The organism is Epilithonimonas tenax DSM 16811 (genome assembly GCF_000428485.1).
Classification (GTDB): Bacteria; Bacteroidota; Bacteroidia; order Flavobacteriales; family Weeksellaceae; genus Epilithonimonas; species Epilithonimonas tenax.
The window spans coordinates 1-45,962 of the sequence record NZ_AUAA01000028.1 but is presented as its reverse complement, the minus strand read 5'-3'; the positions used below and the strand labels follow the sequence as shown (position 1 = coordinate 45,962).

The window sequence follows — 45,962 nt, the reverse complement described above, 5'->3', positions numbered from 1 at the left end:
CCACGCAGAGGAAAATCATCAACGGTTATTTCCGGAACAAAACCTTTTGACTGTAATAGCAGAGAAGAAAACTCTTTCGGAGCAGTATTTTTCTCTTCAAAATAGATGTGCAGGATTTGGTTTTCTTCTTCAAATTTTACAATCTCAAAATACTCAATGAGAAGTTCCGGTAAAAATAATTTAAGGAGTTCGACATCATTTAACATCCTTCAAAATTATTAATTTTTATCTTTCTCCCCAAGTTTTGGAATTGATCCCCTATTTTTCACTACTCCCCTATTTTGATTTTTTTTGACTCTAGCGTAAAACAAAAAAAAACCTATAAACATAATGTTTATAGGGATTTTTGCGGAGAGAGAGGGATTCGAACCCCCGGACCTGTTACAGTCAATAGTTTTCAAGACTATCGCAATCGACCACTCTGCCATCTCTCCTTACTTCCTAACGATCTCTCGTTTTCAGTGGTGCAAATATAAAACGCTTTTGGCTTATGACCAAATTATTTTTGAGAAAAAGTTTTAATTCTTTCGTTATCAAAGGGAAAAATTAATTTTTCACGATTTGAAATCCTAAAAAAACCATTAATAAACCTACAATTAGACTTAGAATACTGTATAAAAGTAAAACATTGTAGTTCCCATTTTGCCAAAGTGAAAAGTTCTCCACCGAAAATGTAGAGAAAGTGGTATAGCCACCACAAACGCCCGTAATCAAAAAATATTTGAGCGAATTATCAATCTTCAAAAAATAAGCCGACAAAATGCCAATTAAAAAGCAACCGGTGATATTGACCGCAAAAGTCCCCACCGGGAAGGCATTGACCTTCCATAACTTGTTGGTGTAACCAGAAATCATAAATCGCATTACGCTTCCAATACCGCCACCTACGAAAATGTAAATTAAGTTTCTCATCCTGCAAAATTATAAAAATTAGACATTAGTTTTTGGATGCTGACCATTAGACTTCAATTTTAAATTGTTATTTTTGAACATCAACTACCCAATTGATTTCTATATCTATGAAAAAAATTATTCTGATCGAAGATGAATCCAGCGTTGTTTCTTTTATTAAGAAAGGACTCCAGGAACTGGATTATGAAATTTCAGTAGCGCCAGACGGAAATACAGGGATCAAAATGGTTGATAATAATGATTTCGACATGATTATTCTGGACATTATGTTGCCTGATATCAACGGCTTGGAGGTCTGTAAAGAAATTCGAAAGAAAAACAAGACTGTTCCTATCTTGTTCTTAACAGCTCTGGATTCTTCAGAGAATATCGTGATGGGATTGGAAAGCGGCGGTGACGATTATCTTGTAAAACCCTTTAAATTTATTGAGCTGGTGGCGCGGATCAAATCTTTACTCAGAAGAAGCGCGCACATCAGTGAATCTGACAATGAAATCGAAACCGACGAAAACCTGTACCAATTTGAAGACCTAATACTCAACGACTACACCAAAAAAGTTAGCAGAAATGGTGCAGAAATCTCGCTTACATCTACAGAATACAAACTTCTACTCTATTTTTTGAACAATCCTGAAAAAGTGATTTCGAGACCAGAAATACTGGAAGCTGTTTGGGGCGTGAATTATGAACTAGGAACCAACGTGGTAGATGTTTACGTGAATTATCTCAGAAAAAAACTGGATCATCATGATGACCAGAAGATCATCCATACAGTCATCGGCATGGGTTATGTTTTGAAAAAAAATTAATCTATGCTGAAAAGAATCTCTACCAATCAAACCAAAACAATGCTTCTATTGATGCTTGTTTTCACTGTTGTTATCATGCTTTTCAGTGGGTTGGTTTATTTCTCTATCGTTAATTTTTCGCATCAGAGGTTTTACGAATTACTGAAAATACGGGCTACAACGATTGTTCAGATTGAGAAAAGCAGACCACATATCGATACAGGTACGAATACCATTATCACAGACCTCACCCGCCAAGAAGAATTGCCCATGGAGCAAGATTATGTTTTTGAAATCCCGAAAGATTCCAATTACAGCAAGATCTCTCATAAAATTCATATTCCGGATACTTTTTTTAAAAATATTGTGAAAAAAGGTGAAGCCAATTACAACGACAAGGAACTCTACTATATAGGACAGAGTTTCCGATCTCACAATAGAAGTTACATCGCCATTGCATCTGCAAAAAACCATTACGTGGTCTATTATCTGGGTTATCTGAAAAGAACCCTTATCACCTGTATGATCCTGGCACTTTTCTTCTCTATGATCTTTTCTTTTTATCTTTCCAAGACTTTATTCAAACCCATTTTAAAAATCACGAATAAAGTAAAGGAAATCAGTTCCGAAAATCTGCATCTCCGCCTAGAACCTCAGCATGGAAATACAGAATTAAACGAACTGATAGACACCTTTAACGGAATGCTGAACAGGATTGAAACCTCATTTGAAACGCAAAACCACCTGATTGGAAATGTATCACACGAACTGCGAACACCGCTGACCTCGATTATGGGCGAAGCTGACGTGGCACTTTCTATGAAAAGAACAGAGGAACATTATCAGGAAACTCTTCAGATTATTCTGGATGAAGCCGAAAAGCTGGATAAAAAAATCAAAGCCTTATTGATGATTGCACAAACCGGTTTCGATGGTAAAATCCAGAAAATGAACAAAGTACGGATAGATCAGCTGCTTTGGGATGTCATAGAAACGGCAACCAAGATCAATGCAAACAATAATATCTTTATGGACATCAGTATGTTGCCGGACAACCCGAAAAAACTGAAAGTCCAAGGAAACGAACAGCTACTCCATCTGGCAATGGCGAACCTCATCAATAATGCCTGCAAATATTCTAATTTTCAGCAAGTAAAAGTATCTCTTGGCGCAACAGACACGCACGTTTACATTATTGTAAAAGACAACGGCATTGGAATTCCTGATTCTGAATTTGATAAAATTTACGATCCGTTTTTCCGTGCCTCCAACACCAAGAAGTACGAAGGCTACGGCATCGGATTACCGCTTGCCAGAAATATCATCAGAATTCATCAGGGAGAATTGCTCATCAATTCTAAAGAAAATATCGGGACAACGGTACAAATCAGTTTCCCCAGCTTTGTTCCCTCAAAAACCATTTAGTGCATATTCTCCAATTTCTTCATTTGCAAGGTGAATCATTTTTACAAACGATGCTGACAAAGTACTTTTTAAGTATTATATTCGTACAAAATATGATGCTATGAAAAAAATAATACTACCCATCTTCACCTTAATAATTATGCAATCCTGCATCGTTTCTACGGCTGCAAAAGCGGTAAAAGGTGTGGCGAAAATTGGATACAAAGCCGTGAAAGGAACGGTGAAAGGCGTGAGCTGGGCGGTGAGCAAAGCCAACGGAAAAATTGATAAGGACAGAATAGATGGCACATGGAAAGTGGTCGGGATCTACCACGGTTCTTTTGCAGACTTTAGCGTGGATCCAAATCCTGAAAGCTCTTTCAACAGTGAATGTGTAGAAGGTTTTGACCAGATTATCTTCAATTCCAGAAAGTCCAAATTCAAACCCGTGCACTGCAGCACAGAGAAGGAAAGCTGGCAAAAATACGACTTCGAGTTTGGTAAAAATCCTTTGACCAAAGAGAAGGAAAACTACATCGAATTCAATTCCAGCAATTATATAACGGTGATCGATATCAATAGCAAAACGATGATCCTGGAAGGTAGCCTCATGCCAAAGCAAGCGTTTTCCGGTGGAAAGCTGTATCTTTTGGAACAGGTAAAATAACAAAAAAGCAATCTGAAAAGCTTGCTTTTTTTTTGATCCGCTGAGCATCGTTTTCTTCGTTTACTGAGATCAATTCTACACTTTGCCAAGTTTCGTTTCACGCTGATACTGCAGCCCGACCTGAGTGGAGCTCATTTTTTGCGAACTGACTCATTTCTATTGGACTGGGAATTTCTGGCAAAAAATAGCGGGAACGGAGGGCGGAAAAGCTGCCCAAATTCTAAAAATCATTCGAGAACGTGAGGATGACATCATTGTTATTATGTTCTCTAAAATGAAATTCTAATCTCATTTTAATCCCTCTCATTACATTTTAATTTGGTTCCAAAGTCTTTCTAATTTGGTGGGTCTACTTTTGTCATATCAAAAAATGACACCCACAAAAAAAAGATAAAGTTATGACCAAAACCATTTTAATAGCCACAGACTTTTCACTGGAATCTTTGGACATCCTGAAGAAAGTATTGAAAAAGAAATACGAGCAAAAGGATGAGAACCAATACAATATTCTTTTCGTTGCAGGTTATGATACCGGCGATTCTATCAGAGATCTGCTCTTCACCACCAAAGGTGCTGTCCTGAATAAGATAAGACCTCAGGAATTTTGTGATGCGTACAGCATTATCCATAACAAGTACCCGAAGCTGATCAACAAAATCACTTGCGACCTCTTCACGGGAAGCTTCCAAAGAGCGTTCAACCATTACATAGAAGTTGCGCAGGCAGATGAAGCCTACTACGCTTCTTCGAAAAGTAGAAATCTGAGCAAAAGCCAGTTCGATGTCAAGAATTACCTCAAGAAAAACAGGCACGTGGAGGCACAGGAAGTGGTGACCAAAACGACAGAGCTGATGCCTGAAAAAGGAAGACTGGCAGAAGTTTTCTTGTAGAAAACCACTGGTGAACAAGCTAAAGTTGAATGATTAAAAGTAGAGTAAATGTTAAGAAATTATAGTAACAGCAGGACATTGGGAGACAACATCAGACTGGGGACGCTGACTGCTTTTACGGCAGGCACTATTAATATTGCATCCCTGTTGATATTCCTCTCCTTCACGTCCAACGTCACAGGCCACTACGCGATCCTGGCGGCGGAAATCAGCCAGGGCAACTGGACTCAGGTGTCGGTAGTCGGAGGCTGGATCTTCCTGTTTTTCTTCGGCGGATTTGTAGCCAATATGAGCGTCATTAATCTAGACAAGGAAAGCAAATATTTTGCCCACTCATTACCAATTTTCCTAGAGATCCTTTGTCTTTTGGCAGTAGGCATCTACGGGCAGTTCTTTTATGAGAAAACCTTGCAGGAAACGGAAGCCTTGGTAGCACTGATGCTGTTTGCGACAGGTCTTCAAAATGGATTGACGGCAAGTATCTCGAACTTCTCGGTAAAGACCACGCACCTTACAGGAACGACTACAGACTTGGGAATATTGGCCTCTATGTTGACGCATAAAAAATTCCGGAAGAATCCTGAATTGATCTCCAGAGCTAAGTTGCTGCTGAGTATTATGGCAGCTTATGTGTTGGGGGCAATCTTCTCTGGATTGACGTATTACAGCTTGGAATTCCGTGTGTTTTATTTGATCAGCATCTGTCTGGTTGTGGTGATTGGCTATGATTTTTACAAGATTAATCTGCGTCATTTCCACACAGAGTACAGGTATTACAAGATCTTTCACAAGCCAACGCTTATCGCATACCTGTATTATAAAATCCATCATAAGGATGAGAACAGAACCACGAGTCCATCCATTAGACAAAATACCCAACTTGCTTTCAGCGAGGATCAAAAATTTAAAAAACACACTTCATATATTTAGTTTTTTATGAGTTCTTTTTTACAGAAATACCCCGAAAATTTTTCGGGGTATTTTGATTTTATGGTATTTGAAAGCTTATTGCTCTACCCAAGTGTGGTTTTCTCCGGCTAATTCGCCCAGATATTTTTCAGCATCCATTGCCGCCATACAACCGCTTCCTGCAGCCGTAATAGCCTGTCTGTAATGGTGATCCTGAACATCGCCTGCTGCAAAAACACCAGGAAGATTGGTTCTTGCGGATTTGCCTTCTGTGATGATGTATTCGTTTTCATCAAGGTCTATTTGACCTTTGAAGATGCCGGTGTTTGGTTTGTGACCAATGGCGATGAAGATCCCGTGAACGTCTATTGTAGAAACTTCGTCAGTCAGATTGTTTACGACTTTCGCTCTCTCTACCAAGGCGTTTTCACCTTCGATGCCGATGAGTTCGTGGTTATATTTCACCTCAATATTTGGTGCATTCAAAACCCTGTCTACCATGACTTTGGAAGCACGGAAGTGGTCTTTCCTTACCAATAACGTCACTTTGTTACAGATGTTTGCAAGATAAGTTGCTTCTTCTGCCGCTGTATCACCAGCGCCAACGACGATCACATCTTTACCTCTGTAGAAGAATCCGTCGCAGGTGGCACAGGCAGAAACGCCACCACCAGAATATTTTTTCTCATCTGCCAATCCAAGATATTTTGCAGCTGCACCAGTAGAGATGATCACACTTTTTGCAAAGATATCACGAGAACCCGTACTTAGTTTGTGAATGCCGCCACGTACTTTGGAAAACTCCACTTTTGAGATCATTTCGTAATGCACTTTGGTTTCGAAACGTTCGGCTTGTTTTTGTAACTGCAACATCATTTCTGGGCCAGTGATCCCGTCTGGGTAACCTGGGAAATTCTCTACTTCCGTCGTGGTGGTTAACTGTCCACCGGGCTCCAGTCCTGTAAATAATTCTGGTTTCAGACTTGCTCTGGCAGCGTAGATCGCCGCTGTAAAACCAGCTGGGCCAGAACCTACGATGACACAATCTAAAATATTGTTTTCCATTTTTGTAATTAAATTATTTTATTCTTTAAGGCTAATTGATAATCGATTTACGTTCCAATTTATAAGTTTCCAAATATAAATCTTTATGTGAAAATGCGGGTACAAATTTCGGGAATTAATTATTGAAAACCTATCTAAACTATCAATGGGAATGATGGGACTGGCAAATAATCATCTTAAACCTTCACTTTCAGTTCGTCCACTTTTATGATTTTGTAAACCAGCTCTTTGTAGATCTCTTCATCTTCCATTTGTCTTACGCCAACGCCTTTGGATTTCAGATCCATTTCGCGAAGAATGGAAATGACACGAGTCGCATGTTTCAAAGGATAAAACCTTGCGGCTTCTGTATAATCTTTGATTGCATAAGGATTGACACCCATCGTGGAAGCCATAGTTTGCGGTGATTGACCGGATAATGTATGGTATATGATGATGTTCGAAAAAAAATTGTACAACGCTCCGAAAGCCATCTGTACGGGATTCGATTTTTTGTTCTTTCCCATGTAATAAGCAATGCTGAAAGCCTTTGCCTGATCTTTGGTCGCTAATGCTTTTTGAAGTTCGAAGATGTTGAAATCTTTACTGATCCCGATATGCTCTTCGATGATTTTCCCGTCCAGAAGGGCGCCGTCCTTCAAGATAATCTTCAGCTTGTTGAGCTCATTGGCGATTCTGGAAAGGTCATTTCCGAGATATTCTGCCAACAGGTGGCTGATATTGGGTGCAGATTTGATTCCCATCACAGTCATTTCGCCTTGGATCCAAGCGGGAAGTTGATAATCTTTCATCTTTTCGCTGGAGAAAAGCATTCCGGATTTGGAAAGTGTTTTGGTGATTTTCTTTCTGGCGTCGAGTTTATTTTTATGTGCGATGACCAGAATCGTAGAAGGTATCGGATTCTGAAGATAGGCGTCCAGTGCTTTGGACTCGTCATCGTTCAGTTTCATATCCTGCGCTTCTTTTACGATGATGAGCTGCTTGTCGCCCATCATTGGGTATTGCCTTGCTAATGAGAGAATTTCCAGATAATTGGTGTCTCGTCCGTAAGCAACAGTTTGGTTGAAAGCCTTTTCATCCTCTTCCAAGACGTCCTGCTCAAAATGCTTGACCGCCAGATCAATATAAAAAGACTCGTCGCCCTGAAAAAAATAAACCGGTAAGAGTTCTTTATTTTTAATATTTTTGAGGATAATATCTATTTCTTTCATCTTATCGTATGCAGGTTCCGAAACTTAATTTTAAAAATGACTTTGATCTACAAATCAAACAAGACAAAGATACATTTTTTATCTATGATCTGGTAAGGAAAATCTGGCTTGTGCTGACGCCAGAAGAGTGGGTACGACAGCATTGGCTGCACTATTACAGGTTTGTAAAGAAGAAAAATCTGTCATCACTGATCCTTGAACAAAAACTGGAACTGAATGGCACGACCAAGCGAATAGATCTACTGGTGACCGAAAAAACGAAAGCAAAAATCCTGATCGAATGCAAAGCGCCTGGTATCGCTTTGAAGGAAATCCATTTTGAGCAGATCGCCAGATACAACAGCCTGATTGGTGCAGAGCAGATCATCATCAGCAATGGCCTGCATCATATTTTCGCTGATTATAAAGATGGGAAATACCACTTTTTGGACGGTAAAGTTTGAATTTTATGTCGCGCTGATTTGGCAAATTTTGCAGCTGTTTTTAATTATTGATTCATAGGAATGAATTCCTATGCTTGGTATAAATCGTCCTCTTGGGACTTTGGTTGACATAAAATACCAAACGTCTGCTTGGCGAAGCTGCAGCCCGACCTGAGTGGACTCTTCGAGAGCCTCAGAGTAACAAATTGTGAACGGAGGCCGGAAAAGCTGCCATAATGGTTCTATAAATTAAAATCCTTCTTTGGGTTGAAAAGATAGATCAGGAAAAATAAAAGTACAGACACCGCCAGAAAGTACTGATAGTAATGGATGGAAGATTGCGAGCTAATCGTCGTAGAACTAGAAGCGGTGGATTTTTCAAGGTTTGCTATCAGCTGATTAATAGCTTCTTCCAGATTGTTGCCACTGAAATAATTTCCGCCGGTAGATGAGGCAATGTTGGTGAGTGCTTTGGTCTGCAATTTGGAAACAACTGTTTCACCGTACATATCAGACTTGTAACCCATCAACTGTCCGTAGTAATACTCGGGAATTGGTGCGCCTTCTTCTGTTCCTACACCTATTGTTGTGACTTTGATGCCTTGTTGTTTTGCCAGATCTATGGCTTCTTCCTCGTGGCCTTCATTGTCTTCGCCATCGCTGATCAGTACCACATTCTTAGCACCTTTATTGATATTTTTGAATTTCTGAGAGGCTACTTCTATGGCTTTCAGAAAATCTGTTCCCTGGTTTTGGATGACACTGGTTTCTATTCCGGAAAGATAGGTTTCTGCGGCAGAATAATCAGTGGACAAGGGCATTACGGAATAAGCATCGCCTGCAAAAACAACGATCCCTACTCTATCATTGGTCATTTTCTGAAGCGAGTTGATGATGATATTCTTGGCTTCATCTAATCGGCTTGGCTGGATATCCTGGGCATTCATAGAGTTGGAAACATCCAGAACGAAAATCGTATTGCTCACATTCTGTGTCACGCTGATCTCCTCTTTTCCGCCCAAAAGGTCAATAATAGCAAAGATTAAAAACAGAAATCCAAAAAGGTAAAGAATGGGAAAAATCTTGGCAAACCAGGAGGTTTTTTCAAACAAAACGTCCTGAAATCTGTCTTCTGCAAAAATATTCCTTCTCTTGCTTTTCCACCGGACATAGTGAATAATGAAGTAACCGATGACAGGCAGCAACAAGAGTAATAACAGATACCAGTAATTTCCTAAAGACCAATTCATCAGCATATTAATCTACTTAATTCAAAATTTTAAAAAATACCCAACGCAATAATGCATCCAATACCAACAATCCCAGAGCGACCCAAAGAAAAATACGGAAATATTCTTCATAATTATAAAGTTTTGAAGTTTTCACATCTGATCTTTCCAACTGGTTGATCTCTTCATATACGGTTTGAAGGCTGCTGTTGTCTGTTGCCCGGAAATATTTCCCGCCTGTGAGTTGTGAAATGTCCGTCAATGTATTTTCATCAATCTCCGTTTTTTGTTCTGTGAAAACAATATCTCCGAAGATATTGGTTCCTGTTGGGAAAGCTGCAAATCCATTGCTTCCAATGCCGACTGTATAAACTTTGATGCCGTTATTTTTCGCCAACTCTGCGGCAATCTGTGGCGGCATTGCGTTGATAATCGTATTCACACCATCTGTCATCAGAATGATAATTTTGCTTTTCGCTTTGCTGTTTTTGAGGTGATTGACTGCAACAGACAATCCTTCTCCAATGGCAGTTCCGGGTTGCAGTTCCAAAGGGTTTAACTGGTTCAGCTCATCCACAACCACCTGATGATCCGTCGTCAAAGGTACTTTTGTGTATGCTTCTCCGGAATAGGCCACCAATCCAATTCTGTCATTTGCCCTTTTATTAACGAAATCGACAGCGATTTTTTTCAAAGCCTCCAGCCTGTCCGGATCCAGATCTTTTGCCAACATACTGAGCGACACATCTACGGACAGCATAATATCTATGCCTTTGGATTCATCCCGATCCTGAGAAACAGTGTAAGTTCTTGGTCTTGCCAGAGCGATAATTAATGCTGTGAGGATCAAATATTTCGACAGTTTCAGAAAAGTCATCACCATGGAAATGTTCCCACTTGGCCTCATATTTTTTACGGAAGGCACAGCAATTCCCCTGCTCTTTTTTTTGCCGCCATCCAATATGAATAATGGAATGAACAAAATAAAAAGCAATAAAAACCAGGGACTGTAAAATTCGAAACTCACGTGTTAATGATAAATGATGATTGATAAATAATTTCTATTGCACTGTTCTCACATTCTCAGCTTCTATATCTTTTGTAGAACGCTTTACAAAATCCCGTATTGCCGCAAAATCTTTTGACATCAATTCCTGATTTGGGATCGTCTTGGCAAACTTCACAAGATCGCCACGCAGGAAAATATCTTCCACAATTTTTTCATTTTCCTGAGAAATAGCGTTGGTCGTTTTCATGTACGTGATGAGATCGTCCGTCAGCAAAACATCTGCTGGAATCTGATATTGTTTGGTAATAAAAGCCCGGGAAATCTCTATTAACTCTACATAGAACGCTCGGAAATCCTTATTTTCTATGTAATTTTTCTTTTTCAGTTTCTCAAGATCTTTCAGAGTCTGATTGGTCGTCGCCACCGGACTGCTTTTGCGCTTTCTGCCGTACTTCACAATTCCGATGATCAATAGGATGATTGCCATAATTAGTAAGGCAAGCAGAACGTAGAATTTATACATTTCCCAATAGTCCTTGACATCCAGCTTCACTTCCTTGTTCTTCATAATGTCATTGATCTGGTCGCCCTTTTGCGCGGTATTAATGACTTCTATCTCGTAGGGGATGGTTTTCAGTATCTTGTCACCGACTTTGATTTCGATTTCTGGGATCGTAAATTTACCTTCCTGAAAAATAGCAAATTTCACTGATCTCAGATAAATATCTTTTTGGATCGCAATACTGTCATTCACCATTTCGAAATGAAAAGGCAGCAGTTCATTTCTTGCAGCCGCCTGAACATTCTTCGCTTGGAGATCCAGAATCTGAATTTTAAAAACCGCCACTTCGCCCAATGCCAAAGTGGTCTTATCAAGACTGGATGATAAGGTTTGTGTAAATCCTAAAGATGAAATGAGGATAAAAAAGAAAAAATATAATTGATATAATCTGAATCTTTGCATTTGCAATGTCTAACTTCTAATAACTAACTTGTAAAATCTATTTTTTAAAGTGTTGATACAGTAACTTGCTGTAATCATCTGATGTTTTGATATCCAGAAAATGGGCAGAAGAATTTTCAAATTCCTCTTTTGTCTGTCGCATTTTCTGCTTCTGCTGTTCTGCGTAATCATAACGCCATCTGGCACTGGAAGTATTGGCCCAGATTTGCTGTCCTGTTTCTGCATCCCGAAAAAGCGCATATCCGATATCCGGTATTTCCATATCTTTTTCATCAAAAATACGAAGTCCCAGCAATTGATGTTTTCTAGCTGTCACATTCAGTATTTTGTGGTCAAATTCATCTTCGAAATCGGAAAACAAAAACACCAGAGATTTCCTTTTGAAAACGCTCATCATATAATTGAAAGCCGCATCCAGATTAGACTTTGCAGGCACATAATCTGCTGACAAAATATGGCTAATGATAGACAAAACGTGTTTTCTGCCTTTCTGAGGTGGCACTACTTTGAGAACCTTGTCAGCATAAAGAATCAATCCTATTTTGTCATTATTGCCGGCAGCGGAAAATCCCAGAGATGCACAGACCTCGGCCACGTATTCACGTTTCAGCTGTGTTTTTGTGCCATAATCCATTGATGCTGATATGTCCACAACGAGCATCATCGTGAGTTCCCGTTCCTCTTCCATGACTTTAACGAATGGCTCGCGGAAACGGGCAGTTTTGTTCCAATCCATTCTTCGGGTATCATCGCCGAACTGGTATTGGCGAACCTCAGAAAACGCCATTCCCTGACCTTTAAATGCACTGTGGTATTGCCCCATAAGCGATGCTTCTGTCTTCTTACGAGTTCGGATTTCTATCTGCTTTACTTTTTTGACAATGTCCTGTATTTTCAAAGGTTTAAAGTTTTCAATTCAACTCTAATATCATTTATATTTTGAACCTTTCGGTTCACTATTTTTTAAATAATTGATGAATGCACCAATTCTTTTACTTAATGTTTCAGTTTGTTCAACTAATATTTCAAATTTATCTTCTGATAAAAAAGTTTTATCAAAAACACGATAAAGCTGTGACCTTGTTTCTCCACAAGATGCTTTGGCAATCGAAAGAAATTGAATAAATTCTTTGTTACCATTTCTCTCAAAACCCTCAGCAATACTGTCCGTTATTGATCCGGATGAACCATCAATTTGATTATAAAGTCGATCATTATTTTTAAGGTTTGATTGTTCTATGACTTGATCAATTTCTCTGCAGAGTTCTCTTGACATTTTTCAAACTTCTAAATCCTCAAATTTTTTAACCGTTGCCATAACCTTGAATTATGAACTTCAAACCTTGAACAATATTTTTTTTGACGGTCATCGGTTGATAGTTTTCAGGCATCTCATTATGAAAAATGATTCGACAACTGACCACTATCAACAGATTAACCAATTTTGAGGCACTTTAAAAACCTCTTTGATATATTTTACTAATTCAACTCGATGGAAACATTGATCCACTCGTCGTCAAACTTCGTCTCGTATTTTTTATAAAAATTAATAGCCGGCTCATTCCAGTTCAAAACCTGGAAAACCATTCCTTTATAATTTCTGGATTTTGCATAATCTAAGGTTTTATCGAACAGCAATTTCCCTATATTTTTCCCTCTCATTTTTTCCGTAACGATAAGGTCTTCGAGGTACAACCGTTGTCCTTTCCAGGTGGAATATCTTACATAATATAGAGAAATACCTACTATAGTCTCATCCACCTCGGCTACAAACGCACCCCAGACAGGATGCTTTCCAAAACCAGCGTCTGCGAATTCTTCTAGTGTAACGGTGACTTCATCCGGCGCATTTTCATACGTTGCCAATTCTTTTATGAGATCCAGCATTACAGGGCAATCTCCAAGAATCGCTTCTCTAATCACTACATTGTTCATACTTAATAATTAAGGCGCCTGTATTTTTGCCAGAATTTTGTTCACGATATCGTCCTGAGTCACTTCCTCAGCCTCCGCTTCGAAACTCAATCCAATTCTGTGTCTCAAAACATCTTTCGCAATTTCTTTCACATCTTCTGGGATGACGAATGCTCTTCCTTTGATGAAAGCATAAGCTCTGGAAGCGATGGCCAAGTTGATACTGGCCCTTGGAGACGCACCAAAACTGATGTAATTTTTGATCTCGGACAAGCCGTATTTTTCCGGATAACGGGTCGCAAAAACCATATCCAGAATGTATTTTTCTATCTTTTCGTCCAGATAAATCTGATTGATGAGTTTCTTGGCTTCAACAATCTGATTGAGGTCCACGACTTTTCTGATCTGCGGAATATCCTGCGTCGAGATCATTTTCATAATTTTTCTCTCATCCTCGAATTTCGGATAATCGATCTTGCACTTCAGCATAAAACGGTCCGTCTGTGCTTCTGGCAAGAGATACGTTCCTTCCTGATCAATTGGATTTTGAGTCGCCAAAACAAGGAAAGGTTTGGGTAAGGCCATAGTGTCGTCACCAATGGTCACTTGCTTTTCCTGCATCACTTCCAAAAGAGCAGATTGCACTTTTGCGGGCGCACGGTTGATCTCATCTGCCAAAACAAAATTCGCAAAAACAGGACCTCTTTTGATCGTAAAATCATTCTCCTTCACATTGTATATCATTGTCCCAACAACGTCTGCCGGCAACAGATCCGGTGTAAACTGTATTCTGGAAAATTGTCCGTCAACAGCTTCTGCTAAAGTCTTGATCGCTAAAGTTTTTGCTAATCCCGGAACACCTTCCAGAAGGACGTGACCATTGCCAAGAAGCCCGATGAGCAATCGGTCTATCATATATTCCTGACCGATGATGGCGCGGTTGATCTCTTGTTTGAGGATGGAAAAAAAGTAATTCTGTTCTTTTACTTTTTCGGTAAGTTGTCTGATATCTTCTGCTTGATTCAATTCTGACATATCAATTAATAAAAATAATTGGTAAATTTCATATAAAAACCCGCAACAGCAAACATAATAATTGCTAATCTTGCGTTAAATATTTGTTAAAACAACCAACAGAATAAAAAATGGATAAAAACAAGTTAATCCGATCGTGTTATTGACATTTTTCTTACATTTATCACTTAAAATCAAAAAACAAAAATGAATTATCATTTTGCCAACCATAGACAGGTGCGGAAAAACCTGTTAAACCTATTACAAACGACTTCTGAAAAAGACCTTTTGACCATTCCGGATGGCTTTAACAATAACATCTATTGGAATATTGCCCATTGCGTTGCACAACAACAGTTGCTTTGCTATTATTTGAGTGGAAACCAGTTCCGGATCGATAAATATTGGGTAGAAACCTACAAAAAAGGCACATTCGCCAATGTGGATGTGAAGCAATCAGAAATGGAAGATCTGGCTTATCTCCTCATAGAAACATCTAAGATTCTGATGAAGGATTTTGACGATGATTTTTTCTCAGATTACACGCCTTATTCTACCAGTTTTGGGATTGATCTGAAAAACATTCAGGATGCGATCATCTTCAACAATATGCACGAAAGCATTCATTATGGCTACGTTCTTGCGCAGAAGAGAGCGTTGATTGCTGAAAGTTTGAGTTTATAGATCATGAATCTCAAATTCCTGTTCCCTGTTTTTCTATTAGGAATTTTATCATTTTCAAAATCTGAGAATGAAAGATTTCAGTATTATAAATCTGTCAGCAAAACTCAGGAAATAGAGGTTCTCTATCTGACTTGGGATGATACGAATCTGCCCAATTTTGTTAAAACGTCGGATTATAAAAAATATGTGGACAAAGCAGAATTGTTTGAACATTGCTTCTACGTAGATTCCAAAGATCCTGAAAAAAGGAAATTCAAAATCCCAGTGACGACGGATAAACTGATCAAAAAGATCCCTTTAAAGATCAAAGGAAAATTCTTCAAGACCAAACAATTCGATGACACGTTTCCAACCGCACTTTTCGAAGATTACAGAAAAACAGGCGATTTGAAATTCAAAACAGAGAATGGTGAGTTCTTGGTTTTTGTATTGGATTAAACATAAATTTCATTTTTTTAACCTCATCGTCAACATAGTCATATAGATTTTTGAAATTTTATTTAAAAAATAGACCAATAATCCCTTTAAGCTTTTAATAGAAATTTTCAATTCCTTTATTTGACTGTGGTTTTAGCAGTATTCTTAGTAGAATCTTTTATTTTTTGATCAAAAACTTTACAATTTTGTTAAGATAAAATAATGTAAAAGACTACTTTTGCAAAACAAAATCTCATTCATGAATCCAGAGAAAAAAGACGACTTCATATTCGGTTTAAGACCAGTGATGGAAGCCCTAGAAGCCGGAAAAACCGTAGATAAAATATTTTTACAAAACGCATTGACAGGCGAGATCTACTTCGAGCTGAAACAACTTTTGGCAAAACATAACATCCGTCCAAACTACGTTCCTGTAGAAAAACTCAACCGTTTTACCAGAAAAAACCACCAAGGTGTGGTGGCCTTTATTTCTGATGTTCCTTTCCATAAAATCGAAGACGTTTTGCCTCAGCTTTTTGAAGAGGGGAAAACACCATTTATATTGATTCTTGATAGATTAACGGATGTCAGGAACTTCGGCGCTATCTGCAGAACGGCAGAATGTGTGGGCGTGGACGCAATTCTAATTCCGGAAAAAGGTGGTGCACCGATTAATTCTGACGCGATCAAAACTTCGGCCGGAGCGATTTATAATATTAAAATTTGTAAAGAAAAGAACTTGGCTCATTCTGTAGATTTTCTACAGCAAAGCGGTATAAAAGTCTTCTCAGCTACAGAAAAGGCGCAGAAATTGATATACGACGTGGACTTCACAGAACCGTGCGCTATCGTGATGGGAAATGAGGAAACAGGAATCTCGAAAGAAGTGCTTCACCACTCGGACGAAAAAATAAAACTGCCGATAGAAGGTAAAACCCAATCCCTAAACGTCTCTGTTGCATGTGGCGCGATTCTTTACGAAGCCGTGAGACAGAAGATAGTTGTTGGTTCATAGTTTTTGGCTGCAAACATCAGTTCATTGATTATGATTAATCCAATATCATTTATTACTAAACATCAATTATGAAAAAAATAACAGCGCTTGCGCTTATTGCCATAACATTGGTCGCTTGTCAAAAGGAAACTAAGACCGTGACAAGAGTCAATCCTCAAACCGGAAAAACAGAAACAGTCACCGTAGAAGTGTCTGCTGAAGAAGCTTCAAAACCAAAAGCGGTTGCGGACAGCAGCGGCGTTTACAAGCAGAAATTTATTCTCGAAAAAGGCGTGACTTATCCGTTGGTTTCTTACCAGAGAGAAATTCAATCTTTGAATACGCCAGACGGAAAAACAATGTCCGGAACAACTGAGACCACAGACGAGATGTCCGTCACTGTCAACGATTTCAAAAACAACATCTATGATCTGACCTTGAATATGACAGGAAAAAGAATGTCGAATTCAGCAAATGGTAAAACATTGGTGATAGATACCAAACAAGCGGCTCCGAAAGAAGAAGCCCTTAGAATGGATTATCTTGTAAGCAAAGGCTTGGCAGGCAACAAACTGAATGTCAAAATGGATTCTTACGGGACTATCAAATCGGTAACTGGATTTGATGCGGTTTACAACAATCTGAAAAAAGCCATCGCAGGAACTGTGAAAGATCCAAAACAGCAAACAGCTTTTATAGAAAGCTTCAAAGCTGGCTTCAATGAAGCCATGATGAAAGAGCAATTGGGTAAAAACCTGAAAATTATTCCTGCGAAAGGCGCAAAAATAGGCGACAAATGGACAGATTCTGAAGACATCATCCCAGGCAAAGTAAAACAGACTTTGACTTTCACATTGACCAAAGTTGAGGATGGAAAAGCGGAAATCAGCGTAACAGGTGTGATTCCTTCCAAAAATGACAAGCAGTCTCAAAATGGTATGACGCACACCATGAGCGTTAACGGGACCGAAAGCGGAAAAATCATCATTGATGAAAACACAGGCTGGCTTCTAAACCAGAATCTAAGCATCAAAACAACACAGAAGGAAAGCGTGACAGATGGCAAGCAGACGCAAAGTATGAGCAAAAACTCGACGACGTCTATCATCATCAATCCTTCTTATAAATAAAAACTTACCATAAAACTCAAAAAAAAACTATGAAACCAATTTTAAGCTTTTCACTACTGTTATTCAGTATATTATCATTTTCACAAATTAAATTTCACGAAGGATACTTAGTCATGAATGATAAAGTGAAAAAAAGTGTCTTTATCAAAAATATGGACTGGAAAGAATATCCAGAAGTTATTCATTACAAAGAAACGGCTGACGGCGATACAAAACAAGCAACGATTTCTGCCGTTAAAGAATTTTATGTAGATGATATAACATATGTGCGTTACGATGTAAAAGTAGACAATTCTGCAATAACTTTGAACAGTATGGACGCTAACAAAGATCCAATCTGGATAAAGAAAACAGTTTTTCTAAAACTTTTGGTAGATGGCAAAACGAAGCTTTACAAATATTCTCAAAACGGAAATGTAAAGTATTTTATAAAAAAAGAAGGTCGGGATAATGTGGAGCAGCTCATTTTTAAACAATATCTGAGTGAGCAACAAAGTCAAAGTATTGTAAAAAGTAACAACAACTATAAGAAGCAGTTGGATAGCATCAACTCAGCAATCCCGGCGGAGAATTTGAAATATGAGGAAAAATCGCTGGCGCAGTGGTTTAATCAAAATTCAGGAATTGTTGATATCGCAAAGTCATCGAATGGAGGAAAGTTCAATATGCGTGCAAAAGTAGGATTTCTATCGTCACAATTTAGTTTTGAAAGTTCATCGTCGATGTTCCAAGACGTGAATCTTGATTCCAAAATAACCGTAAGTCCCTCACTGGAAATGGAATATGTCTTGGCTTTCAACAAGGGTAAATGGAGCATTTTTGCTGAGCCTACGTACTCTAATTATTCCAGTGAGCTCTTGACAGAATCTACCGTTTTTTTAACATTTATTAACAGGAGGTCTTACAAAGTCGATTATCAATCCATAATAATACCGATGGGCGTCAAACATTATATGTTCGTAAACGACAGGAGTAAGTTTTTTATAAGTGGCGCATTTGTTGTTAGCATTCCGATGCAGTATAGAATTGAAGTCTCATCAACGGACACTGGAATCCCTTCCTATGAAGATAATCCAAACTCTACAGCTGCAGGTTTTCAATTGGGAGTAGGATATATTTACAATAACAAATGGTCTGTTGAAGGCAGACTGATCAATCAAAAATCCGGTATCAGCAATGAGACGACAGCAATTACAAAATCTGTTGGACTTTCAATCGGATACAATATTTTTTAAAATCAATATTTAATGTTCAAGCACATTTTCGAATTTATACTAACAGTGATCATCATATTCTTTGTCTGGAATATTTTGAAAAGGTTGTTTTTCAACGCGTTTTATAAAAACTTCCCTACCTTTAACCCCAAGAATCAACAGAATGAGCAGCAGACGGAGAAAAAATCGCCTGCCCAGAAAGTAAAATGGGATGCGGAAACTGTAGATTACGAGGAAATAAAAGAAGAGAAAAAACAATAGTCAATTTCTGACTTAAAATAAACATAAAACCTTTCAGATTATTAAGTCTGAAAGGTTTTTTAATATTAAATTTGGAATTTAAAATTTTAAAGCCATTTTGTAATTGATATTAATTTAAAGCATTGATTTTAAATCTAATATCTAAAGTCTAATATCTAACATCTATGTTCAAAAATAAGAAGAATCTCATATTCATCCTTGCAAGCTTCGTCATTTTCATTCTCCTGGCGGTGGTTTACGCCAATCCTGTCATCTCGGGAAAACGCCTGATGCAGCACGACATTGTTTTCTATAAAGGCGGCGCAGAAGAACTGCTGCAATACCGGGCAAACAATGAAAATGAAACGTATTGGAGCGACGCTATGTTTGGCGGAATGCCAACGTACCAGACTGGAGCGCAGTTCCGGGGCGATATCATCAAGAAAATAGATGATTTGTTTTTGTTTCTTCCCAAACCTGCAAACTATCTTTTCTTACTCTTTGCCGGATTTTTCTTTCTGGGAATGGTGGCGGTTAGAAACTGGAAATATGCACTTTTAGGTGCAACATTCTTCGGATTGTCCACTTATTTTTACATTATTATTGCCGCCGGACACAACGGAAAAGTTCATACCATTGCTTATTTTGCACCGCTCGTAGCCGGGATTCTATTGGTTTATTTCCGTAAAAAATATATTCTCGGATTCATCACCACTACCCTATTTATGGGACTTCAGATCTGTGCGAACCATCCGCAGATGACCTATTATCTTTTCATTGGATTGGGATTTTTATTGTTGTCTGAATTGATCAGAGCCATCAAAGGCAAAATCGAATGGAAACATTTCCTCATTTCGACAGGAATCGTTGCCGTTGCAGGAATCATCGGTGTTGGGATGAATTCACAAAGAATTATGGCAAACGCCGAATATGTGAAAGAAACAGTGCGTGGAAAACAGATACTTAACACAAGTTCTCACACCGCCGGAAAATCCGGAATGGACAAAGAAAGCATCACAATGTGGAGCTACGGAAAACTGGAAACCCTTAACCTGTTCATCCCCAGATTAATGGGAGGCGCAAGTCAGGAAGAAGGTTCTGACAAAATCATGATACACATCCAAGAACTGGCTCAGGAGAATATCAAATCCCAACAGGAATACGAAATGATGACAAGAGGTTTTGGAAGTCCGACGTATTGGGGCGATCAGCCGAGTACTTCTGGACCGGCTTATCAAGGTGCAGTGGTTTGTTTCTTAGCCGTTTTAGGATTTTTCTTTGCCGGAAAAAGATACAGATATTGGGTTTTGGGCGCATCCGTTTTGACGATTTTCTTAGCTTGGGGAAGCAATTTCTCGGCGCTAACCGATTTCTTTATTGATTATGTTCCGATGTACAACAAGTTCCGTGCGCCGTCTTCTATTTTGGTTGTTGTGGAATTTTTGTTTCCTCTAATTGCAATTCTTGGTCTATATAAATTCTTTACGGATGAAAATCTGACCGAAGAATACAAAAAGAAAATATTGCTTTACGTTTCAGGAACTGTTCTCGGAATCACAGTGATTTTAATGGTTTTCGGGAAAGGAATTTTAGGTTTTTACACTGCCAATGAGAAAACCTACCTTCCGCCCTATTTACTGGATTATTTGATTGATGAAAGAGCATCGATGTTCCAGATTGATGCCTTCAAAGCGATCATTTATGTTTCGGTTACCGCTGGCGTTTTATTTTTAGGATTAAAGAAAAAACTGAATATCAATATTGTTTTACTAATTATCGGATTCGTGAGTTTATTTGATCTTTGGACCGTGAACAGACGTTATCTGAACGATGATAATTATGTTGATAAAACCTTCGCCGACTATCCTTTCCAAACAGAAAATTCGGAATACCTGATGAGTAAAGCGGGCGACAATTCTTTTGTTCAAAGCCTTCTTCAGCAGACCGAAGTGAATAAAGCGCTTCAAACCATTGCTGAAAAAGACAAAGACCATTACAGGATTTTCAATAATGTTTTGGGAACTTTCAGCGAGACCAATACTTCTTATTTCAAATCGTCAATTGGCGGTTATCACGCAGTTAAATTGAGACGTTATGATGACTTGATCAACCAATATTTCTCGACGACAGACCAAATAAAAACCGTCCGAATCCTGAATATGCTGAACACCAAATATTTCTTAGTTGGCGACCAGCAAAAACCGGAAATCACACCAAACCCTGAAGCCAACGGCAATGCGTGGTTTGTGTCTGACATCAAATTCGTCAACAATCCAAACGAAGAACTCAACGAAACAGGAAATATAGACACCAAGAAAATCGCTGTGATTTCTAAAGATGACAAAGCTTATTTCAACGGAAAAAATCTGGTAAAAGACTCAACGGCGTTTTTGGCTTTGAAATCTTATCAGCCAAACGAATTGTCATTTGATTCATCTTCTAAAACGCCTCAATTGGCGGTCTTTTCAGAGATTTATTACCCTCACGGCTGGAATGTTTATCTGGACGGAAACAAGGTGGATTACATCAAAGCAAATTACCTTTTGAGAGCGCTTTACGTTCCAGCAGGGAAACATAAAATTGAAATGAAATTTGAACCAGCCGTTATCGAAAAAGGAAAATTATTTTCTTTGATAAGTTTTGGCTTGTTTGTTATGTTGAGTTTGATTGGGGTTTATTTTTTGGTCAAGGATTCTCGGAAATCTGAGGTTGTTAAGGCTTAATTTAAACTTTAAACATACGAAGTATGGATTATAATAGGCAACGACATAAGGTTCTTAAGTTACTTTCAGTAAGCAAAATCCAATTTAATAATGGAAACAGAAACTCAGATTTTAAATTTGGTGTTAGCTATGATAATTTACAAAAAGAATTAAAATATGATGCAGATACTTGCGAATTAGTTTACGCTAAACTTTACCAAGAAGGAGAAGTTGAACATACAAACACTGCTGTTTTTGGTTTACAAGCAACTCAAAAAGGTTTGTCATCATATTCGGAAAAAAAATATCTAAAGGAAAATGAAAAGTTAATCTTTGATTATTTAAGAAATTTTGTTCAAATAGCTATACCAATTTTTTCTCTAATTGTCGCTATTCTAGCAATCCAATTGAAAATTGAAACTACTAATGATAAGACAAATAAAAAGATTGATAATTTACAGAAGCAATTAGACAAACAGAATAAGATAATTTATGAAATAAATAAAAAATAATTATTAAAATGTTTTTGTGTAACAAAAAAGCAACCCAAATTGAGTTGCTTTTCTTTTTTGCTTGAAAGCGGAAATTATTTTCTGATTCCCAATTCAGCGATGATAGCTCTGTATCTAGAGATTTCTTTCTTCTTCAAGTAATCAAGAAGAGATTTTCTCTTACCTACCAACATTACTAGAGATCTCTCTGTAGCAAAATCGTGACGGTTAGCTTTCAAATGCTGAGAAAGGTGGTTGATTCTAAAAGTGAATAGAGCAATCTGTCCTTCAGCGCTTCCTGTGTCATTTGCAGATTTTCCGTGCTTTGCGAAAATTTCTGACTTTTTTTCTGGTGTTAAATACATTCCAATATTATTTAATGATTATTATGTAATTCGGGTGCAAAGATAGGATTTTATTTGGGATTAGAAACCTATAACTCAAAAAATTATCGCAAAGACGCAAGATATTTATTTTAATTATGCCATAACTCGCAAAGAAATACGCCATTCAACTTTGCGACTTTAAACAGTCCTTCTATGAAAAATTTTGTGCCTGTGCGATAAAAGCCCTTAGTTCTCATCCATCAAATAATTTTTTACCAATTCAAAATCCGCTGGGAATTCCACAGATTGTTTTTCCTTTTTGTTGAATGCTTCGAGTTTTTCAGGGATTTCGATTTTCACTTTTAATACCTCTTCTACAACTTCTACAAACTTCGCCGGATGCGCCGTTTCCAATAAAACACCAACAAAATCTTCATTGTCTTTGTCATCCTGAGCGGAGTCGAAGGATTTCTTGAAGGTTTCTAATCCTAAATAAGCAACTGCTCCGTGAGGGTCCAAAATGTAATCAAAATCATTCTTCACCTTTATCATCGTCTCTTTTGTGTCTTCATCCGAAAAAGAATACGACGCAATCTCTTTTTTGAATTCCGAAACATCATCATTGAATAGACTTTTCATTCTTTCAAAATTACTTGGATTACCAACATCCATTGCGTTGCTGATGGTTTGTTTCGAAGGTTTTGCTTCGTAATTTCCGGTGTCAAGATAATTTGGAACCACATCATTCGCATTAGTCGAAGCGATGAATCGATGAATTGGCAATCCCATTTTTTTAGCAAAAAGTCCAGCCGTCAGATTCCCGAAATTGCCACTCGGAACGGAAAATACGATTTGTTTTCCTAATTTTTGCAATTGAGCAAATGCCCCAAAATAATAGAACGACTGCGGAATCAATCTGGCAATATTAATACTGTTGGCCGATGTCAAAGTAAATTTCTGATTCAGTTCTTCGTCTGACAAAATTTGTTTTGCCAAGGCCTGACAATCATCAAAAGTCCCATCGATTTCCAAAGCCTTGATATTTCCGCCCCAAGTCGTGAGCTGTTTTTCTTGCAACGGACTTACTTTTCCTTTTGGATAAAGAATATAAACCTCAATCCCCTGAACATTGAAAAACCCTGACGCCACAGCACTTCCCGTATCGCCGGAAGTGGCAGCAATCACTTTCATCGGTTTTCCATCCGAAAAATAAGCCATCATTCTCGCCATAAATCGCGCGCCAACATCTTTGAAAGCCATCGTTGGACCGTGGAATAATTCGAGCGAATAAGTATGATCTGAAATTTTAACCGCCGGAATTTCGAAGTTCAAAACTTCATCGATGATTTCTTTTAAGTTTTCATCGGAAATGGATTCTCCGAGAAATTCTTTTGCTACTTTGAAACCAATTTCTTGAAGACTAAGATTTGGTAGATTTTCAAAAAATTCAGCGTCCAATTGCGGGATATATTCGGGCATAAATAGTCCGCCGTCATCTGCCAAACCTTTTAAGATGGCTGTTTTGATGTTGGTTTCTTCTTGTTTTCTTGTTGATATGTATTTCATTTTATTGATAGTTGTTGGTTGATAGATTTTAACGCAAAGTCCGCAAAGATTTTTTTAATCTTATTGAAAATATTTTAAGGCTCGCAAAAACGTAAAACTCATCAAAGAATAAAACGTTAAAGCTCTTTTGTCATTCCGTAGGAAACCTAACGAAGTGGTTCGACGGAGTCAATCTCGACAGTTTAGATTCCTATGGAATGACAATATTGGATTTGTAGGACAAATCTTGATTTAACGACGAATCTGCAGCCCGACTTGAGTGGAAATCCTTTTTTGCTTTGACTTAATTTCTTATTAAACTGAAATCGTCGAGCAAAAAAGATTGGGAACGGAAGGCGGATTAAGCTGCCCAAATTTTAATTAATGACTCTCGCTCCTTCGTCGTTGATTTTTGTGACGAATGATTCGCTTTCTATATTTTTTTGGTTGAGTAATTCCTTGATTTTTTGTGAAATAACTTCTGCAATTTCTTTCTTTTCGCACAAGGCAAAAACCGACGGACCGGAACCGGAAATCCCGAAACCAATCGCGCCGTTGTCCAGAGCCAGCTGTTTCATCTCATAAAAATAGGGAATCAACATCGCGCGAACCGGCTCTATGATGACATCTTCCAGACTTCGGCTGACCAAAGCAAGGTCATTGGTACAAAATCCCGCTACCAAACCAGCGATATTTCCCCATTGCTGAACGGCAGATTTCAGGCTGATTCTTTCCTTGATGATTTTTCTCGCTTCGCCTGTGGGAACATCCACGTGCGGATGAACAGAAACGACCGACAAATCCTTTGGATAAGGCAATCTTAGCGCATCTAACGGCTCGTAACTTCGCACCAAGACTAGTCCGCCCAAAAGTGCCGGCGCTACATTGTCTGCGTGTGCATTGCCGCAGGCGATTCGTTCACCTTCCATCGCGAGAGGCAATAATTCCTGTCTTGAAAATGGTTTTCCCATCAGCTCATTGATGGCAACCAAAGCCGCAACACTGCTTGCTGCGCTGGAACCCATTCCGCTGTTGAGCGGCATTTTTTTATAAAGCTCGATATCAATTCCTTGCGTTGAATTTATCTTTTCGAGAAACAGTCGGATGACGTGGGAAACGACATTTTTCTCTGGGTCTTTGGGGAGTTTTCCACCGTCGCCTTCTATTTTTGTGATGGCGATTTTATTTGAATTATTTTTTGTCAGGATGATTTCGTCACCTGGTTCGTCGATGGCAAAACCGAGAATATCGTAGCCACAAACGACGTTGGCAACAGTTGCCGGAGCAAAAACTTTGATAGAATCCATTTTTATAATTGATAAATGATGAGTAATCAATGATATTTATTAAAACGATGAATTGAAATCAACTATCGTTTATCTTTTATTTTTATTGAGCCGTCACTCGGACTAAATCTGCGAAAACACCAGCTGCGGTTACTTCTGCGCCGGCGCCTGGACCTTTCACAACCAAAGGCGTGTTTCTGTATCTTGAAGTTGTGAAGGAAATGATGTTGTCGCTACCTGATAATCCATAAAAAGCGTGGTTGGCATCTACCATTTTTACTTCGATGTTGATTTTCCCGTCTTCTAGAATCCCAATTAATCTGAGTTTTTGACCAGAACTTTCCGCTTCATTTTTGAAGGATGAAAAGTAAGGCTCGTTCTTCTCCAGTTCTTCATAAAAACCCAGAATCGACTCTGCTTTGAGACAAGCTTCTGGCAGAAAATCTTTGATGTTGACATTGGACATTTCCAAAGGCAGACCAATCTCTCTTCCCAGAATCAGCATCTTTCTGGAGAAATCCATACCGTTAAGATCATCTCTCGGATCGGGTTCTGTGTAACCTAATTGCTGAGCAGTTCTCACGACTTCTGCAAAAGTTTTGTCGCCAACGTAATTATTGAAAATATAAGAAATTGTCCCTGATAAAATGGCTTCGATTTTCAGAATCTCGTCTCCGGAAATCCAAAGGTCATTGAGTGTTTTGATGATCGGAAGTCCAGCACCAACATTGGTTTCATAAAGAAAGCTCACATTGTTCTTTTTTGCCTGTCTTTTGAATTTGCTGTATTGCTCGTAAGCGGAAGAATTCCCTTTTTTATTACAGGTGACAATCGAAATATTTTGCTCAAAAAATTGCGGATAATAGCTTACGACATCTTCGCTTGACGAGTTATCAATGAAAACCAAATTAGGTAAATTTTTACTTGAAACAGACTTTATAAAATATTCTAAATTAGACTTTTCCAAATTTTTATCTAAAATTTCATCCAAGTCAAAACCTAAACTTTCATCGTCTGCAATTACCATCTTTCGGCTGTTGGCAACGCCTACCACATTGATCTTGATCTGGTGGTTTCTCTTCAGATTTTCTTGTTCTCTTTTTAATTGTTTGAAGAGTTCCTTCCCGATATTTCCTGTTCCAGCAAACATCACATTGAAGGTTTTAACGGGCGAAAGAAGGAGTGAATCGTGGACTACATTTAGCGCTTTTGAGAGTTCATTTCTTTCGATGACAGCAGAAATATTAAGCTCGGATGAGCCTTGTGCAATGGCAATGATATTGATTCCATTTTTACCCAAAGCGCTGAAAAATTTCCCGCTGATTCCTCTCGTTTTTTTCATATTCTCACCAACAACCGAAAGAATGCTGAGCTCATTATCGAACTGTGGTTCATCAATTTTGTTGGCATTAATTTCAAATTCAAATTCTTCCCGGATTGCTTTTTCGGCTTTTTTCTCATCACTAAAATTGACCACAAAAGAAATACTGTGTTCCGAACTCGCCTGCGTAATGAGGACGACATTGACATCATACTTTGCCAATGCATTGAACAATCTGCCGCTGAACCCCTTCATCCCGATCATTCCGTTTCCGGTGATATTCACGAGGCAAGTTTTCTCGATAGAGACAATTCCTTTGATCAAACCTTTCGAAATTTCGGATCTTTGATGAATCAAAGTTCCTGGATTTTCCGGATTAAAAGTGTTTTTAATATAAATCGGAATTTGGCTTTCGATGGCCGGAATCATTGTTGGCGGATAGATCACTTTTGCGCCAAAGTAGGACATTTCCATCGCTTCCTGATAACTGAGTTCTGGTTGTGAAAAAGCATTTTTCACCAATCGTGGATCAGCCGTCATAAAACCGTCTACATCTGTCCAGATTTGGATTTCACTAGCCTTTAATCCAGAGCCCAAAATCGCGGCGGTATAATCTGAACCACCTCTGCCAAGTGTGGTTGTATCATGATTTTCATCTTTTGAAATAAAACCTGTGATCACATAAATCTGATTCTCGAGATTCCAATTCTTAAGATTTTCATTGGTTTTAAGGAAATTGACTGATGCATTTCCGAAGTTGGAATCGGTGACAATCAATTCTCTGGCGTCTTTGTAATTGGCGGTAAGATTCTCTGATTGAAGATAAGTCGCAATGATTTTGCTCGACATTTGTTCGCCATAAGCAAGCAAACGATCTTTGATCCTTCCTGATAACTCCCCAAGATTTTTGACGCTGAAAAGAACATCTTCGATCTCGTTGAAACTTACTTTTACGAGCATCAACAGAGGATTCTGCATCGTTCGTGGTAGCAATCCGGAAATGATCTGATAATGTTTGTCTTCTGCAAGCTTCAGCATTTCTGAAAAATCATTTTGAATCAATGCTTCTTCTGCAGCCAGCAAAAGTGAATTTGTAATTCCGGAAAAGGCGGAACAAACGACAACTAGCGGTTCATTTTGATTGAATTCTTTTTCAACGATTAATTTTACATTTTTCAATGCATCCAAACTTCCGACTGAAGTTCCTCCAAATTTTAATACTTTCATTAATGGTGGTCTTTAAACAAAAAAGCCTTTCTGGAAAATCAGAAAGGCTTTTTGTATTGTTATTATTTTTCAATTTCACATACACACCTTCCCGCAACTATTAATTGTAGTTGTTGTAGAAATGGTTGTTGTGGTTGTAAAACGCATTATTATTGTTAATTATAACACGAAAGTATGAAAACATTTTTCATTTGCAAATTATTTTAACTAAAATTCTATTTAAATTTTAAAAATCCGTCTAATATTTGAAGTTTTATGAATCAAATTTTAATTAAAAAAAACATAATCTCTGTCTTTAAAAAGTTGAAAATTGAGTGATCGAACACTCCAAAAGTCATCACTAAAGCGAAAATAAACTTGATTTTAAAATTGTTAAAAATTATTTTTGAAGTTTTATTGCTGACAATCAATTACTTAATTATTTAATTTTAAAATATTTACTACTTTGTATTGCACAATACCTTTTAGTTTACATATCTTTGCAATGTAAAGTTAAAGAAAGATGTTTTGAAGTCGCAAAACGAAAGCTGGAAATCGGAAGATTCAACGGTGAAAACAAACATCATACTTTAAATTTTGACTTTTAAAACCAAACAATTAATATGAATACCGAGAACACAAAGGCGCAAATGCGCAAAGGAATTCTGGAATTCTGTATTTTGAGTCTGATCCAACAACGCGAAATGTATGTTTCCGATCTGATAGAATCTCTCAAAAAAGGAAGACTGGATGTAGTGGAAGGAACCCTTTATCCCCTTCTAACAAGACTGAAAAATGGCGAATTCCTCGCTTACAGATGGGAAGAATCCACGAGCGGGCCGCCAAGAAAGTACTACCAGATCACAGAAAAAGGCAGTCTTTTTCTCACAGAACTGCAAACGACGTGGCAAGAACTGACAGATTCTGTCAATCAAATTATCTCAAACTCTCAAAACTAATATTATGAACAAGACATTATCTATAGCACTCGCTGGTTTTTCCTTTACGATAGACGAGCTGGCTTATATAAAATTAAGCGATTATCTGAATGCTCTTAGAAACTCTCTGGATGCAGATGAAGCAGATGAAGTGATGAACGACATCGAGATCAGAATGGTAGAGATCTTCAAAGAAGCACTTGGAAAACGAGAAGTGATCAATGATTCTGACGTTGAAAAAGTAATTGCTCAAATCGGAACACCAGAACAGATTGACGAACAGGAAGAAGCTTATTTTTCTGAAGGAAAACAAAAGCAATCCAAAACGTCTGGTCCTTTTTCTTACAGTAGCAATTCTCAGAAACAATTGTTCCGTGATCCGGAAAAGCAAAAAATCGCAGGCGTTTGTGCAGGTTTGGCAGCTTACTTTGGAATGGAAATCAGCTGGATGAGATTGATATGGGTTGGAGCATTTCTTTTCCTTTGGGTAGCTCCAGGATCTTCTTTCTTAGTTGTAATCCTCTATTTTATCCTTTGGGCTGTTTTACCAAAAGCAGAATCAGCTTCGGATTTTTTGAAAATGAAAGGAAAACCTTTAAACTTCGATAATTTAAAGGAAGAATCCGGAAAGATCGTTCAGTTTGCTAATGAGACAACAACCAGAGCTGGCGAAATCTACACAGAGAACAAACCAAAAATTGGATCCGCTGGAGACACCATCTTGAAAATCCTTAAATATTGCTTGGCAATCTGGTTAGCTTTGATGGCTGCAGGCTGTTTCATCGGACTTTTTGCAATGACATTTGCTTATGGATCCGGGAAATTTGGAATCGACAACAACCTTGGATTCTATCTTGAAGAAAATAATATGGGTTATCTGATCTTAGCGATTGCGGCTTTGCCTACCATTATCTTCGGCGTTGCATTTTTATTATTATCAATCAAATTGTTCTCTCCGAAAACCAAATTCAATTATGTAGGTCCTGTTTTGGGAACTTTGGGAATCATTTGGATTATATTAATAGGTGTGTTGGCAGCGAATGCTTCAAAATTCAACTTCACTTACAGCGGAGAAAATGAAGATTATGAAAACATCTCAATCACCGCACCGAATGCATCAGACACGATCTACATCGACAGCAAAAAAGTGGAAATTCCTGAGAACTTTAAAACTTATTTCAATAACATCTATTCTGATAAGTCTAAGATTTTCAAAAAAGATTATCCACACGTAGAAATCACGAGAAGAGATGATATCAAAACGCCTTATCTGATTGTAAAAAGAGAAGCAGACGGTTACAACCAGCCTCTAAAAATGAAAGTACCGGTGGAAATCGTTGGAAATAAAATCATCCTGCCAAACTACTTCGAGTATCCTTACGAATACCGTTTCAGAAACTACAGATTGGATTATGAACTTGTAGTTCCTAGGAATACGAAAGTCATTAATGAAAAAGATTACGAAGTGAATGTAAGTGATGATAATGATGATGATGATAACAATTCTGACAACGATAACAACAGCGGAATCACGGTTGAGAAAAACAAAATCAATATCAACGGAACAACCATCGAGTACAATTCTGAAGACAACGACAGCGTAAAAATCAATGGAAAATACTATTCTAAAGATTCTGCAGACGTGGTTTTGGAAAGACTGAAAATTGATGAAAAAGTTAAGAAAAGCATTGAAGATCTTAACATCAACATCAAAGACGGTAAGAAAGAGATCAACATCAAAACTAAATAATAATTTGAGAGTGGATTAGTCGAAAAGCGGGTCAAAAACTGTAAAGAGTTTCCGCTTTTCTTCAAATTCTCACAAAAAACTAAAAACTATGTACTCGAAACTGAGACAAAACAGAACGCTTACTCTAGTGATTATTGGTATTCGGTTTTTAGTTGGATTTGCATTTATTCCTTCGGGGCTTAAAAAAGTGCTTGGACAGAGATTTACAAACATTGGAACAGATCATCCAATCGGCTATTTTTTCGAAGCGATGTACAGGACAGGATTTTACTATGAGTTTTTAGGATTTTGTCAAATAGTAGCAGCGTTTCTTTTATTCACTCAGAAGTTTGCAACATTAGGCGCTTTGATATTTTTTGGAATTATTCTTAACATTTGCGTTCTTACGATCAGTATGCATTTTACGGGAACCTGGATCATCACTTCATTGATGCTTTTCGCGGCGGGTGTTTTATTAGCTTGGGACTGGAACAAACTGAAACCAATTCTAGGACTCAAAATCTCAGAAACATACGACTACAAGGAGCCAAATTACCAGTGGCAAATTGCAGGATTTATTTTATTTACTATTTTAATTTCAGGTTCAATATTATTAAAATCAAATTAATATAAAATGCACATCCATTCACCTTAAGTACCCTTAAAAACTAAAGCCTTTTGGACCTTACAAATGCTGTAATCTATCCAGCAGTCAATTAAAAAATTAATAATAAATTAACCAAATTATTATTAATAACACCATTTAATTGATTAAATTTGTTTCAGAAAACCAATTCATAAACAAAAAACTACAACATAATGATACAATTAGTCATTGCCATCGCCATCAAGTTGGTCGATTTCATCGCCAGCCTTTTTTGAAACGTAAAGAATATCGAGATATTTCTTAGAAAATAAACATATTTTGTAAATTTGTAAAGTATAGCTTTGTCGTTGTACTTTATTTTTTTGGCTATGAAGAAATTTTTAGGAAAAGCAATTCTGAAACTGATCGGGTGGAGAGTCGTTCTGCAAGGTGATGTCAACAATCTCAACAGATGCATTCTTGTTGTTGCACCACACACCCATAATACCGAATACCTATTAGGCAATCTTGCCTATTGGGCACTGGGTAAAAAACTGAAAGTAATCATCAAAGATGCACATACAAAAGCCTTTTATGGTGGTATCGTGAAAAGTCTTGGCGGAATCGGAATCGACCGATCTCAGAAAAATGATCTTATTAGTTTTGTAGCCAACGAATTCAAAAAGGATGATTTCAGCCTTGTCATTACGCCGGAAGGCACCAGAAGTTGGGTTCCGAAATGGCGAAAAGGTTTTTACAATATGGCGATGGCTGCAAAAGTGCCCATCGTTCTGGCAGGCGGCGATTACAAAAGAAAAACAATCAATCTGGGTTACGCAATTCCTTACGAGAAGTTGGAAACACATACTTTTGAAGAAATCATGCAGGAAATTCAGGATTTCTACATCAAATATGATATCACACCAAAGATTCCTGAAAACTGGAACCCACAAATCTATTAAGCATGCAAGAAGCTAGAAAAACAGAAATACTTGACCGCTTGAACAAAGCCAGTCAAAATACCTTAGGCGAGACGCTTGACATTGTTTACACCGATGTTTCCGATGATCATCTCACAGCAACAATGCCTGTAACACCAAAAGTACATCAGCCTTACGGAATCATGCACGGCGGCGCAAGCTGCGTTCTGGCAGAAACTTTGGGTTCTTGTCTTTCATTGATTAACCTTGATATTTCCAAATCTGTTCCCGTTGGTACGAATATCAACAGCAATCATTTGCGGGCGATAAGAGAAGGAGTTGTAACAGGAACTGCCACTTTCATCCGAAAAGGCAATACAATGCACGTGTCACAAATCGAGATCCGTGACGAGAAAGGACACCTGATCAACCACACGACCATGACGAACAACATCGTCCCCGTCGGGAAAGTTTAAACTGCTTCACTTATTATGCTCATTTTCAGATTGCCAGATTCTGATGTTTTTCACACGTTGGAAAACTCTCAGGAAAAACATGTATCATTTATCAGTTTTGACTCTAAGACTATTTTAGATTTCAAAGGTTCCATCACAGAAGTTTTGCGGGAAGACATTGAAAATCAAATTGTTTCGCCCAAAAACAAAAGTTCATTAATTGAAATCGGGAAAGAAAACCAGGATTCCTATGCGCTGAAAATATCTCAAGCCAAGGACTTTATCGAGAAGAATGAGCTGAAAAAACTGGTGCTTTCCCGAAGAAAATTATTAATGTATCTGGATATAGATGCGCAAAAAAAATTATCACTTACCAAAAGTTTCCTGAAATTATGCGACGGCTACCCTTCCGCGTTCTGTTACCTCTTTGAAAAAAACAACGAAATCTGGATGGGCGGATTTTCCGAAATTTTAGGAAAATTCGATAAGAAAAATAACTCATTTGAAACGATGAGTCTCGCAGGCACACTTCCTTTGGATGAAAACTGGACAGATAAAGAAATCGAGGAACAAAAAGCAGTGACAGATTACATCCAATCTATCCTCAGAAAATTCTCCTCCACCTTAAAAATCTCACCTACCAAAGATTTGATCTCAGGCAATATCAAACATCTGCAAACCAATTTCTCGGCCGAGATAAGCCCAGAAAGCCTGGACAAGATCATCTCAGAATTGCATCCAACGCCGGCTGTTTGTGGCTTCCCAAAAGAACTCTGCGCACAAGGCATCAAAAGTATAGAACATTTTAACCGCGAGCTCTACGCAGGTTACATCAAAGTTGACACAGAGGAATATGTTTATTATTTCGTGAATCTAAGATGCGCGAGTTTCTTCAAAAACTACGCATTTCTCTTTGTTGGTGGCGGAATCACCCTGAAGAGTGATCCAACAAAAGAATGGGAAGAGACAGAACTTAAATCTCTAGCCATTCAAAATCATTTGGTTTTCGAATAAAATTACATCAGCTTTTTCAGAAAAGACATTTTTTTCTCGCCATATGGTGGGTACACAGAGCCAAATATTCAAAATTTTACAAGATTTACGAAAAGCTATTTTGATTTTGAAATATTTCGTTAATTGTCTTGATATTAGTTATTTTTACATTAAAATAGTAAATATCAGAATATAAAATTAATCTTAAACAGGAATTCTGATCTTATGTTTTTTTTAAAATGCCTTTTGTATTTTACAGATTTTCAGGCTATGGCTTATTTGTTGGCTTTTGCTGGCTGGCTTATGATGCTTTCCAAAGAAGAGACCCCACTGGATGTGAAAGTTTTTGTTTCGATTTCCATTTTGTACAATCCTTTTTTCCAATTCCGTTTCCCCATTTTTTATGGTTGATTGTGAATATGGTGATCATCATAGGTATGATCCTGAATATTCTTTTTGCAGAAGACAATCCTTACGAAGACGATAAAAAAAAGATGACCGCTAAGTCATCTTTGTATTTTTTAAAAACCGACTTCTATTTTGAAGCCCGAATTTACTCTAATTTTCATCACATCTACCGCGACCTTTGATCCTCTTATTTTCAATATAAAAGAGTTCTGCTTCGATTTCAGATCAGCTATCAGATCGAGGTTAGCTACTGGTGTAAAACTTAAAGTCGTTGGATTAACATTGCCAGAGGTAGTCGCAATCAGTTTTGCAGCAGTATCTGGCGTTTTTAGATAAAGTTCCGCATCTTTTATAGCATCCAATTTTGTTCCACCTGTGGAAGAGACATAGATGATGCTAAAGTTATCAAGCTTTACCGACTTTAGATTATTAATCGAGAAAGATGGATATTCTTCCTTGATTTTCGCATCAAGATCAAGATTGACAGGAATTTCCGGATAGGTTACAAAATCTGTGGTATTGACTGTTGCAAAGGGGATTTGCGCATCAAGATTTACCGGAATGGTAAAAGGAATAGGAACCGAAATATCATCTATCAGATCTTCAACTTTACCACAGCTTGTGGCCACATTCCCAACCATCAGGAATCCCGAAATCAACATTATATTTGTGATTATTTTTTTCATAAAACTATTTTCTTTATAAACATACAAAAATATGCCAAGATAATTATCAATCTTTTAATGATTAATTGCTTCCACGTCAGCAACCGAATGTTTGTGTCTGAAAAACAATCCAAAAAGAATTGCTATCACTAGAGAATACGCTGCGAAGTACAACCATATATGATTCCAGTCCTTTACGAATACTGTGTTTGAAAGCGTTCCATCTGGATTGACAGCAGAGTTAAAAGAATTTTTCAAAATTCCTAAAAATGTCGAGTTGTCCGGTGTTGTCTCAAGATAAGTTGATAATTCTGTAACCGTTGTAAATTTGATTGTAAAGAATTTATCAATAGCCCAACCCGCGATGTAACTACCTAGAACAGCTCCAAAACCATTGGTCATCATCATAAACAAGCCCTGAGCAGACGATCTTATTTTTTTATCCGTTGTGGTTTCCACAAAAAGTGAACCCGAGATATTGAAGAAATCGAAAGCCATTCCATAGACAACGCAAGACATAATAATCATCCATAGCCCATTGACAGGATCTCCGAATGCAAAGAGTCCGAAACGTAAAACCCACGCAAACATACTGATGAGCATTACTTTTTTGATTCCAAATTTTCTCAGAAAAAATGGGATCGCCAAGATAAAAAGCGTCTCGGATATCTGCGAAATGGACATTATAATTGTGGACTTCTCTACTACGATTGAGTTGGCGTATTTAGGAAAATTAGCAAACTCGCTCAAGAAAACGTCTCCGTAAGCATTGGTCAACTGCAGCGCAGCGCCCAACAACATCGAAAATAAAAAGAACAAAGCCATTTTAAAATTCCCAAATAATTTGAAGGCGTTAAGTCCCAACTGTTCAGAAACAGGTGCACTTTTGTCTATCAATTTCTGCGGCGGACATTTGGGTAAGGTAAGCGCATACAAACCCAAAAAAATAGCAGCAGCACCACCGATATAAAATTGTCCTTCTGTGGCTTTATTCCCTGTCAGATTTGTGATCCACATTGCTACGATGAAACCAACTGTTCCCCAAACCCTGATTGGCGGAAAATCTTTCACGACATCCAAATGACTGTTTTTCAGAATTGTATAGGAGATCGAATTGGTTAAAGCAATGGTTGGCATATAGAAACACATGGCCAATAACATGATGTAAAAGAATGAATCCGGCGTTTCTGAATGGGGCAAAATAAACAGGACAACACCGTACAAAATTTGCAAAACAGAATAGATCCTTTCAGCATTCACCCAACGGTCTGCGATGATTCCTGTGATGGTTGGCATAAAGATAGACGCGATTCCCATTGTTCCGAAAACAGCTCCGAACTGTGCACCGTCCCAGTGCTTGGTTCCAAACCAGAAGTTGGCCATCGTTATCAGCCAAGCTCCCCAGACAAAGAATTGCAGAAAGCTAAGTATAGTCAATCGTAATTTAAGACTCATTATATAAAATGATATTAGTAGTGGTTAATCGATTTTTTTGTTTCTTCTTTTGATCTCCTCCTGTAATCTCAGCGCGGTGTCGTAATCTTCTTCTTTTACCGCATCCGCTAGTAACTGATCCAATTCTTCAGAAGAGAGACCAGAAAGATCATTGAAATTTGAGTTTGTTTCCAAATAGCTTTCTTCGTCGTCTACTTTAGGTGCTTCATCAAGTTCTAAAAGAATTCCCGCTTCATTCAGGACATCTGAAGTGGTGAAAATGGGCGCATCAAAACGGACTGCCATTGCAACGGCGTCGGAAGTTCTGGCGTCCAAAATCAGTTCTTCGTCTGATAGTGGATTCTTAAAATTGATATTTGAGAAGAAAACGCCGTCTTTTATCTGATAGATGATGACAGACTCTATCTTAAAGTTGGTGTTTTTCACAAACTGAGTGAACAGATCGTGCGTGAGAGGACGAGGTGGATTGATGTCTTTTTCTAAACCTAAAGAAATAGATTGTGCTTCAAAATTTCCAATAACAACAGGCAGTTTGACTGATGTTTCTTCATGTTCCAACAACAGTGCGTAAGCTCCCGACTGGGTCTGGCTGTAGGATATTCCCCGTATGATTAATTTTTTATAATCCATTTAGCAAATATAAAATTTTTTGTTAATTTTTGTTGAGAAATTGTTGATTTTTACGTGGTTTCGATTGTATTGCTGCAGAAAGTAAGATGTAAAAATTAATAAGTGCAAAATGCTCAACTATAATTAAATATAATACAGTGTTTTAGAAAGCAGAATCTTTGCAGCCCGGCCTGAGTGGAGCTCATTTTCTTTTTCGTTGTCTGAGCGTAGCCGAAGGCAACGAAAAAGAAAATAGCGGGAACGGAGGACGGATTAAGCTGCCCAAATCATTATCATATGGATTTTGTAAAAAATTAAAATGCCTAAAAAAAACCTGAGCCAATGACTCAGGTTTTTGATTGTATTGTGAGGATTGTTAAGCGCCTTTCAAAGCTTTGATCTTCTCTGTCAGTGCAGGAATAATCTGGAAAGCGTCGCCCACAACGCCATAATCTGCAGATTTGAAGAATGGTGCCTCCGGATCGTTATTGATCACCACAATCGTTTTGGAACTGTTGACACCTGCCAGATGCTGGATGGCGCCGGAAATACCAACTGCGATGTAAAGATTCGGAGATATAGCTTTCCCAGTCTGCCCTACATGCTCATTGTGGCCTCTCCATCCGATATCGGAAACTGGTTTGGAACAAGCTGTTGCTGCGCCTAGAACGTTGGCTAACTCTTCGATCATTCCCCAGTTTTCCGGACCTTTCAGACCTCTACCAGCGGATACGACCACTTCTGCTTCCTTAAGATCCAATTTCCCGGAAGACTGCTCGTGGTTGATCACCTTTGTATCTTCGTTGGCAATGCTCAATTCCTTCACTTCTTCTGAACCAGAAGCTGGATTTTCTTTCACACCATAAGCATTCTGAGAAACGGTGACAATCACACCTGCTGCATCAGCTTTGGCGTGCATAAAGCCTTTTCCAGAGAAAGCTCTTCTTTTCACCTGAAAAGGGGAAGTGCTTTCCGGAGCTTCTATCACGTTGGTAATCAAAGAATAATTCTTTTGAATTGCCAACATTGGCGCCACAGAAGAAGCATCTGTTGTGTGCGGAAAAACGATCACGTTACCGTCGAAAACCTCGTTCACCGCTTGTGCGTAAGCTTTTGAACTGAAGTTTTTAAGACCTGCATCTTTTACATTGATGACCTTATCTGCGCCATATTTGTAAAGTAGATCGGATGAGTCTGAAGGATTGATGGAAACTGCAGTCACTGAATCGCCTGTTTTTGCTGCGATAGCTTTTGCATAAGAAACGGCTTCAAATGCTGCTTTTTTATAAATTCCGTTTATATTTTCTGCGTATACGAATACTGCCATTTTGTTTGTTTTTTTTAGATTAAAGATTATAGACGGATAGATGATAGACGCTGATAAACCTATGATCTATTCGTCTATTATCTCAATGTCTTTATTTTATATCACTTTTGCTTCCTCGTGAAGTAATCTTACCAACTCGTCCAGATTATCTGCAGAAACCAATTTTACAGCGGCTCTAGCAGAGACACTGTCAAAAGAAACAGCTTCTACTTTCACTTCAGCATTAGAAGGTTCTACAACCACTAATGCTTTTGTTCTTGCAGACATAATACCTCTCATATTCGGGATGATGAGATCTTTCTCATCTACCAGACCTTTTTGTCCTGCAACAACAGCCGGTAATTTCACAGAAATGGTTTCTTTACCACCTTCGATCTCTCTTACAGCAGTGGCTTCTGAACCATTAATTTCAAGACCAACACTTGCATTCACAAAAGGGAAGTTAAGCAATTGCGCCACCATTCCAGGAACTGCGCCACCATTATAATCGATGGATTCTTTTCCCATCAGGATCAATTCGTAACCGCCGTCCTGCGCTACTTTCGCAATTTCTTTTGCTACAGAAAAGCTGTCTTTCGCGTCTGTATTGACTCTGATTGCATCATTGGCGCCGATGGCTAAAGCTTTTCTGATCACGGCTTCCGTCCCTGCATCGCCCACATTCACAACAGTAACAGTTGCGCCTTGGGATTCTTGTAATTTTATAGCTTTGGTCAAAGCAAATTCGTCCAAAGGATTGATCACCCATTGGATTCCGTTTTTGTCGAATGCAGACTTGTCTGCGGTAAAGTTAATCTTACTTGTGGTGTCTGGTACACTACTGATACAAACTAATATTTTCATATGTAATTTTTATTGTTTTTTATTTGCCAAATGTTATCGCTCAATTATAAACAAATATTCGTTTTTGAATTGCGGCGATTTCATTTTGTTGTGATATATTTTATTATATGAACTTCGCTAATTTATATAAAAAATGCTATGCATGCATAATTTATTGTTATTTATTAAATAGGATTCGCTAAGTCTTTACCAATCGGGTATTTAGAATATGTACAAATAACAAAGTCGATGAACATTGACTATTTTGCTCAAAAACGATCTGCATTTTTGATAACTCAAACGAGACAAATTTCCATTCCTTACGAATTATTTCTTAACCTGACTTGGTCTTACCTCTATTTTACTTGGCAACATCCGCGGATTCATTTTCAAAAGATCGAGAATCAGATTTCCCAAATCTTCCGGCTGGATTTTCCATTCATCTTTTTCTGAAGGGATATTTCCATTGAAATGCGTGGCCACAGAACCTGGCATAATCGTAGAAACCTTGATGTTAAATTTCCTCAGGTCGATCATTGCCGCTTGAGTGAAGCCGACTACGCCAAACTTGGAAGCGTTGTATCCCGCGCCATGTTCAAAGAAGTTGGTGCCGGCAAGACTGGCGATGGTGATGTAATAACCTTCGGATTTTTTCAGTTCTTCAACCGAGGCTTTCAGTGAGTAGAAGCAACCTGTCAGATTGGTTTCCTGCATGGCGTTCCAATCTTCGATACTCAATTCATCAACCGGTTTGAAAATACCTAAACCTGCATTAGCGATTACCACATCCAAACCTCCGAATCTTTCGACAATTTTTGACACCGCATTTTCTTCATCTTCAAAATTTCTGACATCTGAACTGACTCCGAAAATACTTTCGGAAATGATTTTAAGATCAGAAACAGCTTTGTCCACATCTTCCTGTTTTCTGCCGCTGATGGCCACTTTATGACCATTTTTCAATAACACTTCTGCGATTCCGAAACCGATCCCTTTGGTTCCGCCTGTGATGTATATTACTTTTGACATTTTTTATTTTTAATATTAAACAAAAAAGACAGCACAAACTGTCTTTAATTTTTTATCCTTTTGCATAAAATTCGAAGAAATAAGGAATACTTTCTATTCCTTTATAATAGTTGTAAAGTCCGTAATGCTCGTTTGGTGAATGGATCGCGTCTGAATCCAAACCAAATCCCATCAAGACAGATTTTGCGCCCAACACTTTCTCGAATAAAGAAGTGATCGGAATACTTCCGCCACTTCTGTAAGGCAACACCTCTTTCCCGAAAGCTTTTTCCATCGCTTTTTTGGCTGCCTGGAACTCTTTGGTATTGCTTTCCAAGACGTAAGGCATTCCGCCGTGGTGCGGCGTCACTTTTACTTTCACACTTTTTGGTGCGATCTTTTCGAAGTATTTTGTGAATTTTTCTGTGATCTCTTCCGGTGTTTGATTTGGAACCAGCCTCATGGATATTTTAGCAAAAGCTTTGGAAGCGATCACTGTTTTTGCACCTTCGCCAGTGTAACCACCCCAGATTCCGTTGACGTCCAAAGTAGGTCTTATGGAAGCTCTTTCCAGAGTTGTATAAGCTTCTTCTCCCTGGATATCATTAAGTCCGATTGATTTTTTGTAAGCTTGCTGGTCGTCTTTCAGTTTGTTCATTTCCGCTCTGTCTTCCTCGGAAACGATCAACACATTGTCATAAAAACCATCAATGGTGATGTGTCCTTTTTCATCAATCAAATCGCCGATTAATTTTGACAAGACATTGATAGGATTTGGAACAGCGCCTCCATATAGTCCGGAATGTAGATCACGGTTTGGACCTTCTACTTCCACTTCCACATAACTTAAGCCTCGCAAACCTGTGGTCACCGTTGGCTGTTCGTTTGAATAAATATGCGTGTCGGAAATTAAAATGACATCGCAGCTCAATTTTTCTTTGTTATCTGCCAGGAAATCTGCCAGACTTGCAGAACCGACCTCTTCCTCACCTTCTATCAGAAACTTGACATTACAAGGCAAAGAATCTGTTTTCATCATCGCTTCAAAGGCTTTCACGTGCATAAAGAATTGCCCTTTGTCATCTGCGGAACCTCTTGCGAAGATCGCGCCTTCCGGATGAAGCTCAGTGGTTTTGACCACCGGCTCGAATGGATCACTTGTCCAAAGTTCCAAAGGATCAGCCGGCTGAACATCATAATGCCCATAAACCAAAACGGTTGGCAAATTGGCATCAATGATTTTCTCTCCAAAAACGATTGGATAGCCTTTGGTTTCAAGGGTTTCTACGTTGTCTGCTCCGGCAACGGTCAGATGTCTTGCCACTTCGTCTGCACATTTCAGCACTTCTGATTTATAGGCTGGATCTGCGCTGATGGAAGCGATTCTAAGGATGTCGAAAAGTTCGTCTAGGAAACGTTGTTTGTTTTCGTTGATGTATGTTTGTGTTGTGCTCATTATTGATGATAAATGATGGTTGGTAAATGATTATAATCCATGATCCAAGATTTTGAAACTTTGATCCTGTAGGTTTGTAAAAATAAAAAATGTCTTGCAAACGCAAGACATTTTTTATGATAATATTTTTATAAAATCTGATTAGTGCTCAGCTTTTGGTGCTACTGCAGTTGCTGGTTTAGCTTCTGGAGCAACAACAGCTTTTGCGGTATCAGCTGCTACTGTACGGATTGCAACAGTTGTGTCAGCTGTAGGTTTGTACGTTCCGTGTGGTGCATTGGGGTCATCGTATCTTACGACCTCATCTGTTTTTACAAGACGGCCTTTATTCCCTCCGGCAGGAATGTCACAAGAAACAACTAAAATAGCGGAAGCCAACAATATCACTGATTTTTTCATGTCATTAAATTTAATGGGTCAAAAGTAGTGAAAAAGGAATTTTCGGCAAAATTATTTTTTGTAAAATGTACAATGTACTAAGTACAAGGTAAAAAGTTTTGTGTATATAGCTGCATCTATGATGTAGAAAGGTCTTTAGCAATGACAAATCTTCAACTTTGCGCAGCGCGCCCCGACCTGAGTGGAGCTCATTTTCTTTTTCGTTGTCTGAGCGTAGCCGAAGGCAACGAAAAAGAAAATAGCGGGAACGGAGGGCGGAAAAAGGCGCCCAAATAATATGTATAAAAAAACCTGACTCGTATGAATCAGGTTTTGTTGTATTAAATTATTGCTCATTAGGCTTTTCTTTCCAAAACTTCGTCTACCATTCCGTATTCTTTGGCTTCGGTAGAGGTCATCCAGTAATCTCTGTCAGAGGCTTTTTCTACCCATTCGTAAGTCTGTCCGGAATGGTCGGAAATGATGTCATAAAGTTCTTTTTTCAACTTCAACATCTCTCTCAAGTTGATCTCCATATCGGAAGCTACACCTTGTGCGCCGCCGCTTGGCTGGTGGATCATTACTCTTGAGTGCTTCAATGCGGAACGTTTTCCTTTTTCACCCGCTACCAAGAGAACTGCGCCCATTGATGCTGCGATTCCCGTACAGATTGTCGCTACGTTTGGCTTGATGATCTGCATCGTGTCGTAGATTCCCAATCCTGCGTAAACGCTTCCACCAGGGGAATTGATGTAGATCTGAATATCTTTTGCGGAGTCTGAACTTTCCAAGAAAAGTAACTGAGCTGTCACAATATTCGCCACTTGGTCGTCGATGCCTGTTCCTAGGAAAATGATCCTGTCCATCATCAATCGGGAGAAAACGTCCATCTGTGCAACGTTCATTCTGCGCTCCTCCATAATATAAGGCGTCAGGTTGGTCGGGTTAAACATGCCCATATATTGATCTGTAACCAGACCGTTGTTTCCCAAATGTTTTACTGAGAAATCTCTGAATTCTTTTTTAATGTCCATATTGTATGTGGTTGTTTTTATAAATCTATATTGCGTTTGCAATTTCTATTCCTTTGCTAAGGTAGGACTTTCTGTCACAAAATACGAAATAACTCGCTGTCTAATTTGTTTTTTAATTGGGACAGAATAATAATTTGTTGGTAGATAGGTGTTCCGTCTTCTTCGCCGGTAAGAGAATTTTTGAGGTCATTTATGAGTTTTACAACATATTCTCTTTTGTGGCGCAGAACGACATCGGAGACCATTTTCGGGATGACTTCCTCTTCTGAACTGAAATAGATATTATACTGATTCCAATTGCTGGTCTGGTAATTATCGATAAGCGCATTGGCCAGTTTACCGGAAACTTCCTCATCCATAAAATTGAAGAAAAACTTACCCGAGCGTAGTTCCTTCTGCTCAATCCCTTGTTTGATCTCAGAAATTATTTTTTGATTGATATGGAGCTGGATTTCATAATCATCCTCGTTGAGATGGTTGATGATTTCTTCTATCACTGTGATCTGATAGTCATTTCCCTCGTGGTCTTTCCTGTTGATAATCAAGTCACCAAATTTGAGCATCAAGTCGACCAGTTTTTCCTCCAGCATCAAAAGTGGATTGATTGAAACAAGCGCTTCCTGAACAACTTCTAATTTCTGTGGCACCTGCTTCTCGGGAAACGATGAAGACCTCCTCTCTTGTTCTGCAGAGCTTTTGTGGATCTGAAGTTCATTGAACAAACTCTGTTCGCTGAGACCAAATTTATTTGAAACTTCTTTCAGGTAAACCTCCCGTTTTAGTCCATTTTGAACAAATGCTACGGATTTTACGATATCACGGATGGCTTCCGCTTTTTTAATAGGATCGGTTCCTGCGTCTCGCAGAAGAATCTCCGCTTTGAAATCTATAAAATCTTTGGCTTCTTTATCAATGAAATTCTCCACATACTCCTGCGGATGTTTTCTGGCAAAAGAATCCGGATCATCGCCGTCGGGGAAAAGCAGAACACGGATATTCATCCCTTCAGAGAGCAACATATCAATACTTCGGAAACTGGCTTTGATTCCGGCATTGTCACCATCAAAGAGAATGGTTACATTTTCCGTCAGTCTCTTGATGAGTTTAATTTGTTCAGTTGTAAGCGAGGTTCCGGAACTGGCCACGACGTTTTCGATACCTGACTGATGGAGGGACACCACATCCATATAACCTTCTACCAATAGGCAGAGGTTCTTTCTTGAGATGGCTTGCTTGCCTTGATTTAAGCCATAAAGAACATTAGATTTATGATAAATTTCGGTTTCCGGAGAGTTGAGATATTTCGCAGTTTTGACATTACTTTTCAGAATCCTGGCGCCAAAACCCAGAACGCGACCAGAAAAACTATGAATCGGGAAAACCACACGATCACGGAATCTATCGATCCCGGAAGGTGAATTTTCTGGAAATATGGAAAGTCCCGATTTTTCCAATATCTCTTTGGAATAGGCTTTATCAAGGGCAAATTCTGTGAAGGCGTTTTTCTTTTCAGGAGAATATCCCAGTTGGAATTTTTTGATGATATCATCCCGCAATTCTCTTTCTTTGAAGTAAGAATAGGCGATCATTCTGCCTTCTTCCGACTCCCAAAGCTGTTCCTGAAAAAATCCGTTGGCAATCTCGTGGATCTTATACAGGATATCCCGCTCTGTTTGTGCCTGTTTCTGCTCTTCGGAATATTCCTTGATATCCTCCTGAATTTCGATGCCGTATTTTTTTGCGGCGTGGCGAAGGGCTTCTGGATAGGTAAAATTCTCGATTTCCATCAGGAAAGAAATGGCTGTACCTCCTTTTCCGGTGGAGAAATCTTTCCAAATCTGCTTGCTTGGTGACACCACAAAACTGGGTGATTTTTCTTCGTGAAAAGGACTCAAACCCTTGAAGTTGGAGCCTGCTCTTTTCAGCTGTACATATTCTCCGATGATCTCTTCCACTCTGATAGTTGAAAAAATCTGATCTATGGTCTCTTTTGTAATCACGGTGTAAATTTAGAATTTTAAATTAAAATGAGGGGAAGCACTACTCTAAAAAACATTATTTTGGATTGCGAAACAAAGTCATCAATATGTAAGGAAATATGAACCAAATATCAACTAAAAGTAACACATTGATAAATTCTATAACAGCCATATATTAATATTATCTATTATCGTAAAATAAACAATTATTTGTATTATTTTTGCAAAATGATAGAAGACACATGGTCTTTCAGTATACAAATGAGAATGGGAAATGTTTTACGATATAAAGTGAGGCTTGTTTTCGCGATTGTGCTGTTTTTAAATACCATTCTACTTAGCGCTCAACAGTCTTATCCGCAACAAAAAACGGACTCGGAACCTGTTATAACTGTTTTGGGCGAAGCAGTGATCTATTCAAAAGATGAGGCTTTTAATAAGCAAATCCGCAATAATAAAAATCTACAATCACACTCAAACATAGAGATTTCTGCAAACAGCAGTTTAAAAATAAGTGCAAAAAAAGTAGAAAAAAAAACCAAAACACCAGCTTCTTACCAGAAGAAAAAAAGAAACAAAAGCTTATCTACAAGGGAAGACATCGAAAAAAAACACCAATCTAGCCTTCCTAAGAAAGAGATTGAGATAAGAATCAACAGCAAAGATGGGACAACGGCCTTCTTTTCTGATTCTTCTAACCAACACATTTCTTTTATACCGCCCAACAACGATTATTCACCATCCAGATTTTTGACTGAATCCTGTTTTTATCAGAAAAGAACATCTGTCAAATTCTGGAATCATATTGATTATTTTTATAAAAACATCAATTTCAAACAGCAAACAACGCTTAGCAAATTCTCTGTTAGGCCTCCTCCTGCCTTGCTTTCATAATTCATTTTCATCCATCGTCTGTATGGTTTTCACAACCCTCTACAGTACCAATTATCAACATTTACAATTTCATGAAAAAATTAAATCTATTTTAGAGCCTGTTTAAAAATTAAATTAGAAAAATTTGTAAGGAGTGGATCTGTAAAAAAATAATTTAAAAAATTGATTGTCAGTTGTTTATGTAGATTATTTTTCGTAACTTGTTGGTAACTAATCAATTAAGCTACGGTGAAAAATTACTCTACAAACATTTCTGACAATCAATGGCAATTTATAAAAAAGACTTTAAACTTCAATAACAGAAAACGAAAATATGATTTAAGAACCATTTGGGATGCCATTATGTATTTAG

47 protein-coding genes and 1 tRNA gene are annotated in these 45,962 nt (G+C 38.2%); 22 read left to right on the top strand and 26 right to left on the bottom strand.

Annotation, left to right across the window (positions count from 1 at the left end):
- From F564_RS0112980 to crcB, 3 genes are all read right to left on the bottom strand, one after another.
- Nucleotides 1–206 (bottom strand): ISAon1 family transposase N-terminal region protein (locus F564_RS0112980; RefSeq protein WP_028122023.1); only part of this gene is annotated, 206 nt, incomplete at its 3' end.
- 143 nt (nt 207–349) lie between these two features.
- Nucleotides 350–434, bottom strand: a tRNA-Ser gene (locus F564_RS0112975).
- A gap of 112 nt (nt 435–546) precedes the next feature.
- Nucleotides 547–912 carry a fluoride efflux transporter CrcB gene (gene crcB / locus F564_RS0112970; RefSeq protein ID WP_028123030.1) on the bottom strand — a complete coding sequence of 122 codons (366 nt, stop codon included), beginning with the start codon at nt 910–912 and terminating at the stop codon, nt 547–549.
- Between the two features lie 107 nt (nt 913–1,019).
- Here crcB and F564_RS0112965 point away from each other — a divergent pair, with 107 nt between their 5' ends.
- The 5 genes from F564_RS0112965 (at nt 1,020) to F564_RS19245 (ending at nt 5,591) form a co-directional block, all read left to right on the top strand.
- Complete coding sequence (locus F564_RS0112965) at nt 1,020–1,721, top strand: response regulator transcription factor (RefSeq protein WP_028123029.1); 702 nt, start codon at nt 1,020–1,022, stop codon at nt 1,719–1,721.
- Nucleotides 1,722–1,724: 3 nt separating this feature from the next.
- Nucleotides 1,725–3,125 (top strand): HAMP domain-containing sensor histidine kinase, encoded by a 1,401-nt coding sequence (locus F564_RS0112960; RefSeq protein ID WP_028123028.1) that lies wholly within the window; start codon nt 1,725–1,727, stop codon nt 3,123–3,125.
- Nucleotides 3,126–3,225: 100 nt separating this feature from the next.
- Nucleotides 3,226–3,771 carry a hypothetical protein gene (locus F564_RS0112955; RefSeq protein ID WP_028123027.1) on the top strand — a complete coding sequence of 182 codons (546 nt, stop codon included), beginning with the start codon at nt 3,226–3,228 and terminating at the stop codon, nt 3,769–3,771.
- 398 nt (nt 3,772–4,169) lie between these two features.
- A complete protein-coding gene (locus F564_RS0112950; RefSeq protein ID WP_028123026.1) occupies nt 4,170–4,661 on the top strand; it encodes a hypothetical protein in 492 nt (163 codons plus the stop codon).
- 48 nt (nt 4,662–4,709) lie between these two features.
- Complete coding sequence (locus F564_RS19245) at nt 4,710–5,591, top strand: YoaK family protein (protein WP_084406817.1); 882 nt, start codon at nt 4,710–4,712, stop codon at nt 5,589–5,591.
- Between the two features lie 75 nt (nt 5,592–5,666).
- On the opposite strand, the gene trxB is transcribed toward F564_RS19245, so the two are convergent.
- Together trxB and holA are read right to left on the bottom strand one after the other, a co-directional pair.
- Entirely contained in the window at nt 5,667–6,635 is a 969-nt protein-coding gene (gene trxB, locus F564_RS0112940; protein WP_028123025.1) for a thioredoxin-disulfide reductase, read from the bottom strand.
- Nucleotides 6,636–6,811: 176 nt separating this feature from the next.
- Entirely contained in the window at nt 6,812–7,846 is a 1,035-nt protein-coding gene (holA, locus tag F564_RS0112935; RefSeq protein WP_028123024.1) for a DNA polymerase III subunit delta, read from the bottom strand.
- Nucleotides 7,847–7,854: 8 nt separating this feature from the next.
- On the opposite strand from holA, the gene F564_RS0112930 reads away from it, so the two are divergent.
- A complete protein-coding gene (locus F564_RS0112930) occupies nt 7,855–8,289 on the top strand; it encodes a type I restriction enzyme HsdR N-terminal domain-containing protein (protein ID WP_028123023.1) in 435 nt (144 codons plus the stop codon).
- Nucleotides 8,290–8,510: 221 nt separating this feature from the next.
- On the opposite strand, the gene F564_RS0112925 is transcribed toward F564_RS0112930, so the two are convergent.
- The 7 genes from F564_RS0112925 to F564_RS0112890 form a co-directional block, all read right to left on the bottom strand.
- Nucleotides 8,511–9,518, bottom strand: coding sequence for a VWA domain-containing protein (locus F564_RS0112925; protein ID WP_028123022.1), 1,008 nt, complete (start codon nt 9,516–9,518; stop codon nt 8,511–8,513).
- Nucleotides 9,519–9,534: 16 nt separating this feature from the next.
- Nucleotides 9,535–10,524, bottom strand: coding sequence for a vWA domain-containing protein (locus tag F564_RS0112920; protein ID WP_028123021.1), 990 nt, complete (start codon nt 10,522–10,524; stop codon nt 9,535–9,537).
- A 34-nt stretch (nt 10,525–10,558) separates the two neighbouring features.
- A complete protein-coding gene (locus F564_RS0112915; protein ID WP_034981557.1) occupies nt 10,559–11,470 on the bottom strand; it encodes a BatD family protein in 912 nt (303 codons plus the stop codon).
- A 37-nt stretch (nt 11,471–11,507) separates the two neighbouring features.
- Complete coding sequence (locus tag F564_RS0112910; RefSeq protein WP_028123019.1) at nt 11,508–12,368, bottom strand: DUF58 domain-containing protein; 861 nt, start codon at nt 12,366–12,368, stop codon at nt 11,508–11,510.
- Between the two features lie 30 nt (nt 12,369–12,398).
- Entirely contained in the window at nt 12,399–12,746 is a 348-nt protein-coding gene (locus tag F564_RS19240; protein WP_228373904.1) for a four helix bundle protein, read from the bottom strand.
- Between the two features lie 203 nt (nt 12,747–12,949).
- Nucleotides 12,950–13,405 (bottom strand): GNAT family N-acetyltransferase, encoded by a 456-nt coding sequence (locus tag F564_RS0112895; protein WP_028123018.1) that lies wholly within the window; start codon nt 13,403–13,405, stop codon nt 12,950–12,952.
- 9 nt (nt 13,406–13,414) lie between these two features.
- The gene (locus F564_RS0112890) at nt 13,415–14,419 is read right to left on the bottom strand and encodes an AAA family ATPase (protein ID WP_028123017.1); all 1,005 of its coding nucleotides are present in this window, start codon (nt 14,417–14,419) and stop codon (nt 13,415–13,417) included.
- Nucleotides 14,420–14,605: 186 nt separating this feature from the next.
- On the opposite strand from F564_RS0112890, the gene F564_RS0112885 reads away from it, so the two are divergent.
- From F564_RS0112885 to F564_RS0112850, 8 genes are all read left to right on the top strand, one after another.
- Nucleotides 14,606–15,082 (top strand): DinB family protein, encoded by a 477-nt coding sequence (locus tag F564_RS0112885; protein ID WP_028123016.1) that lies wholly within the window; start codon nt 14,606–14,608, stop codon nt 15,080–15,082.
- A gap of 3 nt (nt 15,083–15,085) precedes the next feature.
- Entirely contained in the window at nt 15,086–15,520 is a 435-nt protein-coding gene (locus tag F564_RS0112880) for a hypothetical protein (protein WP_028123015.1), read from the top strand.
- A gap of 238 nt (nt 15,521–15,758) precedes the next feature.
- Entirely contained in the window at nt 15,759–16,514 is a 756-nt protein-coding gene (gene rlmB / locus F564_RS0112875; RefSeq protein WP_034981554.1) for a 23S rRNA (guanosine(2251)-2'-O)-methyltransferase RlmB, read from the top strand.
- 68 nt (nt 16,515–16,582) lie between these two features.
- Complete coding sequence (locus F564_RS0112870; protein WP_051259669.1) at nt 16,583–17,623, top strand: DUF6263 family protein; 1,041 nt, start codon at nt 16,583–16,585, stop codon at nt 17,621–17,623.
- 29 nt (nt 17,624–17,652) lie between these two features.
- Complete coding sequence (locus tag F564_RS0112865) at nt 17,653–18,858, top strand: outer membrane beta-barrel protein (protein ID WP_084406816.1); 1,206 nt, start codon at nt 17,653–17,655, stop codon at nt 18,856–18,858.
- 12 nt (nt 18,859–18,870) lie between these two features.
- On the top strand, nt 18,871–19,098 hold the full coding sequence (locus F564_RS0112860) for a hypothetical protein (RefSeq protein WP_028123011.1): 228 nt from the start codon (nt 18,871–18,873) through the stop codon (nt 19,096–19,098).
- A gap of 164 nt (nt 19,099–19,262) precedes the next feature.
- On the top strand, nt 19,263–21,800 hold the full coding sequence (locus F564_RS0112855; RefSeq protein ID WP_028123010.1) for a YfhO family protein: 2,538 nt from the start codon (nt 19,263–19,265) through the stop codon (nt 21,798–21,800).
- A gap of 23 nt (nt 21,801–21,823) precedes the next feature.
- Nucleotides 21,824–22,291 carry a hypothetical protein gene (locus F564_RS0112850; RefSeq protein ID WP_028123009.1) on the top strand — a complete coding sequence of 156 codons (468 nt, stop codon included), beginning with the start codon at nt 21,824–21,826 and terminating at the stop codon, nt 22,289–22,291.
- Between the two features lie 74 nt (nt 22,292–22,365).
- Here the strand turns inward: F564_RS0112850 and rpsO are convergent, their stop codons facing one another.
- The 4 genes from rpsO to thrA form a co-directional block, all read right to left on the bottom strand.
- Nucleotides 22,366–22,635, bottom strand: coding sequence for a 30S ribosomal protein S15 (gene rpsO, locus F564_RS0112845; RefSeq protein WP_028123008.1), 270 nt, complete (start codon nt 22,633–22,635; stop codon nt 22,366–22,368).
- A 207-nt stretch (nt 22,636–22,842) separates the two neighbouring features.
- On the bottom strand, nt 22,843–24,162 hold the full coding sequence (gene thrC, locus F564_RS0112840; RefSeq protein WP_028123007.1) for a threonine synthase: 1,320 nt from the start codon (nt 24,160–24,162) through the stop codon (nt 22,843–22,845).
- Nucleotides 24,163–24,518: 356 nt separating this feature from the next.
- Nucleotides 24,519–25,448, bottom strand: a complete 930-nt coding sequence (locus F564_RS0112835) for a homoserine kinase (RefSeq protein ID WP_028123006.1) — start codon at nt 25,446–25,448, stop codon at nt 24,519–24,521.
- Nucleotides 25,449–25,530: 82 nt separating this feature from the next.
- The gene (thrA, locus tag F564_RS0112830; protein ID WP_028123005.1) at nt 25,531–27,975 is read right to left on the bottom strand and encodes a bifunctional aspartate kinase/homoserine dehydrogenase I; all 2,445 of its coding nucleotides are present in this window, start codon (nt 27,973–27,975) and stop codon (nt 25,531–25,533) included.
- 602 nt (nt 27,976–28,577) lie between these two features.
- Between thrA and F564_RS0112825 the strand changes: the two genes are divergently transcribed.
- The 7 genes from F564_RS0112825 to F564_RS21230 all read left to right on the top strand — a co-directional run bounded on the left by F564_RS0112825 (nt 28,578) and on the right by F564_RS21230 (nt 34,165).
- Nucleotides 28,578–28,913: a PadR family transcriptional regulator gene (locus tag F564_RS0112825; protein ID WP_028123004.1), complete on the top strand. Its 336-nt coding sequence runs from the start codon at nt 28,578–28,580 to the stop codon at nt 28,911–28,913.
- Nucleotides 28,914–28,917: 4 nt separating this feature from the next.
- Complete coding sequence (locus F564_RS0112820) at nt 28,918–30,642, top strand: PspC domain-containing protein (protein WP_028123003.1); 1,725 nt, start codon at nt 28,918–28,920, stop codon at nt 30,640–30,642.
- A gap of 88 nt (nt 30,643–30,730) precedes the next feature.
- On the top strand, nt 30,731–31,249 hold the full coding sequence (locus tag F564_RS0112815; RefSeq protein ID WP_034981551.1) for a DoxX family membrane protein: 519 nt from the start codon (nt 30,731–30,733) through the stop codon (nt 31,247–31,249).
- A 347-nt stretch (nt 31,250–31,596) separates the two neighbouring features.
- Nucleotides 31,597–32,169: a 1-acyl-sn-glycerol-3-phosphate acyltransferase gene (locus tag F564_RS0112810; protein ID WP_028123001.1), complete on the top strand. Its 573-nt coding sequence runs from the start codon at nt 31,597–31,599 to the stop codon at nt 32,167–32,169.
- Between the two features lie 2 nt (nt 32,170–32,171).
- Entirely contained in the window at nt 32,172–32,603 is a 432-nt protein-coding gene (locus F564_RS0112805; protein WP_028123000.1) for a PaaI family thioesterase, read from the top strand.
- Between the two features lie 15 nt (nt 32,604–32,618).
- Nucleotides 32,619–33,596, top strand: coding sequence for a chorismate-binding protein (locus F564_RS0112800; protein ID WP_028122999.1), 978 nt, complete (start codon nt 32,619–32,621; stop codon nt 33,594–33,596).
- A gap of 218 nt (nt 33,597–33,814) precedes the next feature.
- A complete protein-coding gene (locus tag F564_RS21230) occupies nt 33,815–34,165 on the top strand; it encodes a hypothetical protein (protein WP_394330636.1) in 351 nt (116 codons plus the stop codon).
- Here the strand turns inward: F564_RS21230 and F564_RS0112790 are convergent.
- From F564_RS0112790 to dnaG, 10 genes are all read right to left on the bottom strand, one after another.
- Nucleotides 34,097–34,669, bottom strand: coding sequence for a hypothetical protein (locus tag F564_RS0112790; RefSeq protein ID WP_028122998.1), 573 nt, complete (start codon nt 34,667–34,669; stop codon nt 34,097–34,099). The genes F564_RS21230 and F564_RS0112790 overlap by 69 nt on opposite strands.
- Nucleotides 34,670–34,723: 54 nt before the next feature.
- Entirely contained in the window at nt 34,724–36,103 is a 1,380-nt protein-coding gene (locus F564_RS0112785; protein ID WP_028122997.1) for a nucleoside permease, read from the bottom strand.
- Nucleotides 36,104–36,127: 24 nt separating this feature from the next.
- Nucleotides 36,128–36,733, bottom strand: coding sequence for a bifunctional nuclease family protein (locus F564_RS0112780; RefSeq protein ID WP_028122996.1), 606 nt, complete (start codon nt 36,731–36,733; stop codon nt 36,128–36,130).
- Nucleotides 36,734–37,088: 355 nt separating this feature from the next.
- Entirely contained in the window at nt 37,089–38,039 is a 951-nt protein-coding gene (locus F564_RS0112775) for an electron transfer flavoprotein subunit alpha/FixB family protein (RefSeq protein WP_028122995.1), read from the bottom strand.
- 96 nt (nt 38,040–38,135) lie between these two features.
- Nucleotides 38,136–38,882, bottom strand: coding sequence for an electron transfer flavoprotein subunit beta/FixA family protein (locus F564_RS0112770; protein ID WP_028122994.1), 747 nt, complete (start codon nt 38,880–38,882; stop codon nt 38,136–38,138).
- 306 nt (nt 38,883–39,188) lie between these two features.
- Nucleotides 39,189–39,890: an SDR family oxidoreductase gene (locus F564_RS0112765; RefSeq protein WP_028122993.1), complete on the bottom strand. Its 702-nt coding sequence runs from the start codon at nt 39,888–39,890 to the stop codon at nt 39,189–39,191.
- Between the two features lie 52 nt (nt 39,891–39,942).
- Entirely contained in the window at nt 39,943–41,325 is a 1,383-nt protein-coding gene (locus F564_RS0112760; protein ID WP_028122992.1) for a dipeptidase, read from the bottom strand.
- A gap of 141 nt (nt 41,326–41,466) precedes the next feature.
- The gene (locus F564_RS0112755) at nt 41,467–41,724 is read right to left on the bottom strand and encodes a hypothetical protein (protein ID WP_028122991.1); all 258 of its coding nucleotides are present in this window, start codon (nt 41,722–41,724) and stop codon (nt 41,467–41,469) included.
- A gap of 335 nt (nt 41,725–42,059) precedes the next feature.
- Nucleotides 42,060–42,737: an ATP-dependent Clp endopeptidase proteolytic subunit ClpP gene (gene clpP, locus F564_RS0112750; protein WP_028122990.1), complete on the bottom strand. Its 678-nt coding sequence runs from the start codon at nt 42,735–42,737 to the stop codon at nt 42,060–42,062.
- A gap of 74 nt (nt 42,738–42,811) precedes the next feature.
- Entirely contained in the window at nt 42,812–44,737 is a 1,926-nt protein-coding gene (dnaG, locus tag F564_RS0112745; RefSeq protein ID WP_028122989.1) for a DNA primase, read from the bottom strand.
- A gap of 207 nt (nt 44,738–44,944) precedes the next feature.
- On the opposite strand from dnaG, the gene F564_RS0112740 reads away from it, so the two are divergent.
- On the top strand, nt 44,945–45,610 hold the full coding sequence (locus F564_RS0112740) for a hypothetical protein (protein ID WP_028122988.1): 666 nt from the start codon (nt 44,945–44,947) through the stop codon (nt 45,608–45,610).
- Nucleotides 45,611–45,962: the final 352 nt, after the last annotated feature.

What these genes read in the sequence shown, in the direction of transcription:
- crcB (WP_028123030.1), bottom strand. Translation starts at nt 912, where the DNA reads ATGAGAAACTTAATTTACATTTTCGTAGGTGGCGGTATTGGAAGCGTA.
- F564_RS0112965 (WP_028123029.1), top strand. Translation starts at nt 1,020, where the DNA reads ATGAAAAAAATTATTCTGATCGAAGATGAATCCAGCGTTGTTTCTTTT.
- F564_RS0112960 (WP_028123028.1), top strand. Translation starts at nt 1,725, where the DNA reads ATGCTGAAAAGAATCTCTACCAATCAAACCAAAACAATGCTTCTATTG.
- F564_RS0112955 (WP_028123027.1), top strand. Translation starts at nt 3,226, where the DNA reads ATGAAAAAAATAATACTACCCATCTTCACCTTAATAATTATGCAATCC.
- F564_RS0112950 (WP_028123026.1), top strand. Translation starts at nt 4,170, where the DNA reads ATGACCAAAACCATTTTAATAGCCACAGACTTTTCACTGGAATCTTTG.
- F564_RS19245 (WP_084406817.1), top strand. Translation starts at nt 4,710, where the DNA reads ATGTTAAGAAATTATAGTAACAGCAGGACATTGGGAGACAACATCAGA.
- trxB (WP_028123025.1), bottom strand. Translation starts at nt 6,635, where the DNA reads ATGGAAAACAATATTTTAGATTGTGTCATCGTAGGTTCTGGCCCAGCT.
- holA (WP_028123024.1), bottom strand. Translation starts at nt 7,846, where the DNA reads ATGAAAGAAATAGATATTATCCTCAAAAATATTAAAAATAAAGAACTC.
- F564_RS0112930 (WP_028123023.1), top strand. Translation starts at nt 7,855, where the DNA reads ATGCAGGTTCCGAAACTTAATTTTAAAAATGACTTTGATCTACAAATC.
- F564_RS0112925 (WP_028123022.1), bottom strand. Translation starts at nt 9,518, where the DNA reads ATGAATTGGTCTTTAGGAAATTACTGGTATCTGTTATTACTCTTGTTG.
- F564_RS0112915 (WP_034981557.1), bottom strand. Translation starts at nt 11,470, where the DNA reads ATGCAAAGATTCAGATTATATCAATTATATTTTTTCTTTTTTATCCTC.
- F564_RS19240 (WP_228373904.1), bottom strand. Translation starts at nt 12,746, where the DNA reads ATGTCAAGAGAACTCTGCAGAGAAATTGATCAAGTCATAGAACAATCA.
- F564_RS0112895 (WP_028123018.1), bottom strand. Translation starts at nt 13,405, where the DNA reads ATGAACAATGTAGTGATTAGAGAAGCGATTCTTGGAGATTGCCCTGTA.
- F564_RS0112890 (WP_028123017.1), bottom strand. Translation starts at nt 14,419, where the DNA reads ATGTCAGAATTGAATCAAGCAGAAGATATCAGACAACTTACCGAAAAA.
- F564_RS0112885 (WP_028123016.1), top strand. Translation starts at nt 14,606, where the DNA reads ATGAATTATCATTTTGCCAACCATAGACAGGTGCGGAAAAACCTGTTA.
- F564_RS0112880 (WP_028123015.1), top strand. Translation starts at nt 15,086, where the DNA reads ATGAATCTCAAATTCCTGTTCCCTGTTTTTCTATTAGGAATTTTATCA.
- rlmB (WP_034981554.1), top strand. Translation starts at nt 15,759, where the DNA reads ATGAATCCAGAGAAAAAAGACGACTTCATATTCGGTTTAAGACCAGTG.
- F564_RS0112870 (WP_051259669.1), top strand. Translation starts at nt 16,583, where the DNA reads ATGAAAAAAATAACAGCGCTTGCGCTTATTGCCATAACATTGGTCGCT.
- F564_RS0112865 (WP_084406816.1), top strand. Translation starts at nt 17,653, where the DNA reads ATGAAACCAATTTTAAGCTTTTCACTACTGTTATTCAGTATATTATCA.
- F564_RS0112860 (WP_028123011.1), top strand. Translation starts at nt 18,871, where the DNA reads ATGTTCAAGCACATTTTCGAATTTATACTAACAGTGATCATCATATTC.
- F564_RS0112855 (WP_028123010.1), top strand. Translation starts at nt 19,263, where the DNA reads ATGTTCAAAAATAAGAAGAATCTCATATTCATCCTTGCAAGCTTCGTC.
- F564_RS0112850 (WP_028123009.1), top strand. Translation starts at nt 21,824, where the DNA reads ATGGATTATAATAGGCAACGACATAAGGTTCTTAAGTTACTTTCAGTA.
- rpsO (WP_028123008.1), bottom strand. Translation starts at nt 22,635, where the DNA reads ATGTATTTAACACCAGAAAAAAAGTCAGAAATTTTCGCAAAGCACGGA.
- thrC (WP_028123007.1), bottom strand. Translation starts at nt 24,162, where the DNA reads ATGAAATACATATCAACAAGAAAACAAGAAGAAACCAACATCAAAACA.
- F564_RS0112835 (WP_028123006.1), bottom strand. Translation starts at nt 25,448, where the DNA reads ATGGATTCTATCAAAGTTTTTGCTCCGGCAACTGTTGCCAACGTCGTT.
- thrA (WP_028123005.1), bottom strand. Translation starts at nt 27,975, where the DNA reads ATGAAAGTATTAAAATTTGGAGGAACTTCAGTCGGAAGTTTGGATGCA.
- F564_RS0112825 (WP_028123004.1), top strand. Translation starts at nt 28,578, where the DNA reads ATGAATACCGAGAACACAAAGGCGCAAATGCGCAAAGGAATTCTGGAA.
- F564_RS0112820 (WP_028123003.1), top strand. Translation starts at nt 28,918, where the DNA reads ATGAACAAGACATTATCTATAGCACTCGCTGGTTTTTCCTTTACGATA.
- F564_RS0112815 (WP_034981551.1), top strand. Translation starts at nt 30,731, where the DNA reads ATGTACTCGAAACTGAGACAAAACAGAACGCTTACTCTAGTGATTATT.
- F564_RS0112810 (WP_028123001.1), top strand. Translation starts at nt 31,597, where the DNA reads ATGAAGAAATTTTTAGGAAAAGCAATTCTGAAACTGATCGGGTGGAGA.
- F564_RS0112805 (WP_028123000.1), top strand. Translation starts at nt 32,172, where the DNA reads ATGCAAGAAGCTAGAAAAACAGAAATACTTGACCGCTTGAACAAAGCC.
- F564_RS0112800 (WP_028122999.1), top strand. Translation starts at nt 32,619, where the DNA reads ATGCTCATTTTCAGATTGCCAGATTCTGATGTTTTTCACACGTTGGAA.
- F564_RS21230 (WP_394330636.1), top strand. Translation starts at nt 33,815, where the DNA reads ATGCCTTTTGTATTTTACAGATTTTCAGGCTATGGCTTATTTGTTGGC.
- F564_RS0112790 (WP_028122998.1), bottom strand. Translation starts at nt 34,669, where the DNA reads ATGAAAAAAATAATCACAAATATAATGTTGATTTCGGGATTCCTGATG.
- F564_RS0112785 (WP_028122997.1), bottom strand. Translation starts at nt 36,103, where the DNA reads ATGAGTCTTAAATTACGATTGACTATACTTAGCTTTCTGCAATTCTTT.
- F564_RS0112780 (WP_028122996.1), bottom strand. Translation starts at nt 36,733, where the DNA reads ATGGATTATAAAAAATTAATCATACGGGGAATATCCTACAGCCAGACC.
- F564_RS0112775 (WP_028122995.1), bottom strand. Translation starts at nt 38,039, where the DNA reads ATGGCAGTATTCGTATACGCAGAAAATATAAACGGAATTTATAAAAAA.
- F564_RS0112770 (WP_028122994.1), bottom strand. Translation starts at nt 38,882, where the DNA reads ATGAAAATATTAGTTTGTATCAGTAGTGTACCAGACACCACAAGTAAG.
- F564_RS0112765 (WP_028122993.1), bottom strand. Translation starts at nt 39,890, where the DNA reads ATGTCAAAAGTAATATACATCACAGGCGGAACCAAAGGGATCGGTTTC.
- F564_RS0112760 (WP_028122992.1), bottom strand. Translation starts at nt 41,325, where the DNA reads ATGAGCACAACACAAACATACATCAACGAAAACAAACAACGTTTCCTA.
- F564_RS0112755 (WP_028122991.1), bottom strand. Translation starts at nt 41,724, where the DNA reads ATGAAAAAATCAGTGATATTGTTGGCTTCCGCTATTTTAGTTGTTTCT.
- clpP (WP_028122990.1), bottom strand. Translation starts at nt 42,737, where the DNA reads ATGGACATTAAAAAAGAATTCAGAGATTTCTCAGTAAAACATTTGGGA.
- F564_RS0112740 (WP_028122988.1), top strand. Translation starts at nt 44,945, where the DNA reads ATGATAGAAGACACATGGTCTTTCAGTATACAAATGAGAATGGGAAAT.